General features: G+C 71.8%; 48 protein-coding genes and 1 tRNA gene (1 of these 49 running past the window's edge). 16 read left to right on the forward strand and 33 right to left on the reverse strand.

Features of this window, described 5'->3' with window-relative positions; translation table 11 throughout:
* Window positions 1–477: 477 nt before the first annotated feature.
* A complete protein-coding gene (locus ACLBWP_RS15765) occupies window positions 478–774 on the reverse strand; it encodes a hypothetical protein (RefSeq protein WP_447655870.1) in 297 nt (98 codons plus the stop codon).
* Window positions 774–2,030 carry an inorganic phosphate transporter gene (locus ACLBWP_RS15770; RefSeq protein WP_243564362.1) on the reverse strand — a complete coding sequence of 419 codons (1,257 nt, stop codon included), beginning with the start codon at window positions 2,028–2,030 and terminating at the stop codon, window positions 774–776. Before ACLBWP_RS15770 ends, ACLBWP_RS15765 begins: the two co-directional genes overlap by 1 nt.
* A 115-nt stretch (window positions 2,031–2,145) precedes the next feature.
* On the opposite strand from ACLBWP_RS15770, the gene ACLBWP_RS15775 reads away from it, so the two are divergent.
* The 3 genes from ACLBWP_RS15775 to ACLBWP_RS15785 all read left to right on the forward strand — a co-directional run bounded on the left by ACLBWP_RS15775 (window position 2,146) and on the right by ACLBWP_RS15785 (window position 5,783).
* On the forward strand, window positions 2,146–3,834 hold the full coding sequence (locus tag ACLBWP_RS15775) for a cation:proton antiporter (protein WP_243564361.1): 1,689 nt from the start codon (window positions 2,146–2,148) through the stop codon (window positions 3,832–3,834).
* Window positions 3,835–3,927: 93 nt separating this feature from the next.
* Window positions 3,928–5,481: an ABC transporter permease gene (locus tag ACLBWP_RS15780; protein ID WP_447655871.1), complete on the forward strand. Its 1,554-nt coding sequence runs from the start codon at window positions 3,928–3,930 to the stop codon at window positions 5,479–5,481.
* 26 nt (window positions 5,482–5,507) lie between these two features.
* Entirely contained in the window at window positions 5,508–5,783 is a 276-nt protein-coding gene (locus tag ACLBWP_RS15785; RefSeq protein WP_447655872.1) for a hypothetical protein, read from the forward strand.
* A 31-nt stretch (window positions 5,784–5,814) separates the two neighbouring features.
* On the opposite strand, the gene ACLBWP_RS15790 is transcribed toward ACLBWP_RS15785, so the two are convergent.
* The gene (locus ACLBWP_RS15790) at window positions 5,815–8,562 is read right to left on the reverse strand and encodes an alpha/beta fold hydrolase (RefSeq protein ID WP_447655873.1); all 2,748 of its coding nucleotides are present in this window, start codon (window positions 8,560–8,562) and stop codon (window positions 5,815–5,817) included.
* Window positions 8,563–8,703: 141 nt separating this feature from the next.
* Window positions 8,704–9,237: an 8-oxo-dGTP diphosphatase gene (locus ACLBWP_RS15795; RefSeq protein ID WP_447655874.1), complete on the reverse strand. Its 534-nt coding sequence runs from the start codon at window positions 9,235–9,237 to the stop codon at window positions 8,704–8,706.
* Window positions 9,238–9,301: 64 nt separating this feature from the next.
* On the opposite strand from ACLBWP_RS15795, the gene ACLBWP_RS15800 reads away from it, so the two are divergent.
* Both ACLBWP_RS15800 and ACLBWP_RS15805 read left to right on the forward strand, forming a co-directional pair.
* Window positions 9,302–9,652: a tryptophan synthase subunit alpha gene (locus tag ACLBWP_RS15800; RefSeq protein WP_308221925.1), complete on the forward strand. Its 351-nt coding sequence runs from the start codon at window positions 9,302–9,304 to the stop codon at window positions 9,650–9,652.
* Window positions 9,653–9,685: 33 nt separating this feature from the next.
* Entirely contained in the window at window positions 9,686–10,576 is an 891-nt protein-coding gene (locus ACLBWP_RS15805; RefSeq protein ID WP_447655875.1) for an aminodeoxychorismate lyase, read from the forward strand.
* A 66-nt stretch (window positions 10,577–10,642) separates the two neighbouring features.
* Here ACLBWP_RS15805 and ACLBWP_RS15810 read toward each other — a convergent pair whose 3' ends face one another.
* On the reverse strand, window positions 10,643–11,839 hold the full coding sequence (locus tag ACLBWP_RS15810; protein ID WP_243564355.1) for an amidohydrolase: 1,197 nt from the start codon (window positions 11,837–11,839) through the stop codon (window positions 10,643–10,645).
* 92 nt (window positions 11,840–11,931) lie between these two features.
* Here ACLBWP_RS15810 and ACLBWP_RS15815 point away from each other — a divergent pair, with 92 nt between their 5' ends.
* Entirely contained in the window at window positions 11,932–13,215 is a 1,284-nt protein-coding gene (locus tag ACLBWP_RS15815) for a Fic family protein (protein ID WP_447655876.1), read from the forward strand.
* A 9-nt stretch (window positions 13,216–13,224) separates the two neighbouring features.
* Window positions 13,225–15,381 carry a S9 family peptidase gene (locus ACLBWP_RS15820; RefSeq protein WP_447655877.1) on the forward strand — a complete coding sequence of 719 codons (2,157 nt, stop codon included), beginning with the start codon at window positions 13,225–13,227 and terminating at the stop codon, window positions 15,379–15,381.
* A 115-nt stretch (window positions 15,382–15,496) separates the two neighbouring features.
* Here the strand turns inward: ACLBWP_RS15820 and ACLBWP_RS15825 are convergent, their stop codons facing one another.
* Window positions 15,497–17,026: a CYTH and CHAD domain-containing protein gene (locus ACLBWP_RS15825; protein ID WP_447655878.1), complete on the reverse strand. Its 1,530-nt coding sequence runs from the start codon at window positions 17,024–17,026 to the stop codon at window positions 15,497–15,499.
* Window positions 17,027–17,092: 66 nt separating this feature from the next.
* On the opposite strand from ACLBWP_RS15825, the gene ACLBWP_RS15830 reads away from it, so the two are divergent.
* Entirely contained in the window at window positions 17,093–17,365 is a 273-nt protein-coding gene (locus ACLBWP_RS15830) for a mycoredoxin (protein ID WP_243564351.1), read from the forward strand.
* A 153-nt stretch (window positions 17,366–17,518) separates the two neighbouring features.
* Here ACLBWP_RS15830 and ACLBWP_RS15835 read toward each other — a convergent pair whose 3' ends face one another.
* Entirely contained in the window at window positions 17,519–19,645 is a 2,127-nt protein-coding gene (locus tag ACLBWP_RS15835) for a DEAD/DEAH box helicase (protein ID WP_243564350.1), read from the reverse strand.
* Window positions 19,646–20,042: 397 nt separating this feature from the next.
* Complete coding sequence (locus tag ACLBWP_RS15840) at window positions 20,043–21,287, reverse strand: aminoglycoside phosphotransferase family protein (RefSeq protein ID WP_243564349.1); 1,245 nt, start codon at window positions 21,285–21,287, stop codon at window positions 20,043–20,045.
* Between the two features lie 80 nt (window positions 21,288–21,367).
* Here ACLBWP_RS15840 and ACLBWP_RS15845 point away from each other — a divergent pair, with 80 nt between their 5' ends.
* Window positions 21,368–22,426 carry an FUSC family protein gene (locus ACLBWP_RS15845; protein WP_243564348.1) on the forward strand — a complete coding sequence of 353 codons (1,059 nt, stop codon included), beginning with the start codon at window positions 21,368–21,370 and terminating at the stop codon, window positions 22,424–22,426.
* Between the two features lie 20 nt (window positions 22,427–22,446).
* Here the strand turns inward: ACLBWP_RS15845 and ACLBWP_RS15850 are convergent, their stop codons facing one another.
* Window positions 22,447–22,797 carry a hypothetical protein gene (locus tag ACLBWP_RS15850; protein ID WP_243564347.1) on the reverse strand — a complete coding sequence of 117 codons (351 nt, stop codon included), beginning with the start codon at window positions 22,795–22,797 and terminating at the stop codon, window positions 22,447–22,449.
* Window positions 22,798–23,000: 203 nt separating this feature from the next.
* Here ACLBWP_RS15850 and ACLBWP_RS15855 point away from each other — a divergent pair, with 203 nt between their 5' ends.
* A complete protein-coding gene (locus ACLBWP_RS15855; RefSeq protein WP_243564346.1) occupies window positions 23,001–23,678 on the forward strand; it encodes a response regulator transcription factor in 678 nt (225 codons plus the stop codon).
* Between the two features lie 19 nt (window positions 23,679–23,697).
* A complete protein-coding gene (locus ACLBWP_RS15860) occupies window positions 23,698–25,137 on the forward strand; it encodes a sensor histidine kinase (protein WP_243564345.1) in 1,440 nt (479 codons plus the stop codon).
* Between the two features lie 24 nt (window positions 25,138–25,161).
* Here the strand turns inward: ACLBWP_RS15860 and ACLBWP_RS15865 are convergent, their stop codons facing one another.
* The 8 genes from ACLBWP_RS15865 to ACLBWP_RS15900 all read right to left on the reverse strand — a co-directional run bounded on the left by ACLBWP_RS15865 (window position 25,162) and on the right by ACLBWP_RS15900 (window position 36,459).
* Window positions 25,162–28,620 (reverse strand): error-prone DNA polymerase, encoded by a 3,459-nt coding sequence (locus tag ACLBWP_RS15865; protein WP_447655879.1) that lies wholly within the window; start codon window positions 28,618–28,620, stop codon window positions 25,162–25,164.
* Window positions 28,621–28,717: 97 nt separating this feature from the next.
* Window positions 28,718–30,346, reverse strand: coding sequence for a DNA polymerase Y family protein (locus ACLBWP_RS15870; protein ID WP_447655880.1), 1,629 nt, complete (start codon window positions 30,344–30,346; stop codon window positions 28,718–28,720).
* Window positions 30,343–31,206, reverse strand: coding sequence for a hypothetical protein (locus ACLBWP_RS15875; protein ID WP_243564431.1), 864 nt, complete (start codon window positions 31,204–31,206; stop codon window positions 30,343–30,345). The genes ACLBWP_RS15870 and ACLBWP_RS15875 overlap by 4 nt, the downstream gene beginning before the upstream one ends.
* Before the next feature lie 69 nt (window positions 31,207–31,275).
* Window positions 31,276–32,781, reverse strand: a complete 1,506-nt coding sequence (locus tag ACLBWP_RS15880) for an anthranilate synthase component I family protein (RefSeq protein WP_447655881.1) — start codon at window positions 32,779–32,781, stop codon at window positions 31,276–31,278.
* On the reverse strand, window positions 32,760–33,683 hold the full coding sequence (locus tag ACLBWP_RS15885; RefSeq protein ID WP_447655882.1) for an aldose 1-epimerase family protein: 924 nt from the start codon (window positions 33,681–33,683) through the stop codon (window positions 32,760–32,762). Before ACLBWP_RS15885 ends, ACLBWP_RS15880 begins: the two co-directional genes overlap by 22 nt.
* Before the next feature lie 41 nt (window positions 33,684–33,724).
* Window positions 33,725–34,702 (reverse strand): 3-oxoacyl-[acyl-carrier-protein] synthase III C-terminal domain-containing protein, encoded by a 978-nt coding sequence (locus ACLBWP_RS15890; protein ID WP_447655883.1) that lies wholly within the window; start codon window positions 34,700–34,702, stop codon window positions 33,725–33,727.
* A gap of 19 nt (window positions 34,703–34,721) precedes the next feature.
* Window positions 34,722–35,498 carry an MBL fold metallo-hydrolase gene (locus ACLBWP_RS15895; protein ID WP_447655884.1) on the reverse strand — a complete coding sequence of 259 codons (777 nt, stop codon included), beginning with the start codon at window positions 35,496–35,498 and terminating at the stop codon, window positions 34,722–34,724.
* Complete coding sequence (locus ACLBWP_RS15900) at window positions 35,491–36,459, reverse strand: NAD-dependent epimerase/dehydratase family protein (RefSeq protein ID WP_243564423.1); 969 nt, start codon at window positions 36,457–36,459, stop codon at window positions 35,491–35,493. The genes ACLBWP_RS15895 and ACLBWP_RS15900 overlap by 8 nt, the downstream gene beginning before the upstream one ends.
* Before the next feature lie 39 nt (window positions 36,460–36,498).
* On the opposite strand from ACLBWP_RS15900, the gene ACLBWP_RS15905 reads away from it, so the two are divergent.
* Window positions 36,499–37,743 (forward strand): glycosyltransferase, encoded by a 1,245-nt coding sequence (locus tag ACLBWP_RS15905; RefSeq protein WP_447655885.1) that lies wholly within the window; start codon window positions 36,499–36,501, stop codon window positions 37,741–37,743.
* A gap of 47 nt (window positions 37,744–37,790) precedes the next feature.
* On the opposite strand, the gene ACLBWP_RS15910 is transcribed toward ACLBWP_RS15905, so the two are convergent.
* The 10 genes from ACLBWP_RS15910 to rplU form a co-directional block, all read right to left on the reverse strand.
* A tRNA-Ala gene (locus ACLBWP_RS15910) sits at window positions 37,791–37,863 on the reverse strand.
* A 98-nt stretch (window positions 37,864–37,961) separates the two neighbouring features.
* Complete coding sequence (rsfS, locus tag ACLBWP_RS15915; protein ID WP_243564419.1) at window positions 37,962–38,360, reverse strand: ribosome silencing factor; 399 nt, start codon at window positions 38,358–38,360, stop codon at window positions 37,962–37,964.
* Window positions 38,361–38,460: 100 nt separating this feature from the next.
* Window positions 38,461–39,909, reverse strand: a complete 1,449-nt coding sequence (locus tag ACLBWP_RS15920) for a hypothetical protein (protein ID WP_447655886.1) — start codon at window positions 39,907–39,909, stop codon at window positions 38,461–38,463.
* Window positions 39,906–40,505 carry a nicotinate-nucleotide adenylyltransferase gene (gene nadD / locus ACLBWP_RS15925; RefSeq protein WP_243564415.1) on the reverse strand — a complete coding sequence of 200 codons (600 nt, stop codon included), beginning with the start codon at window positions 40,503–40,505 and terminating at the stop codon, window positions 39,906–39,908. The genes ACLBWP_RS15920 and nadD overlap by 4 nt, the downstream gene beginning before the upstream one ends.
* A gap of 11 nt (window positions 40,506–40,516) precedes the next feature.
* Window positions 40,517–40,717 (reverse strand): hypothetical protein, encoded by a 201-nt coding sequence (locus ACLBWP_RS15930; RefSeq protein ID WP_243564413.1) that lies wholly within the window; start codon window positions 40,715–40,717, stop codon window positions 40,517–40,519.
* A 41-nt stretch (window positions 40,718–40,758) separates the two neighbouring features.
* Window positions 40,759–42,087 (reverse strand): glutamate-5-semialdehyde dehydrogenase, encoded by a 1,329-nt coding sequence (locus ACLBWP_RS15935; RefSeq protein WP_447655887.1) that lies wholly within the window; start codon window positions 42,085–42,087, stop codon window positions 40,759–40,761.
* 9 nt (window positions 42,088–42,096) lie between these two features.
* A complete protein-coding gene (proB, locus tag ACLBWP_RS15940) occupies window positions 42,097–42,909 on the reverse strand; it encodes a glutamate 5-kinase (RefSeq protein WP_243564409.1) in 813 nt (270 codons plus the stop codon).
* Between the two features lie 7 nt (window positions 42,910–42,916).
* A complete protein-coding gene (gene obgE / locus ACLBWP_RS15945) occupies window positions 42,917–44,431 on the reverse strand; it encodes a GTPase ObgE (RefSeq protein ID WP_243564406.1) in 1,515 nt (504 codons plus the stop codon).
* Between the two features lie 116 nt (window positions 44,432–44,547).
* Window positions 44,548–44,799, reverse strand: coding sequence for a 50S ribosomal protein L27 (gene rpmA / locus ACLBWP_RS15950; protein WP_243564404.1), 252 nt, complete (start codon window positions 44,797–44,799; stop codon window positions 44,548–44,550).
* A 14-nt stretch (window positions 44,800–44,813) separates the two neighbouring features.
* A complete protein-coding gene (gene rplU, locus ACLBWP_RS15955) occupies window positions 44,814–45,122 on the reverse strand; it encodes a 50S ribosomal protein L21 (protein WP_243564403.1) in 309 nt (102 codons plus the stop codon).
* Window positions 45,123–45,325: 203 nt separating this feature from the next.
* Between rplU and ACLBWP_RS15960 the strand changes: the two genes are divergently transcribed.
* A complete protein-coding gene (locus ACLBWP_RS15960; protein ID WP_447655888.1) occupies window positions 45,326–45,598 on the forward strand; it encodes a DUF4031 domain-containing protein in 273 nt (90 codons plus the stop codon).
* Between the two features lie 122 nt (window positions 45,599–45,720).
* On the opposite strand, the gene ACLBWP_RS15965 is transcribed toward ACLBWP_RS15960, so the two are convergent.
* Together ACLBWP_RS15965 and ACLBWP_RS15970 are read right to left on the reverse strand one after the other, a co-directional pair.
* Window positions 45,721–46,362, reverse strand: a complete 642-nt coding sequence (locus ACLBWP_RS15965) for a hypothetical protein (protein ID WP_447655889.1) — start codon at window positions 46,360–46,362, stop codon at window positions 45,721–45,723.
* Window positions 46,363–46,364: 2 nt separating this feature from the next.
* Entirely contained in the window at window positions 46,365–49,274 is a 2,910-nt protein-coding gene (locus ACLBWP_RS15970) for an Rne/Rng family ribonuclease (protein WP_447655890.1), read from the reverse strand.
* Window positions 49,275–49,603: 329 nt separating this feature from the next.
* Here ACLBWP_RS15970 and ACLBWP_RS15975 point away from each other — a divergent pair, with 329 nt between their 5' ends.
* Window positions 49,604–50,203 carry a vitamin K epoxide reductase family protein gene (locus ACLBWP_RS15975; RefSeq protein WP_243564395.1) on the forward strand — a complete coding sequence of 200 codons (600 nt, stop codon included), beginning with the start codon at window positions 49,604–49,606 and terminating at the stop codon, window positions 50,201–50,203.
* A gap of 94 nt (window positions 50,204–50,297) precedes the next feature.
* Window positions 50,298–51,164, forward strand: coding sequence for a DsbA family protein (locus tag ACLBWP_RS15980; RefSeq protein ID WP_447655891.1), 867 nt, complete (start codon window positions 50,298–50,300; stop codon window positions 51,162–51,164).
* A gap of 592 nt (window positions 51,165–51,756) precedes the next feature.
* On the opposite strand, the gene ndk is transcribed toward ACLBWP_RS15980, so the two are convergent.
* The 4 genes from ndk to ileS are packed head-to-tail and all read right to left on the reverse strand — an operon-like array spanning window position 51,757 to window position 57,353.
* Window positions 51,757–52,176, reverse strand: coding sequence for a nucleoside-diphosphate kinase (gene ndk, locus ACLBWP_RS15985; RefSeq protein WP_447655892.1), 420 nt, complete (start codon window positions 52,174–52,176; stop codon window positions 51,757–51,759).
* A gap of 34 nt (window positions 52,177–52,210) precedes the next feature.
* Complete coding sequence (locus ACLBWP_RS15990; protein WP_447655893.1) at window positions 52,211–52,624, reverse strand: DUF4233 domain-containing protein; 414 nt, start codon at window positions 52,622–52,624, stop codon at window positions 52,211–52,213.
* On the reverse strand, window positions 52,621–54,093 hold the full coding sequence (locus tag ACLBWP_RS15995) for a bifunctional folylpolyglutamate synthase/dihydrofolate synthase (RefSeq protein ID WP_447655894.1): 1,473 nt from the start codon (window positions 54,091–54,093) through the stop codon (window positions 52,621–52,623). The genes ACLBWP_RS15990 and ACLBWP_RS15995 overlap by 4 nt, the downstream gene beginning before the upstream one ends.
* Complete coding sequence (ileS, locus tag ACLBWP_RS16000; RefSeq protein WP_447655895.1) at window positions 54,090–57,353, reverse strand: isoleucine--tRNA ligase; 3,264 nt, start codon at window positions 57,351–57,353, stop codon at window positions 54,090–54,092. Before ileS ends, ACLBWP_RS15995 begins: the two co-directional genes overlap by 4 nt.
* A gap of 241 nt (window positions 57,354–57,594) precedes the next feature.
* Between ileS and ACLBWP_RS16005 the strand changes: the two genes are divergently transcribed.
* On the forward strand, window positions 57,595–57,671 hold the beginning of the coding sequence (locus ACLBWP_RS16005; protein WP_447655896.1) for a cation diffusion facilitator family transporter. Its footprint extends 952 nt past the window's final position; 77 of the gene's 1,029 nt are visible here — the first part of the coding sequence; the start codon lies at window positions 57,595–57,597; its stop codon lies beyond the right edge, outside the window.

Consider the following 57,671-nt stretch of genomic DNA (forward strand, 5'->3'; position numbering starts at 1 on the left):
GGGCGGCGGGCGGGCGGGCGGGCGGGCGACGCACGGTGCGGGCGGGCGGCGGCGCACGGTGCGGCGGCGGGCGCCCCGTGCCCGGTTGGTGCCCCGCACCACCCCGTCAACCGCGCACGAGCCACGAACGCAGCACCGTACGAACCCCGCCACACACCGACGGGAGGCCCGGCACCAGCCCGTTACGCGCCTCCAGTCCGCAGCAGCGCGACCGAACCTCGTGACGGGTCAGCAGCCCCGTGCCCGGTTGATGCCCAGCACCACCCCGTCAACCGCGCACGAGCCACGAACGCAGCACCGTACGAACCCCGCCACACACCGACGGGAGGCCCGGCACCAGCCCGTTACGCACCTCCAGTCCGCAGCAGCGCGACCGAACCTCGTGACGGGTCAGCAGCCCCGTGCCCGGTTGGTGCCCAGCACCACCCCGTCAACCGCGCACGAGCCACGAACGCAGCACCGTACACGCGACGGGCGTCAGTGGAACTGCGGGACGATGAGGTAGATGCCGTAGAGCACGACCGCGCCGCACAGGACGAAGCAGGCCACGGCCAGCGCGCGGAAGCCGCGCACCGCGGCGGAGGCCCCCTGCGGGTTCGGGAAGCCGGCGGTGGCGGGGCCGATCGTGCCGTCCTCCTTCACGGTGAACTTGCCGGCGCGGGTGTCGGCGGCGCTCCAGAAACGCAGGCCGACCGAGTACACGGCGACCACGAAGCAGGCGGAGACCACGGCGACGAGCGCCACGGTGACGAAGGCAAACCAGTCGATGCCCATCAGCGTCGTCCCCCGTTCCGTCCGGACATGCGGCGCAGGGTGCGCTCGCGGCTGAGCTCGGCGCGTCGGGCTGCCACGGCGTCCGCGCGCTTCTTGCGCTGCAGGTCGCGCAGCTCCTTGCGGGTGTAGACCGCGTTCGCGGCGACGTCGACCTCGATCGCCGAGGCCTGCTCGTGCGGCTTCCGCAGCGACCACAGGTACAGGCCGAGGATCACCGCGGCACCGACGACCGCGTCGATGACCAGGCCGATGATGCCGAACCGGGCGATGCCCGACGCCACGGCACCGACGGCAGCAGCCGCGGGCAGCGTGATGAACCAGGCGATGACGATCTTGCCCGCGGTGGACCACTGGATCTTCGAGCCGCGTCGGCCGAGGCCCGCGCCGATGATCGAGCCCGACGACACCTGCGTGGTCGAGAGCGCGAAGCCGAGGTGGCTCGAGGCCAGGATCGTGGCCGCGGTGGAGGCCTCGGCGGCGAAGCCCTGCGTCGCGCGGATCTCGGTCAGACCGGAGCCCAGCGTGCGGATGATGCGCCAGCCACCGGTGTACGTGCCGAGCGCGATGGCCAGGGCACACGCGACGACGACCCAGAACTGCACGCCCTGGTTCGCGGACTGCGCACCCGAGGCGATCAGCGTCAGCGTGATGACGCCCATCGTCTTCTGCGCGTCGTTCGTGCCGTGGGCCAGCGACACCATCGAGCTGGTGAACACCTGCCCGATGCGGAACCCGCCGCGCTCGTTCGGGAACACCGGCCGGCGCGTGATCCGGTAGGCGATGCGCGTCGACAGCAGCGACACGAGCGCCGCGATGACCGGCGACAGGAACGCGGGGATGATCACGACGGTCAGCAGTGCCGCGTAGTTGACGGACTGGAACCCGGCACCGACGATCGCCGCCCCGATGAGCCCGCCGAACAGCGCGTGCGAGGACGACGACGGCAGTCCGCGCAGCCACGTGATCATGTTCCAGACGACCGCGCCGATGAGCCCGGCGAAGATCATCTCGGGGCTGATCGCGACGCCGCCGGGGCCCTCGTTGATCAGCCCGTGGGAGATCGACGTGGCGACGGCGGTGCTGAGGAACGCACCGACGAGGTTGAGCACCGCGGCGACCGTGACCGCGACCTTGGGCTTCATGGCCCCGGTCGCGATCGGTGTCGCCATCGCGTTGGCGGTGTCGTGAAAACCGTTTGTGAAGTCGAAGAAGAGGGCCAACGCGATGACCAGGACGACTATGAGTGTGATGTCCACCGCGGGCAAGTGTCCCGCATGAGCGCCTCGCGGGCAAACCCGGTCGGCAACCTCGCGTTCACCTCGGCTTCACGTTCGTTCAGTTCCGGAAGCATGCCGATGGGAGAATGAGCGCATGGACATCGCCGAGCTCCTCATCCTGCTGGTCGGATCACTGGTCGTGACCGGCTTCGCACGGGCGAAGGGGCTCCCCGCTCCGCTGCTCGTCACCGCGGTGGCGCTCGCAGTGTCCTTCATCCCCGGGCTGCCCCACATCGAGATCAACTCCGAGCTGATCCTGACGGTGATCCTGCCGCCGCTGCTGTACTCGGCCGCCCTCGACGTGTCGTGGCAGAGCTTCCAGCAGTCGATCAAGCAGATCCGACGCCTCGGCATCTTCCTGGTCATCATCACGGCGCTGGCCGTGGCGGTGGCCGCGTACGTCATCATCCCGGACATGGACTGGCCCGCGGCGATCCTGCTCGGAGCCGTCGTCGCCCCGCCGGACGCCGTGTCCGCTGCCGCCATCGGCCGCAAGCTCGGGCTCCCCCGGCGGGTCATGACGGTGCTGTCCGGCGAGAGCCTGATCAACGACGCGGCGTCGCTGACGCTCGTGCGGGTGTTCACGCTCATCGCCGCCGGCACCTCGCTGACCATCTGGCAGGACCTCGGCATCTTCGGCCTGGCGATCGGCGTCGGCCTGGCCGTCGGGATCGTGCTCGGCGTGCTCGTGCACTGGATCCGGATGCGCATCAACGACCCGGTCGTCGAGACGATCATGAGCATCCTGCTGCCGTTCGTCGCGTACATCCTGGCCGAGGACCTGTCCGGTTCCGGGGTCATCGCGGTCGTCACGGCGGGGCTGTACATCGGCTACAACTCGCCGAAGGAGGGCTACGCCACCCGACTGCAGGAGCGCCCGCTGTGGACGAGCATCGACGTCATCCTGGAAGGGTTCGTCTTCGCGCTCATCGGACTGCAGCTCAACACCGTCGTGCAGGACCTGATCGAGAGCGAGCGCAGCCTCGGGCAGACGATCACCGCGGCCGTCGTGGTGCTGGTGGTGGTGATCCTCGTCCGGCCGCTCTTCGTGTTCGAGTCCTACGTCCGCAACCGCTTCAACGGACGGTGGTTCCGGCCCCTGCGCATCCGGATGTCCCGCGGACACCGATGGCTGCGGTGGATCCGGGGGTCGGCGGAACCGAAGCTCAACTGGCGCGAACTCACCGTCATCTCGTGGACGGGCATGCGTGGCGTGGTGACCCTGGCTGCGGCGGTGTCGGTCGTGGCGAGCCCCGTGCAGGTCAAGGCGCAGGACACCATCTTCGTGATCGCGTTCATCGTGACGATCGGCACACTCCTGCTGCAGGGCCTGACGCTGCCCTTCGTGATCCGGTCCCTCAAGGTGTCGGACCCGTCCGAGGGGGAAGCGGACATCCGCAGCGAGATGCGGCTGAACCAGCGCACCACCGAGGCGGCGATCGAGCTGCTCGACGCACGGCGTGCCGAGTGGGCCAAGCGCTACGGCGACCAGGCGATCGACACCGTGGTCAGCCGGCTCAAGGCGCGACTCGAACGCCAGGCCGAGGTCTTCCGGCAGGACGCCGAAGAAGAGCAGGACGAGGAGCGCAACTCCCCCGTGCGGCTCCGGGGAGCGCAGATCCAGGACATCCGGCGCGAGCTGCTGGACCGCCGTCGCGAGATCGTGCTGGAGGAGCGCGAGCGCGGCAACCTCGACGAAGAGGTCATGCGCCGCGTGCTCGTGACGCTCGACGCCGAAGAGCTCGCGATGGACTCGGCGCAGGCGTCCCGCAGCCGGTCCTAGCCGGTCGCCGCGGTCGCGCGCTCGCCCGGACCGCGGTCAGCCCTTCGGCGTATCCTGACGTCTTCTCGACCAGACCAGGAGCACAGCGCGCCAGTGAGCACCCCGCGGAACGACGTCCCCCAGCACAGCGACACCCCGGACCGCCCCGGGGCTCAGCGGTCCGCGCCGAAGCAGCGCCAGACCCGGCCCTCGGCTCGCGGTTCCGGTCCACGTCGCGGTGCCAAGGTCGCCGGCTCCACGCGCCCGGTCCGTCGTCGTCAGGCCCCGGTCCCGCAGCCGCAGAAGATCAGCGCCTGGCGCCGGTGGTACAGCACCCTGCACCCGTCCCTGCAGCTCATCGGCCTGCAGCTGTGGATGCCGCTGTTCTTCATCGTCGGCTTCTGTCTGTGCTACGTCTTCGCCTTCCACGCCCCGCACCCCCACGACGTGCCGATCGCACTCATCGGCAGCGACCCGACCTTCGTGCAGGCGGTGCAGAAGGCGCTGCCCGGCGAGTTCGAGTTCCACACCTACGACTCCCTGGTCGCCGCCAAGCGTGACGTTCTGGCCGGCTCGATGGCCGTCGCGTACGACCCGTCGAACAACGAGTTCTTCAAGGCCAGCGCGCACCAGTTCCAGGTGGCGAGCCTGGTGCCGGCGACGCTGACCGCCGTGCTCACCGCGATCGGCGTCGCGACACCGAAGGTCACCGAGCTCGCCGCGCTGCCGTCGTACGACGAGTACGGCACCGTGCCGATGTACGTCATGCTCGCGTGGTGCATCGGCGGCTACATGGTCGCGATGTTCATCGGCATCATGGGCGGTCCGCTCCGCCACCGGGTCCGCATGGCGGTGATCGTCATCGGCGGTCTCGTCATCTCGCTCATCACGAACACCCTGGCCGGCCCGGTCGTCGGTGCCATCCACGGGCACTGGATCGAACTCGTGCTCATCGCCTGGGGCTGGATCGTCGCGATCGGCCTGGCGGTCAACGGGCTGAGCTACTTCGTCGGCCGGTTCATCGCCGCGCCCGCCATGATCTGTTTCGTCTTCCTGTCGATGCCCTCGTCCGGCGGGGCCTACCCGAAGTGGTTCATGCCCGAGCCCTTCGCCTGGCTGAACAACGTCGTGGTCGGGTCGAGCATGGTCGACATGATCAAGCACCAGGTCTACGGCGTCGGCCCCGGCCCGGCCCGCGGGCTCATCACGATGGCCTGCTACGCGGGCGCTGGCCTGGTGCTCATGTACTTCGGCAAGATGCTCTGGGAGCGTCGCCGCATCCGCGCGATCGTCACCGGCCGCACGACGATGTTCCAGGACGCCCAGACCGCCAACCGCGAGTTCCTCGGCAAGCAGCGCGACGTCGAGCTCGAGCGCCACGGGCTCGCCTCGACCGAGACGGGCACGCTGCAGGTCCTGCGCGACGACGACTGGGAGGACGACCGCGTCAGCGGCGACGTCTTCACTGGTGGGCGCGACGGGCTCGAGAACGAGCCACTCACGACCGGGCGCATCGCCGTGGTCCGGCAGGCGGACCGCCAGAGTGTCGGCGGCCGGAGCGGAGGCTCGGGGTCGGGTCCGCGCGCACGTCCCGCGTCCGGGCCGGACACCACCGGTGCGCCGGCGGATCCGGGCGACAAGCCCCGCCACCGGCACGCGGCCCGCTGACGCCGGCGCGGTATCCTGGGCCGATCATGACCCGTTCCGCCTGGCACCGCCTGCTCGTCACCGCCGTCGTCGTCCTGCTCGTGCTGACCGTGGGCCTGTGGGTCGCGAGTGTCGCGCTCGCCCCGGCCGACGGGCGCAACACCGCCGGGCTGTTCGTCGGCTGGGCGATGTTCGCCCTGGTCGCCGCGATCGCGGTGGGCATCGTCGACTTCTTCGTCCGGCCGCTCGGCGGGCAGAGCGGGGACGCCGACGTCATCGCCGCGGCCGAAGAGGCCCGGACCGGCAGCACCCGCACGCGCTGACCAGCGGGACGCGTCAGCCCAGCCGGACGCGTCAGCCCAGCTGGTCGCGGAGCGCGTCGGCGAGTTCCGCGACGTAGGGCTCCCGCAGCACCGAGCTGTGCTCGCTGTGCATGCGCACCACGTCCGGGCCGTCCACCAGGAACGGCGCCCAGCGCTCGGCCCCGGAGTCGTTGCCGTCCGCGACGACGAGCGTCACCGCGCCGGAGTACACCGGCGGCCGGTAGCGCCGCGAGACGATCACCGCGTGGTCGAAGAACGCGCGGAACTGCTGCTGTCCCTGCCAGCGGAACACCCCGGCGCCGTACGCCCGTGCACGACGCCCGATCTGGCCGAACGGTGCGAGCACACGGTCACGGACGAACTCGGTCCGCGACGCCAGGGCCTTGCGGACCCGGCTCCGGGTGATGGTCGACCCGTGCCCCAGGTCGAGCTCGCCGAACTCGACGACGTCGACCTGTTCGGCGTTCTGCTCGGGCAGGTACGTGTCGACGAGGACGACGCGGTGCACCTGCTGCCCCGAGGCCGTCAGGATCGACGCCATCTCGAGCGCGACCAGGCCGCCGAACGAGTGCCCGGCGATCGTGTAGGGACCGCGGGGCTGCACGACGCGCATCAGCTCGATGCTGCGCCTGGCCATCGCGGGGATGCTCCAGTCGGGCACGGAGCGACGTTCGAGCCCGTGCTGCTGGAAGGCGTACACGGCACGGTCCCCGAGTCGTCGCGACAGCGGTGCCCAGGTCAGGCCGAGCGCACCGGCTCCGGCGACGCAGAACAGCGGGGCGTTGGTGCTGCCGGCGCCGTCGGCCAGGGTCATCACGTCCGGGTGGCTCGGGACCGCGGTGGCGCCGAGGCGTGCACGAGCGGCGAAGGTGCGGACGGTCGGGAACTCCAGCAGGTCGGTGGACGGCAGCTCGACGCCGAGTCGGTCGCTCACGGTGGCGAGCATCTCCTCGGCGGACAGCGAGTCCCCGCCGAGTTCGGCGAAGTCGTTGTCGAGCCCGACCGACGGCAGCTGCAGCGGACCGACCGCGGGCAGTCCGAGGACCTCGGACCAGATCTGCGCGACCGCGAGCTCCCACTGGTCGTACGTGTCGGCGTCGGGCAGCGCTGTGCCGCCCTCGCCCAGGGTCATCGCGAGCGACGGCGCCTCGGGCAGGGCTGCCCGGTCGACCTTGCCGCGTTCGTTGCGGGGCAGTTCGGCCATCGGGACGATCGCCGTCGGCACCATGTAGTCCGGCAGCATGTCGCGCAGCGCCTTGCGGATCGCCGCGGGTGAGGCCGAGCGCCGCCCCCGCTTCGTGACGACGTAGGCGACCAGGCGGGTGGGCGCGGGCGGGGCCTTGACCGCGATCACGGCGGCCTCCTGCACGGTGTCGACCGTGCGCAGGGCGGACTCGACCTCGCTCGGCTCGACCAGGTAGCCCCGGACCTTGACGGCGTCGTCGGCGCGGCCGAGCAGGGTGATGCGACCGTCCTCGTCGAAGCGGCCCAGGTCACCGACGGCCCACGATGGGGTACCGTCCTCGGCGGTTCCGGCCCGGGTCGCCGTGGTCTCGGGGGCACCCCAGTAGCCGCTCGTCATGGCGTGTGAGATGCAGACGATCTCCCCGGACTCGCCGACGTCGGCCGTGGTGCCGTCCGGTCGGCGCAGCACGATGCGCTTGCCGGCGACGATCCGACCGGAGGGGATGCTGCGCTCCGGGATCGGGTCGGTGGCCAGGATCTCGTTGACGGCGTAGACGTTCGTCTCGCTCGAGCCCGTCCAGTTGCAGAACGACGTCGTCGGTCCGAGCAGCGGTCGGAGCGCGGCCAGGTCCGGACCGGTCACGGCCTCGCCGACGGTGGCGACCATGCGCAGGCCGCGCAGCCGGTCGTCCGCAGCGTCGAGTGCGCCGACCAGGGACCGGACCAGGTGCGGGGTGGTGTGCAGCGTCGTCAGCTCGGCGTCGTGGATCCAGGCGGCCAGGCCGTCGACGCCGGTGCGGCGCGGGTCGGCGACGTGCATCGAGGCGCCGGCCAGCAGCCCGGACAGCACCAGCGAGAACCCGGCCGAGAAACCGTGGGGCAGCACCGACGCCAGCCGGTCCTCGGCCGTGAACCGGAAGACCTCGCGTTCGGCGACGGTGTCGGCCATGGCCTGCCGGTGCGTCATCACGACGCCCTTGGGGGCGCCGGTCGAACCGGAGGTGAAGATGATCACGAGCGGGTCGCGCCCGCCTCGGCCCTGGGCCGCCGCGACGTCGCGGATGTCGGCGTCGGTGGCGGCGACCGCGCGGGCCTCGGCCACGAGCGGTGCGAACGGCAGGACCGTGCCCCGGTCCGCCACCAGGGTCGCGGCCTGCGCAGCGTGCGCCCGGTCCGCCACGATGTCCACGATGCCGGCCAGCGACATCACGTGGCGCAGTCGGGCCTCGGGCAGGAACGGATCGAGCGCGACGATGGTGCGGCCGGCACGGATCAGCCCGAGCGTGGCCAGGACGGATCCGACACCGTGGGTGACGAGCACACCGACGGGGACGGACGCACCGCCCTGGGGGACGTCGACGCCGAGCCCGCTGTGGTCGTCCGGGGTGAGTCGTTCGTCGAGCAGGACCCCGACGGCGCGGGTCACCCGGTCGAGTTCGGCGTGGGTCAGGGACAGGTGCTCGTCCGTCACCGCCAGGGCGTCCGGCACCCGCCGCGCGACGTCCGACAGCCCCGCCAGCAGCGAGGTCTCGGGCACGTCGGCACCACGGTGGTCGGACAGGGAGCCCGGCAGGGTTCCGGAGGAGGTGAGCACGTGGGCCCCTTCACGGTGCATCGACGGCGGCGGTCGACCGACGCTAACTCCGGGTCGAGGCACTCCGACGGGTTCGTACGCCCGGATGCGGGAAGCCGCCGAAGGGTGCGACATGCCGCAGGGGGTCCGGCGGTGCCGCCGTCAGTGCGCTCCGTGACCTTCGGGTGTGACGACGCCCGTGCCGCTGAACCCCACGACCGTGGCGTCGTCGTCGGCGAACGTGAACCGCGCATCGACCGTCCCGCCCGCCAGCACGCCGGGCAGCCAGTACCGCGCATCGTCCCACATCGCGTCGTAGGGGACGTCGTCGACTGGCACCCACCGCGCGGCGAGCTCGTCGCTGACGGTCGGCGTGCCGGACCAGCGCCGACCGACGAACACGTCGGAGACCTGGGACCAGGACGGCCGGTACGGGAACCGGTAGTCCAACGTGCCCCGGGCCTCCAGGTCGGCCGGGTCGAGCCGCAGGCCGACCTCTTCGGCGACCTCGCGCACCGCGGTCTCGACCGCCGTCTCGGCGCCCTCGCGCTTGCCGCCGGGCCCGACCACGCGCCCCGCGCCGAGGCCCCGCCGCTTCTCGCCGAGCAGCACCTCGTCGCCCGTGACGCCGCTGCGCAGCAGGTACACGACCACGACCCGGGGGTGCTGGTTCTTGGTCTCGTCGCGCTCGCTCACGTGTCCAGTCTGGCCGACGATCTGGCGTACGCTCGATCCATGGCAGGCGTGCTGCGGGGGCGTCGTGGCTGAGCACCGGCGATTCGGGCGCAGCCTCGAAGTGCTGCGCGCCGAGGCCGCCGAAGAGATCTCGATGATCGTCGAGCACCGGTCACGCCAGGGCGACGATCCCTGGGAGTTCATGCACCTGCTGCCCACCGTCGACGAACAGGTCGTCCTGATCCTGCGCGAGGAAGCGCTCGAACTCGATGCCGCCATCGGCCAGCGCAGCGCGCAGTGGTCCTCGCACCCGGCGTCGGGTCAGGGCACCCGGCTGGGCGAGGAGTACCACCGGCTGCGGCGCATCGCCCTGCAGCACCCGGAGCTGACCGCGACGGTGTGGAAGCTCATGGGCGCGCTCCCCGAGCGGTCCTGACCGGCACCACGGCTGCTGCGGTTGGATGGCCGCATGACCGAAACCGTGCTCGCCGTCCTGAACCAGCCCTCCCGAGACGCCGCGGCGCACGACCCGTCCGCTGACGCGTTCACGTTCGAGGCGCCGCTGGAACACCAGCTCGAGGTGCAGGACCTGGGCGTCGTCCGCGGTGACGGCGTGTTCGAGACCATCACCGTCGTGGACGGCCGTCCGCAGGCGCTCGAGGCGCACCTGGCACGGTTCGTGCGGTCCGCCGGCATGCTCGACCTGCCGCTGCCCGACCTCGACGCGTGGCGGCGGGCGATCGAGGCCGTGTGCGCTGAGCTCGACCCGGTGCGCGAGGCCTTCGCGAAGACGGTCCTGACCCGCGGCGTCGAGGGATCGGGCCGGCCGACCGGCTGGGTGTACGCCGCAGCGTCCGGGGACTCCACCCCGGCCCGCACCGAGGGCATCTCGGTGGTCACGCTCGACCGCGGCTACCGGCACGACGTCGAGCGCACCTCGCCGTGGCTGCTGCAGGGTGCGAAGACGCTGTCCTACGCGGTGAACATGGCGGCGCTGCGCGAGGCCACCCGACGGGGCGCCGACGACGCCCTGTTCGTGACGACCGACGGGTACGTGCTCGAGGGCACCCGGGCCAACCTGGTCATGTCGGTCGCCGGACGCCTGGTCACGCCGCGCACCGACATCGGGATCCTGGCCGGCACCACGCAGGCGGACGTGTTCCGGTTCGCCGAGCAGCAGGGCATCGAGACGTCCTACGAGCTGGTCACGATGGACGACCTACGCGCCGCGGATGCCCTGTGGCTCGTGTCGAGCGTGCGCCAGGCGGCGCCCATCCGCTCGGTCGACGGCCACGAGCACGCGATGGACCTCGCGATGACCGAGCAGGTCAACGACTTCCTGCTGTCGCGCGAGTCGTGACGTGACCCTCTGGAGGCCCGGTGCCGGTCCGTCGGACCGGCACCGGGCCTTCAGGCGGTCACCGTGTCACCAGCGGGGCACGGTCGTGCCGACGCCGTCGGCCCACGTGTAGACCTGGTTGCCCTCGATCCAGACGCGCGTCGCGCGGCTGGTGGCATCGAGCGGGTCGCCCGTCCACAGCACCAGGTCGGCGTCGTGTCCGACCGCGAGCTGCCCCACCCGGTCGCCGAAGCCCAGGAAGGTGGCGGGGTTCACCGTGAGCGCCTCGAGGGCCGTCTGGTGCGGCAGGCCCTCCTTCACCGCGGCGATCGCCTGGTCGACGAGCATGTTGATCGGGACCACGGGCGCGTCCGTCGTGATCGCGACCCGGACGCCGGCCGCGGCGAGCGCCGCGAGGTGCGGGATGCCGCGGTCGCGCAGCTCGACCTTGGACCGGCTGGTGAACAGCGGCCCGTAGATGACGGGGATGTCCTTCGCTGCCAGCACGTCGGCGATCTTGTGCCCCTCGGTGCCGTGGTTGACGACGAGCCGGTAGCCGAACTCCTCGGACAGCCGGATCGCGGTGGCGATGTCGTCGTGGCGGTGGGTGTGCTGGTCCCACGCGAGCTCGCCGTCGAGCACACGCACCAGCGTCTCCTTGGTCAGGTCACGCGCGAACGGCTCGTCCTTGCGGGCTGCAGCGTCGCGGGCGGCCCGGTAGTTCTGCGCGTCGACGAAGGCGTCGCGGATGACCTTGGCCACGCCCAGCCGGGTCGAGGGCGTCTGGCCCTTGTCGCCGTAGACGCGCTTCGGGTTCTCGCCGAGGGCGCTCTTGACGCTGACCGCGTCGGAGATGAGCTGCTCGTCGATCGTGCGTCCGCCCCAGGTCTTGATGGCGACGGTCTGTCCGCCGATCGGGTTGCCGGAGCCGGGCTTGACGACGATGCTCGTGACCCCGCCGGACAGGGCGTCGCGGAAGCCCTCGTCGTCGATGTCGACGGCGTCGATCGCCCGGACGCCGGCCATGTTCGGACCGGTCAGCTCGTTCGTGTCGTTGCCCGCGGGGCCGTTCGCCTCTTCGTGGATGCCGACGTGCCCGTGGGACTCGACGAACCCGGGGACGAGCCAGGCACCGGCGGCGTCGACGACCGGCAGCCCGGCGGGCGGGGTCAGGTCCGGGCCGAACGCGGTGATGCGGCCGTCCTCGACGACGACCGCTCCGTCGAACTCGGCGGAGGTGACGGGGACGACGTGGGCACCGGTGATGACGAAGGAGTTGGGCATGCGGTCCACGGTAGTCGCCCTGCTCCGGCGACAACGGAATACAACATACGAATTCGTTGCACCACAGGGCGCGCGGTCCCTACCGTGACGACATGCCGCATCACCCACCGTCCCGCCACAGCACGCTGCCCGAGCTGGCCGTCCACACGTCCGCGCTGGTGCCGTGGCGCAGTGCGTTGCGTGGGTCGCGAGCGGACCGCCTGACGACGTCGATCCGGGTGTCCATCCCGCCGCACATCGCCGACATCCGGTACCGACCGCAGTGGGACCACCTGCCGCTGCTCGACCGTGCCACGGACGCCCTGCGCGACCTCGACCAGACGCACGGCGAGCGCCTGGCTCCGCTCGGCGGGCTGCTCACTCGGACCGAGGCCGTCGCGTCCTCGCGGATCGAGGACGAGCACGCCGACCTGGTCGACTACGCCCGGGCGGTCGTCGGCTCCCGAGCGAACGACAGCGCTTGGCTCATGGTCGCGGCGACCACCGCCCTCCGTCGCATGCAGGACGACGCCGCCACGGGTGCGGTCACCACGGTGTCGCTCCTGCGCGCCCACCACGATCTGTTCCGCGACGACCCGGTCGACAGCCACGACGCCGGTCGGTGGCGCACGGTGCAGAACTGGATCGGCGGCGGTCGGTCGCCGCGGCTGGCGTCGTACGTCCCACCACCGCCCGAGCTGGTGCCCGAGCTGATGGACGACCTGCTGGCGTTCGTGGCGCGCGACGACCTGCACCCCGTGGCACAGGCTGCGATCGCACACGCCCAGTTCGAGTCGATCCACCCCTTCACGGACGGCAACGGACGCATCGGCCGCGCGCTGATCGGCGCGGTGCTGCGACGTCGCGGTGTCACGAGGTCGACCACCGTGCCCGTGGCGACCGCCCTGGTGGCCGATCGTGCGCGGTACTTCGACCACCTGGTGCGGTACCGGTCGGGCACCGTGCACGACTTCGTCGCCGAGCTGGCCGTGGCGATCGGGACTGCCTGCGACGAAGCAGCCCTCACCGCGCTGGTGCTGGACGAGCACGCACCGCCCGAGGGCCCCCTGTTCGCCGAACAGGCGGCGACCGAGGACCCCCCGTTCGCCGAACAGGCGGCGACCGGGGACCCCCTGCTCGCCGACGTCCTGCTCACCGACGTGGTGCTCACCGAGGACCAGGCGGATGCTCTGGCCCATGCCGCGGGCACCACGACGGACGGGTTCGTCGACCCGCTCGTCCGGACCGGCCGGCTCCGGGCGGTCACCACGCGCCGCCGCAACCGTGCGTGGCTCGTGGTCGACGTCGCCGACGAGCTCGACGCGCTCGCCGAACGCGTCGGTGCCGCCGTGCACGAGCGGGCGCTCCGGAGCGGACTGCACGGGCGCGCGGCCTAGGGTGGTCGGGTGAGCGACGAGCACGGATCCACCACCCCGCCGACCGCCGACAAGCGGCCGATCACCCGAACGCACCACGGCATCGACTTCGTGGACGACTACGAGTGGCTCCGCGACAAGGAGTCCCCCGACACGCTGCGGTACCTCGAGGCCGAGAACGCCCACACCGCGGCCTCGACCGACCACCTCGCCGACCTGCGCGAGCGCGTCTTCGCCGAGGTCAAGGGCCGCGTGCAGGAGACCGACCTGTCGGTGCCGGTGCGCATGGGTCACTGGTGGTACTTCACCCGCACGACCGAGGGCAGCCAGTACGGCGTGCAGTGCCGCGCACCGATCACCGGACCGGACGACTGGACGCCGCCGACCCTCGACGAGGACACGACGACCCTGCCCGGCGAACAGGTCGTGCTCGACGGCAACGCCCTGGCCGAGGGACACGACTTCTTCTCCCTGGGTTCCTACGACATCACCGACGACGGCACGCGGCTGGTCTACGGCGTCGACGTGGCGGGCGACGAGCGGTACACGCTGCACGTCCGTGACCTGACCACGGGCGACGACCTGGCCGACGTCGTCGAGAACACCGGTGCCGGTGCCACGTTCGACCCCTCGGGCCGGTACGTGTTCTACCCCACGGTCGACGACTCGTGGCGTCCGGACCGTATCTGGCGGCACACCGTCGGCACGCCCGCGTCGGCCGACGTCGTCGTGTTCGAAGAGCCCGACGACCGCTACTGGGTCGGCGTCGGCGTCACGCGCTCGTCGCAGTACATCGTCATCGAGCTCGGGTCGAAGATCACCTCCGAGGCCTGGATCCTCGACGCGGCCGACCCGACCGGCGACTTCCACGTGGTGTGGCCCCGGCGCGAAGGGGTCGAGTACGAGATCGAGCACGCCATCGTCGGCGGCAGCGACCGGTTGCTCGTCCTGCACAACGACGGTGCCGAGAACTTCGAACTCGTGGACGTCCCCGCGGACGACCCCACGTCCGAGTCCGACCGCCGGGTCGTCGTGGCGCACCACCCCGAGCGCCGCATCGAGTCGGTCGACGCGTTCGCCGGGCACCTGGCGCTGGAGTACCGCGCCCAGGCACTCCCCCGGGTCGCGATCATCCCGATCGACGGTGACGGCTACGGCGAACCCGACGAGGTCCACTTCGACGAGACCCTGTTCTCCGCCGGCCTCGGTGGCAACCCGGAGTGGCACCAGCCCACGCTGCGCATCGGGTTCACCTCGTTCGTCACCCCGTCCGAGGTCAGCGACCTCGACCTGGCGACCGGACACGTCACGGTGCTCAAGCGCCAGCCGGTGCTCGGTGGCTACGACCCGACCGACTACGTGCAGGAGCGCGACTGGGCCACGGCGTCCGACGGCACCCGCGTGCCGATCTCGCTCGTGTGGCGACGCGATGCGGTGGACACCGACACCCCGGCGCCGCTGCACCTGTACGGGTACGGGTCGTACGAGCACTCGATCGACCCGGGGTTCAGCGTGATGCGCCTGTCGCTGCTCGACCGCGGCGTCGTGTTCGCGGTCGCGCACGTCCGGGGCGGCGGCGAACTCGGACGGCACTGGTACGAGAACGGCAAGACCCTCACCAAGAAGAACACCTTCACGGACTTCGTCGCCGTCGCCGACCACCTCATCGCGACGGGCCGCACGAGCGCCGACCGCCTGGTCGCCGAGGGCGGCAGCGCGGGCGGACTCCTGATGGGCGCGGTGGCGAACATCGCCCCCGACCGGTTCGCGGGCATCCTGGCCGCCGTGCCGTTCGTCGACGCGCTGACCAGCATCCTCGACCCCGACCTGCCGCTCACCGTGATCGAGTGGGACGAGTGGGGTGACCCGCTGCACGACGCCGAGGTCTACCGCTACATGAGCGAGTACACGCCGTACGAGAACGTCCGCGACGACGTGCAGTACCCGGCGATCCTGGCGGTCACCTCGATCAACGACACCCGCGTGCTGTACGTCGAGCCCGCCAAGTGGACCGCGAAGCTGCGCGAGGTCGGGGCGCCGGTGCTGCTGAAGACCGAGATGTCCGCGGGCCACGGCGGTGTCAGCGGGCGCTACGCGTCCTGGCGCGAGCGCGCGTTCGAGATCGCGTGGATCCTCGACACCCTGGGCCTGGCCGAGGACTCCCCCGCCGCCGCGCCCGCCGCCTGACGCGTCGCTGGACGCAACGCCTGGCGCATCGAGGGAGCAGCAATCGTCGGGTGGTCCACACGGACCCGACGACTCCTGCTCCCTCGACCGCGCACGGCGCGCACGCGCGACGCGCTCACACGCGGTTGAGTGCGTGCACCGCCTCGTCGTAGGACTCCTCGGCCAGCCGCACGCGGTCCCCGGCCAGCACGCCGTACGCGAACGTGCTCTCGCCGGCGCGCTCGGCGATGCCCGACAGCGTCCGCAGTGCGTCGAGCGCCCAGAGCGACCGCACCCGCTCCGTCAGCACCTCGGCCGCGGTGCCGATCCGCTTCCACAGTGCGTGCGGGAAGGCGTCGTCGCCCAGCACGTCCATCGCGAGCCGGGCGCTCATCGTCCCCTGCCAGGCGAGCTCGGTGGCGGCGCGGTCGGCTGCCTCGCGTGCGGCTGCGGTGTCCGAGGTGTCGTCGGCCATCGCGTCGCGCACGAGTTCGCGCACCTCGGGCTTCACCGTCGCGGTGACGTCCTGAGCGACCTTCTTCGGCGACCGCAACGACCACGGGGTCGGTGTCGGCCGCTCGACCGCGTCGTCGAGGGCGTCGAGCAGTTCCAGGAACGGTTCGCCGTGCAGCGCGGTCACGACGTCGCGGACCGCTTCGTCGCGGCGCTCGCGGGTCGCCGCCAGGATCCGCTCCCGCGTCATCGCGTCGACCAGCTCGTCCTGCGCGGGGCTGCTCGCACGCGGCAGCCGCTCGACCAGGTGGTCGGCCAGTGCGGCGCGCGCGGTGACCTCCGCCAGGTCCTCGGCGCCGGCAGCTGCGCGGTCGAAGACGTCCCCGTCGGGGAAGGCCGGACGGTACGTCTGCAGGATCGCGGCGAGTTCGAGGGTGGTGGCGGCCGTCTCGCGCAGCTCGGCGTCCTCGCCGGACCGCAGCCGGGCCTCCTGGACGAGCAGCGCGGAGCGCAGCTTTCTGAGCCGCTTGGTGATGACGCGGGCGGTCGTGCCCTTGTCGGGCTTGTCGGCGGTCTGGAGGCGCGGTGCCGGTGCGCCGGCCAGCCCGCGTGCCAGCTTGGATGCGACGGCGGCGGGGCCGGCCCCGACGGCCTGGAACCGGCCGTCCAGCGATCCGAGGAACTCGTGCGCGATCTGCGGGTCGACGCCCGAGACGGTCTCGACCTCGACCTCACGCCAGGTGCGCGGGTCGGCCGGCGCGTCGGCGTCCAGCCGCTGGGCACTGACGCGGTCGTCGGCGAGCTCGGCGATCTGGTCGCCGTCCTCGTCGAGCAGGCGGGTGACGGTGCGCGTGGTGGTGATCCGCACGACGGGCTGCAGGCCCCGTCCGCGGCGCTCGGTGAACAGGGCCGCCAGGACCTCCACCGGCACGGTGTCCGCGTCGTCGGTGAGGGGGAAGTGCTGCTCGTGCCGGACGGTGTCGGACTCGGCGCGCTTGATGTGCCACCCGGCGTCGTGGCCACCCGTGCGACGACGGACGGTCACACGGGCGGCGACCAGGTCGTACCGCGCGGTGTCCCAGTAGGTCGCGTCGAGTTCGAAGGGTTCCTGGTGGTCGACCTGCAGGATGCCACCGACCCCGATCAGGTCCGGCAGGTCGGCAGTGTCGGGCAGGTCGTACGTGCGCTCGATCTCGAGGTGCGTCTGGGTCACACGTCCCTGTCTACCAGGGCGCACCGGTGGACCGGACCGCTCAGACGCCGGGGTTAGCCTGAGGGGATGAGCGAGACGATCTCCCGCGACGCGTTCGTGCCCCAGGCCGGCGGCGTCACGATGTTCACGACCACCTGGTGCGGCTACTGCAAGCGCCTGAAGAGCCAGATGTCCAAGGCCGGCGTGCCCTTCACCGAGGTCGACATCGAGCAGACCCCCGGCACGGCCGAGCTGGTCGCCGAGGTCAACGGCGGCAACCAGACCGTGCCGACGCTGGTGTTCCCCGACGGCAGCACCGCGACGAATCCGTCCCTGGCCGAGGTGCAGTCCCGCATCTGAGGCCGGTGCGGCACCGCAGCCGGCTTCGCGCCCGGCCAGCCCTGGGATCGCACCCCTGTACGAACATCGCGCCCCGTGGAGACGGGGCGCGATGTTCGTTGCGGGGTGCGACGCTCGCCGGGGTCGGCGTGCGGCAGGTGCGTGCCGCGGGTCTCAGCCCTCGAGAGCGTCGGTGAGCAGGGCCGCCATCGCGTCGAGCTGGATGTCACCCGAGTCGACCAGTTCCTCGTCGGAGCCGTCGAGCGCCCGCGCGGCCAGCCCCGCCTTGGAGTCGATGAGCTCGGCGATCTTGGTGTCGATCGTCTGGGCGGCGATGATCCGCCACGCGGTGACCGGCTCTGCCTGCCCGATGCGGTGCACGCGGTCGATCGCCTGGGTCTGTTCGGCGCTCGTCCACGACAGCTCGGCCAGCACCACGTTCGACGCGACCTGCAGGTTCAGCCCGACACCGGCGGCGGTGAGCGAGCAGACGATCACGGCGACGTCCGGGTCGTTCACGAACGCGTCGATCTGGGCCGTGCGCTGCGTGGGCGTCTGGTCACCGCGGATCGTGGCGGTCCGCAGGCCCCGGCGGGCGAAGACCTCTTCGGCCTGGTCCATCACGTCGAGGTGCTTGGCGAAGAACACGACCTTGCCGACGTTCGAGGCCAGCTGCGCCGCGTAGTCCGCCGCCAGCTGCGCCTTGGCACGGCCGATGCGCCGCACCATCGAGAACACGTTCTCGCCGGTGGACGATGCGTCCTGGTCCTCGAGCTCCCAGCGGGCGACCTGGCGGACCAACTTGTGGTCGATGCCCTCGACCGGCGCCTGACCGGTCCGGGCGTCGAGCGCCTGGTGGTAGCGCTGGACGAGCTTGGCGGTGAGTTCGCGTTCGGCGTCGCGGATCGAGCGGCCCTCGTCGCCGTCGAGCTCGACCGGGATGTCGGCGATGCGCCGCGCGGGGATGTCGGCCGCGACGTCGACCTTGCGGCGCCGGACGATGCCGAGGTCGATCACGGCACGACGAGCCTCGGAGAAGAACCCCTGGTCTGCCGGGGTCAGCCCGATGTCCTCGAGCTCGTTCATGAGCTTGGCACGGGGCTTCTTGTCGTCGATCCAGCCGAGGTACTCCCAGATCGTGCGGAAGTCCTCGACGGAGTTGATCAGCGGGGTGCCGGTCAGCGCCATCATCAGGGGCGCAGCCGTCCGAGCGCGGATCGCCTCGGCCAGCTGCAGCACGAACTTCGAACGCTGCGAGTCCTTGTTCTTGATGAAGTGCGCCTCGTCGACGACCATCCCCTTGAACCCGAACGCGCTGAGCCAGCCGACGTGCCGGTCGAGGATCTCGTAGTTCACGATCACGACGTCGGCGAAGCCGTCCAGGTCGTCGCCGTCCCCGTGGATGACGGTCGCCTGACGGTTCGGCACCCAACGGGCTGCTTCACGCGCCCAGTTCGTCTTGACCACGTTCGGCACGACGACCAGCAGCGGGTACGCCCCGGCTGCCTCGGCCGCCAGCAGCGACTGCGCGGTCTTGCCGAGGCCCGGCTCGTCAGCGAGCAGGAACGTGCGGTGACCCTCGGCCACCGCGGCGACGAGCTCGGCCTGGTGCTTCATGAGGTTGGTGCCGGAGAGCGTGCCGAGCGGACCCGGGTCGGGCAGGTCCATCGACGCCGCGCCACCACCCGCGCCGTACTCGAACGACTTGAAGAGCGGACCGAACAGCTCCCAGTTCGCCAGGCGTCGCGGGTGCGCGACGGGCTGGTCGGCCAGGGCGAAGTCCGGCGGCAGGAACGGGTTGGCGAGCTGGCGCTGCACCACGGCCTGCGGGACGACGGCACGCTCCTGCGCGGTGGACGCCGGCGCCGGCTCGGCCGCGATGACCAGGTCCTCGGGCTGCATCTCGACGCCGCCCGCGATCATCATGTCGCGCTTGACCGTCCGGGTGGCCTCGGAGACCGAGGCTTCTTCGGTGAGCAGCTGGATCACGCTGGTGTCCCGCGCTGCCGTCTTCGCCAGGATCGTCGCCACGCCGTCGAGCCGCTTCATCTGCTCGGCGCGCTGCGCGTCGGTCAGTGTGGCGTCCGCCTTGACCCGCGCACGTTCCTCGCGCATGAGCAGGGCGACCGCCTGGAACTTCGTGCGGTTCGTCGTCTTCAGCGGTCCGCGCTGCGCGGCTGCCTCGACCTCGCGCACCGCGCGGGCGAGCACCGGGATGACGCCGTCGTTGTCGAGCGGCCGGGTCCGGCGCGACGCGGTCCGCGTCCCACCGGCTGCACGCCGCGTGCCTGATCGAGCCAAGGCTCCTCCTGTTCCGCCCCGCGACCGGGGCGAGCCGCCCGACCGGGCGGAAGTCTCGTCGATGCGTCCGTCGCACCGATGCCGGCGACGGGCCAGGGTGGCCCGCCGATCCCCACGACGTCTGTGCGACCGATCCCATCGAGGGCGCCGGGTGACGTCCTGCCGATGCGACGGTCTGCGCGGAGGGATCCGGCGCCGTCGCACGCACGCGAGGCTGCAGGGCTGGTCGCCCCGGGCGTTCGCGGACCCGGTGCCCACGTCAACCACGTGGTCGACTCGTTGCGCCAGAGGACGACGCGACGCGCGGGCACGCGGTGCGTGCGCGGTCAGTTTACTCCCGGACCACCCGTCCAGGCGACTCCGCGATCCCCGCGCGCGTCGGCGCGGGGGACGGGCGTCAGCGCTGCGGTGCGGACCGCGGGCGGCTGGCCGGGTCGGACGGGAGGAGCGGGGCCGGTACCGCGAGCGCCGCACGCGTCGCCGCCAGCAGCTGTTCCGCGGTGGCGATCCCGTTCGCGGAGCCCGTGGTGGCCTGGCCGCCGGCGTGCGCCAGCAGCTGTGCGCCGATGGCCGGCCCCAGGCGTTCAGCCTCGATCGGGTTGCGCGCCGCCCAGTCGCGGGCGATGCCGTCGGCCAGGCGCTCCGCTGCCGCGCCGCGGTCTGCGTCGCCGCGCGAACGGTGCCACAGCCCGGTGACGACCAGGTGTGCGACCACGGCACCGATGTCCCGGACGGCGTAGCCCCAGCCCGCCGTGTCGATGTCGAGCAACCCGGAGATCCGCCACGGCTCGGCCTCGTCGACGAAGACCTGCTCGAGGTGCAGGTCGCCGTGCACGACCTGTTTCGTCGCCGCGGCCCAGCCGATCGAGCGACGGCCGATCGCGTCGTAGAGCTCGTCGATCTGCTGCGCGTCCTGGGGCAGCGCGGACACCAGGGTGCGGCGGTGCCAGTCGGCGTGGTCCATCGCGTCGGCACGGGCCTGCTGCGTCATCGGCACCGTCGCGATCCGCCCGGTCAGCGCGGCGAGCGACGCGACGAACCGCGGGTCGTCGGCGATGTCGAGGATGCGACTGCCCGCCGGCACGCCGCGGATGCGCTCGAGGACGAGCAGTCCGTCCCCGCGGCTCGACAGCACGCGCGGCACGGGGAGCCCAGCGGCGACGAACTGCTCGTGGGTCCGCACGATCGGCGCGACCCGGTGTGGCCGGACGACCTTCAGGAAGAGCGTTCCCTCGGGCGCGTCGACCCGCACGACGGCGCGCTTGCCCGGGCGGTAGGCCGCGACGGTCAGGGTCGGGTTCGTCACCGGCATGCCGAGGGTCGTCAGGAGTTCGGCGACGGCGTCACGGTAGGTGACCTGCGGCAGGACGGGCAGTCCCGGGTCGTTCGGGTACGCCCACACCGACACCGGCTCGTTGGTGGCGGGATCGGTGACGAGCGCACTGTTCTGGTCGTGGTTGCCGCCGGTGTCGACGTAGGTCAGGACCGTGGCGCGCTGACCGGCCCGGTCGACGGTGTCGACCTCGTAGCCGTACAGGTAGCCGTTGCCCGACGGCTCGACCGAGTGGGCCCGCGCGGCCACGACGGACGTCCCGGAGCCGACGAAGGCCTCCGGGATGACGCGCTCGTGATTCGGCCACACGGGATCAGTCAACCGTGTCGGCACCGTTTCGTCGCGTTCGTGCACGGCTCGGCGTGCGGACCGTGGCTAGCGTTGGGGTCGTGAACCCGGTCGCGCGCCTCCGCAGCTCGAAGCGCACACCCCTGCTGCAGGTCGTCAAGACCGCCGTCGCCGTGGTCGCGGCCGTCCTGCTCTGCCGCCTGCTGATCCAGGGACCGTTCCCGACCTTCGCGGCCATCGCGGCGCTGCTCGTCGTGCAGCCGAGCATCAACCAGTCGTTCGTGAAGGGCCTCGAGCGGAGCGCCGGCGTGGTCCTCGGGGTCGTGCTCGCGACCGGGTTGCACTTCCTGCTCGGGGACTCGGTGTGGGTCGTGCTGCTCGTCATCGTGCTCGCGATCACCATCGCCTGGGCACTGCGCCTGACGCCGACCTCGGCCACCCAGGTCGGCATCAGCGGCATGCTCGTGCTGACGGCCGGCGTGGTGACGCCGAACTACTCGGCCGACCGGGTGCTCGAGACCGTGCTCGGCGCCGCGGTGGCCCTGGTCGTCAACGCCGCCATCGTGCCGCCGGTGCTGCTGCGCCCGGGGCACCTGGCGGTCGCTCGGCTGGCCCGGGACACCGCGGTCGCGTTCGAACGGGTGGCGATCGGCCTGACCGAGGGGTGGGACCACGACCGGTGGCACGAGGCGCTGCTCCGGGCGCGGGCGCTCCGCCAGCAGCACGCGCAGGCCGAGGCGTCGCTGGGGTCGGCGCAGGAGTCGCTGACGATGAACCCGCGGGGTGGCCGGCTGCGGACGGTCCTGGAACGGGACGTGGTCGTCGCCGAACACCTGCGGGTCCTGGTGACCCGCGTCACGGGCATGACCCGGGCGATCCGGGACAACACCGCCCCCGACCTGCGTGACGACCCGATGGTGGGACGCATCGCGACCGAGGTGGCGCGCATCGGCGCCGACCTGCGGGCGCTCGGGGCACAGGTCGAGACGACGGAGCTCGCCGTGACCCAGGACCTGCACGTGGGCGACGACCCGCACGAACCGGCCCTGACGGCGCCGCTCGCGGTGGTGCGACCGAACTCGCGGCACTGGATCCTGATCGGCGCGCTGCTCGAGGACATCCGCCGCGTGCGCGAGGAGCTGCTCGGCGAGGACGACTGAGCTCTGGCGGCGGGCCGGCGCTACCGCCGGGCGCCGGTGACCGGGGCGGGGTCGTGGGCGGCAGCCATGGCGGCGACCGACGCCATGTCGACGATCTCGCCCCAGATCGCGCACGTGGGCCGTTCCGCGTCGGTCGCGTCCACGTCGATGTCGGCGAACCGTCGGATCTCGGCGACCACCGCCTGGTGTCCGGCCTCGTGGGCTGCTCGACCCGCCATGTCCGGCACCGCACCACGCAGCTCGGCGATGATCCGCGCGCGCAGGTCGTCGTCGACCTCGGCGAGGGTGCGCATGCTCTTCCATGCGGCGTCGAGTTCGACGCGGAGGCGGGCGATGGCCGGGTGGTCGGCGCGTTCGGGTCGGTCGATCATGGGTCCCCCAGAGACAGGACGTTCTGTCGGGTACAGCGTCCACCGCGGAGCTTACCAAGCACTCAGGGACCGCTCATGTCCCTCGATCGCGGGCCACCGGGCCCGTCTGCACGGGTCCGACTGTGACGAGATTCAGTCAGGATGCTCGTGGGAACGCCACGAACGTGCGGTTCGATGCCAGAGTGGGTCCCAGGAGGTCCACTATGCGGTTGTTGGTGGTCGAGGACGACGACGAGATGCGCGCCCTCATGGAACGCGGGCTCGCTGCCGAGGGGTACCGCGTCACGGCGGTCGAGAACGGTGTCGAGGCGCTCATCGCGCTCGGCGAGCAGGCGTTCGACCTGGCGGTGGTCGACGTCATGATGCCCGGCATGTCCGGGTTCGAACTGGCTCGACGGATCCGCGAACGCGAGGACCCCGTGCGGATCCTCCTGGTGACCGCGCGCGACGCCGTCGACGACCGGGTGTTCGGTCTCGACGCCGGTGCCGACGACTACCTCACGAAGCCCTTCGCGTTCGCCGAACTGACCGCCCGGCTCCGGGCACTCGGGCGACGCGAGGCCACCGGCGCCCCGCGCACGATCGAGGTCGGCGACGTCTCCATCGACTCCGAGGCCCGCCGGGTCTCGATCCAGGGCCAGCGCGTGGCCGTCAGCCCGACCGAGTTCGCGCTGCTCCGACTGCTCGCCCGCTCCGTCGGCACAGTCGTCGACCGGCCCAAGATCCTCGAAGAGGTCTGGGACGGGTCGCAGCACGTCGACCCGAACGTCGTCGAGCAGTACATCTCGTACCTGCGCAAGAAGCTGACGTCGCACGAGGCAACCGTCGCCATCGCCACCGTGCGCGGCCGGGGCTACCGCCTCGACCTGCTCGGTTCCTGACCCGCAGACCGCACTCCCGATGCGTCTGATCAGGCCGCTCGGCCTGCTGTCCCTCCGGTCGCGGATCACGATCGGCTCGACCGCCATCGCGGCCGTCGTGATCGTGCTGCTCGTCCTGGTCATGCGGTTCCAGGTCGTGAGCGTGGTCGCGTCCGCCACGCACACCCTGCTCGACGCCGACGCCGACCCGTACGTCGCCACGCTCGAGGTGGACAGCGACCCCGCACTGTCCTCGCCCGGCAACGCCCAGCTGGTCGCCGTGGTCTCACCGACCGGCGAGATCAAGCTCTCGACGATGCCAAGCCGGGTCGAACGCGCGCTCGGCAGCCTGCGGTCGACCGAAGCCGGTACATCCGTGATCGACGTCTCCGGGTCCGAGTACCGCGTGGTCGTCGAGCACCCGGTGAACGGTGCCGGCCGGTGGACCGTCGTGGCGGCCCGCAACTCGCAGGCCGAGGCCCTGGTCGTCGACGACCTGACCACCACCCTGTCGATCACCGGCCTCGCCATCCTTGTGGCGTTCGGCATCGCATCGTGGGTGCTCGCGACCGCGGCACTGCGCCCCGTGAACCGGATGCGCCGCGAGGCCGAGCGGCTGTCGGTCGCCCCGGAACGGGCCGAACTGCCCGTCGGTCCGGCGCAGGACGAGCTCGCCTCGCTGGCGACCACCCTCAACGCGTTCCTGGCCCGCACACGGCAGGCGACCGAGCGCGAACGCCAGATGGTGTCCGACGCGTCCCACGAGCTGCGCACCCCGCTGGCGATCCTGACGACCCAGCTCGACCTGGCGTCGCTCGACGCCGACGACGCCCAGGCGCTCGCCGGCCACATCGAGCGGGCGAAGAACAACGTCGCCCGCCTGTCCCGCCTGGCGAACGACCTGTTGACGCTGTCCCGCATCGAGGAGTCCGAGCGGCGCTCCGAGGACGGCGACCAACGCCCGCTGACCGCCTGGTCAGACCTGGGCGACGAGGTGATGGCCGCCGTCGACCGGGTCCGTCTCATCGCGAGCACGAAGGACGTCACCGTCGACTTCGACCTCGAGGCACCCGAGTCCGGTGCCACCGAGCCGCACTACCACCTGGACACCGGCGGGATGGCGCAGCTCGTCACGAACATCGCCGGGAACGCCGTGGCGGCGCTCCCCCGCGGCGGCGGCATCCTGGTGACCTGGCGGACGGACGGCGACGTGGGCGAGCTGCAGGTCACCGACGACGGCCCCGGCGTCCCCGAGACCTTCGTGCCCGTCGCCTTCGACCGGTTCACCCGACCCGACGAGGCACGCAAGTCCCGCCCGGCACCCGACCCGGCGACCGGCGTGATCCCGCTGCCGGGTGGCTCGGGTCTGGGGCTGGCGATCGTGCGTGCGGTGGCCGAGCGTGCCGGCGGGACCGCGTCGCTGCGGAACGTGCGGTCGGGGGGCCTCGAGGTCACGATCCGCGTGCCGGCGGCGCACTGAGCACGCTGGACGACCCTGCGGCGGTCACTGGAAGTCGCGGGACCGTGTCCGCACGGACAGCGACAACCGCTCGATGCGGTCGGCGACCACGTTGACCACGCCCTCGGGTGAGCGCTCGAGGATCCCCCGCACCACCACGGCCGGCGACTCGCGCGCCACCCGCCGGTAGCGTCCCCACACCCCGACGCTGCAGATCACGTTCACCAGACCGGTCTCGTCCTCGACGTTGAGGAACGTGATCCCCGACGCCGTCGCCGGACGCTGCCGGTGGGTCACGATCCCGCCGACCTCGATCCGCCGACCGGTTTCTGCCGCTGCCAGGTCCGCCACGCTGAGCACCTTCCCGACGGACAGGCGCTGGCGGACGTGGGACACGGGGTGGTCGTCGGTGGTCATGCCCGTCGACCACATGTCGGCGATCAGGACGTCGCCGCTCGTCATCTGTCCGAACAACGGCGGCTGCACGACGACCTGGGTGTCGGGCAGCTGGTCGGGGCGTTCGGCTGCCGCCTGTGCCGCGGACCACATGCCCCCGCGGCGGTCGACACCGAACGGCGCGAACGCGTCCGCTGCCGCCAGGGCCTCGAGCTGCGCGGTGGTCAGTCCGACCCGGCGCGCCAGGTCGGACATGTCCGTGAAGGGACCGTTCGTGTCGCGCTCCGCGACGATGCGTTCCGCGGTGCGTCGACCGAGCGAGGCCACCTCGACCAGCCCGAGCCGCACTGCCGACCCGCCGTCCCGCCGGTGCCGGGCCGTGTCGTCGGGCCGCGTCCTGTCGAAGGGCAACACCGGCGGCTGCTCGGTCTGCAGACAGGCATCGTCCCCGAGTCCGTTGGCGGTCCCGCTGGGACCCTGCCCGTCGTCCCCGGACCCGGCAGTACCCTCGATCGGCTCGAGCGTGGCGTCGACCCCGGACCGCAGGATGTCCGGCCGGAGCACCTGCACCCCGTGCCGTCGGGCGTCGGCGACCAGCGTCTGCGGCGAGTAGAAGCCCATCGGCTGCGCCCGGAGCAGGGCGGCCAGGAATGCGCCCGGGTAGTGCAGCCGCATCCACGCGCTGGCGTAGACGATCAGGGCGAAGCTGATCGAGTGGCTCTCGGCGAAGCCGAAGTTCGCGAACGCCTGGATCTTCGCGTAGATCGCGTCGGCGTCCGCCCCGTGGATGCCGTTGTCCGCCATGCCCGCGTAGAGCTTGTCGCGCAGCCGGTCGATCTTCTCGTGCCCACGTTTGGACCCCATCGCCCGCCGCAGCAGGTCGGCGTCGTCCCCCGAGCAGTTGCCGACCGCGATGGCCATCTGCATGAGCTGCTCTTGGAACAGCGGCACGCCCAGGGTCCGTTCCAGCACCGGTTCGAGCGACGGGTGCATGTAGGTGATGGGTTCTTCGCCGGTGCGGCGACGGATGTACGGGTGTACGGCGCCACCCTGGATCGGCCCGGGACGCACCAGTGCCACCTCGATCACCAGGTCGTAGAACCGCCTGGGCAGCAGCCGGGGCAGCGTGCCCATCTGCGCGCGGGACTCGACCTGGAAGACCCCGATCGTGTCCGCCCGGCACAACTGGTCGTAGACGCCCTGCTCCTCTTTCGGGATGGAGTGCATCTCCCAGCGCTCCCCGCAGTGTTCTGCCGCCAGGTCGAACGAGTACTGCAGCGCCGCGAGCATGCCGAGCCCGAGCATGTCGAACTTCACGAGCCCCATGTAGGCGCAGTCGTCCTTGTCCCACTGCAGCACCGTGCGGCCGTCCATCCGTGCGTGCTCGATCGGCACGACCTCGCCGACGGGGCGGTCGGTCAGCACCATGCCGCCCGAGTGGATGCCGAGGTGCCGTGGGAACCCGAGGACGTCGCTGGCCAGCCCGACGACCGCTGGTGGGATGTCGTGGTCCTGGCTCTCGGTGATCGATCCCCACCGCTCGACCTGCTTCGACCAGGCGTCCTGCTGACCGGGGCTGTGGCCGAGCGCCTTCGCCATGTCGCGGACGGCCCCCTTCGGCCGGTAGGTGATCACGTTCGCCACCTGGGCCGCGTTGTACCGGCCGTACTTGTCGTAGACGTACTGGATCACCTCTTCGCGCCGGTCGGAGTCGAAGTCGACGTCGATGTCGGGCTCTTCGTCACGCATGGCCGACAGGAACCGTTCGAAGGGCAGGCCGTACCGGATCGAGTCCACCGCGGTGATCTCCAGCAGGTAGCAGACGGCCGAGTTCGCCGCCGAGCCACGCCCCTGGCACAGGATGCCGCGACCCCGGGCGAACTGCACCATGTCCCGCACGATCAGGAAGTACCCGGGGAAGTTCTTGTCCTCGATCACGGCCAGCTCGCGCTCGATGCGTGCCCGCTTGTGCGGATCGACCCCGTCGGCGCTGCCCGGGTAGAACCGCCTGGCGCCGGTCCAGGTGAGCTCGCGCAACCACGACATCGCGGTGTGCCCGTCGGGGACGTCCAGGTCGGGCAGCCCGGGCTTGACCGTCTTCAGCTGGAACCCGATCTCGTCCGCGATCCGCACGGTGTTCTCGATCGCACCCGGGTACCGCGCGAACCGTCGGGTCATCTCGACGCCGGACCGCAGGTGCGCCGTGTCGGCCGCCGGCAACCAGCCGTCGAGCTCGTCGAGGCTGCGGCGCGCCCGGACCGCGGCGAGCGCCGTCGCCACCGGGAAGCGGTCCGGCGTGGCGTAGTGGACGTTGCCCGTCGCCACGAGCGGCAGCGCGTGCCGAGCGGCGAGCGTGGCGAGCAGGTCGTTCCTGGCGCTGTCGAGTGGGTCGCCGTGGTCGAGCAGCTCGACCACGACGTTGCCGGTGCCGAACCGGTCGAGCAGCGCCCGCAGTGCGGTGTCGGCCGCCGACTCGCCACCCTGTTCGAGCGCCTGGCGCACGGTGCCCTTCCGGCACCCCGTGAGCACCCGCCAGTGTCCGTCGCTCCGTGCGGCCAGGTCGTCGAGGTCGTACCGCGGCCGTCCCTTCTCGGACCCGGCGGCCAGGTGTGCGCTCGTGATCGCTCCCGCCAGCCGGTGGTAGCCGTCCTGCCCGTCGGCGAGCAGCAGCAGGTGCGAGCCCTCGGGGTCGGGCACGCCGTTCTGCGGCGCCGTCAACCCGAGTGAGAGCTCGGTGCCGTAGACGGTGCCGACGGTCGGGTACGCCTCGGCGACCTCGGCCATCCGGGCGGCACCGTACAGGCCGTCGTGGTCGGTCAACGCCAGGGCGTGCAGGCGCAGGCGGGCGGCTTCCTCGAAGAGGTGCTCGGGCTGGCTGGCGCCGTCGAGGAAGCTGAAGGTCGAGTGCGCGTGCAGTTCGGCGTACGGCACCGCGGGCGGCCCGTCCGTGCCGTCCGGCACCGGTGTCTGGGGCGCGTAGGGCTCACGCTTGCGCGACCACGCCGGGCTGTCGCCGCCGTCGCCGTCGTGCGAGGACCCGGGGCTCCGCTTGTCGGACAGGGCGCGCTCGAACGCCGACCACGGGATCGGCGGGTTGCTGTAGCCCATCAGGCCCCCCTCGTCATCGTCACCGCAGGCGGTGCGCCCGTCACCGCACGCATCGTCACCGCACGCGGCGCACTCGTCATCACACGCATCGTCGTCGTCACGTCGCGATCGCCTCGGCCCACCAGCGGTGGTCCGCCAGCACGAGGTACCAGGCGCGACCCTCGGCGTCGACGAGCTGCAGCCGGTGCAGCCGCCGCCCACCGGCTTCCCACCAGCGCACGACGAGCGGCCACGGTCCGGCCCACGCCGTCACCGCCGCGAAGCCCCCACCGCGGTCGCCCTCGGCACGGAAACGACCGGGGACGCCCGACAGGACGCCGCGCTCGTCGACGTCGACGCTGGTGCCGTCCACCGCGACCACGTCGACCGGACGCGGTCGTTCGAGCACCGTGGCGGGTGGTGGCCCCGGCAGCTTGCCGGGCCAGGGCCGGTCGCGCACGGTCGCCAGGGCGCGCTCGCCACCGGGCGGGGCATCGCCCCACGGCACCAGGACGATGCGTTCGGACAGGGTGCGCCCGCCGCCGACCCGGGGGCTGACCACGCCGTCGTGCCCGACCATGCCCTGGATGCGGGCGAGGCCGTGGTGCACGCGCTCGTCCGGTCCGGAGCCCCAGAGCCCGCTCTCGTGGTTCGCCATGTCGTCGACGGCCACGGGTTCGAGCACGACCGAGGTCACCGGGGCTTCGAGCCCGGTCGGGTCGACACCACCCGCCAGCTGCCAGCGCACCCGGTCGACCACGTCGGCGGCGTCGAACCAGCGGGGGTGCGCCCACGTGCGCTCGAGCAGGATGTCCCGCTCGTCGACGATGCCGACACGGATGGTGGTGGCCACGAGCCCCGCGGCCCGGAGTCGCGTCGCGAAGTCGTCCGCCGACCGCCGGAACGCGAACGCGATCTGGTCGGCGCGGTCGAGCGGGGGCTCGAACGCGGCTTCCACCCGGAGCTCGGGCGGGACCGCGCGCGCAGCGATCTCGCGCGGGTCGCGCCCGGCTGCCAACCGGTGCAGGAACGCCCCGGGCACGCCGAACCGGTCGCGGACCTGCTCGTCGCTGAGCGCCGCGAACTGCCCCAGGGTGACGATGCCCAGCCGGTCGAGCACGGTCGCCAGCTCCGGGTCGCCGAGCACGCCGAGGGGCAGCGCCGCCAGGAACTCGGCCGAGGCCGCAACGGGCACGATCCGCACCCGCTCCCCCGGGCGCACCGGACGGGCATGGGCGGCCTGTTCTGCCGCGAACGGGGTGTCCGCCACCCCGGCTCGGACCATCGGGGCGCCGTGGTCGGCCGCGATGCCCGCCAGGGTCGACGCGGCGGCTCGTTCACCGCCGTAGTAGCGCGCCGGCCCCCGGGAGCGCAGCGCGAGGGTGCCGGGGCGGACCACCTCGACGCCGGGCACTGCGGCTTCGACCGCGCGGATGACCGGTTCGAACGCGCGGTGGTCGAGAGCGTCGTCGTAGGGCTGCACGACGAGTCCGGGACAGCGTGCCTGGGCTTCGCGGATCCGGATGCCCCGGACGACGCCCTGCTGCCGTGCGCTCGCGGAGCTGGCGAAGACCAGGCCCTTCGCCACCACGGCGAAGGGCTGCTCGGGCGGACACCCGGCGGCCCGGGCGGCAGCGATGACGGGCCAGTCCGGGCACCAGAGCACGATGGTCCGGGTGGGTGGCGGTTCGGGGAGGGCACCGCCGCGGGCGATCGCGTCGGCGCGGACTCGCCCCCGGGCGATCACGACGCCACCGCCACGGGCCGCAGTTCCCGCGCGTCGACGTGGTCGACAGCGGACCCGCCGCCCGGCAGCGCCACGGGTGCCGAGGTCACCGCGCGCACGGTGCCGTCGGCCGCCGGCAGCAGCAGCTCGGCGCTGGTCGGACGCCCGGCACCGGCCCGCCCGGTCGCCGTCACGGTGGCACGCCGCTCGGTCAGGTGGCCGTGCCCCTGTCCGATCCCGTTCCACGTCGACGCGGTGACCCGGAGCGTGACGTCGGCCCCCGGCCACGAGCCGAGCGCGACGAGGGCGCCACCACGCTGCCGCAGCCGCGCGGACAGCCGTGCGACGTCACCGGGCACGACCCGGCCGAGCGGGCGGGTCAGGACGATCTGGGCGACGTCGGCCATCGCGGCCGTCACCGCCAGCCACTGGTCGCCCGGATCGGGGACCAGGACGAGCCGCTCGAGGTCGATGCCGGCGGCCGCGGCGGCTTCGACCCCGAAGGACGGCACACCGACGACCGCACACCACGCCCCCGACGCCGAGGCCGCCTGCAGCATGGTGATGGCGAGCAGCACCGACTCGGGCACCGCGTACGTGCCCCCGACGCGGATCGCGCCGCCGGGCAGCAGCGACTCGAGCGCCGGAGCGGTGGGCAGCCCGGCCGTGTCGACGCGGGTGGACTCCATGTCGGAGACCCGCGAGCGCAACGACGTGATGCGGTCGAGCGCCGCCCGGGCATCCCCCAGGGGGTCGCTCCCCCGCGCTGCACCGGCACGGGCACGGGCCGCCGCGCCGCGCTCGGGAGCACCGCGCCCGACCCGTTCCGAGTCGGGCGACCGGAGTGCCGCCGCTGTCTGCATGCCCTCATATTCGAACATGTGTTCGATGATGTCAACCGCGTCCGACATCCGTGGACAACGTTGATCGAACACGCATTCGATCGACGGTCACCAGTGCGCGACGGCCCCCAGGCTGCCGAGCACCGAGCGGGTCTTGGTCTCGACCTCGGTGGCTTCGTCGGCGGCGACCGACGACCACGTCACCGCCCCACCGGCCCCGAGCGTCCGCGAGACGGCCGCCCCAGCAGGACCGACCACCGTCACCAGTGTGCGGATCACCACCGACAGGTCGACCGCGCCGCTCGCCGAGAAGTACCCGATCGCCCCCGAGTACACCCCGCGCGGCGCACCCTCGAGCCGGTCGGCGATCCGCATCGCACTGGTCTTCGGTGCCCCCGTCATCGACCCCGGCGGGAACGCCGCCCGCACGACGTCGGCGCGCGAGGTCCCCGCCGGCAGCCGGGCACCGATCGTCGAGACCATCTGGTGCACACTGGCGTACGTCTCGACGTCGCACAGCCGGTCGACGTGCACCGACCCCGGCAGCGCCGTGCGCAACAGGTCGTTCCGCATCAGGTCGACGATCATCACGTTCTCGGCGCGGTCCTTGACGCTCACCGCCAGCTCGGCGCGGACCGCCGCGTCCGCCGTCGGGTCCGCCACCCGACGCCGGGTCCCCTTGATCGGTTCGGCCAGCACCGCCCCGTCCGCCGCGACCCGCAGGAACCGCTCCGGCGAGCGGCTGGCCACGCGCAGCGGGCCGAGCCGCAGGTACGCACCGAACGGCACCGGGTCCGCCGCGCGCATCCGCAGGTACTCGTCGAGCTGCGGGTCCCCACCGGGGCCGAGCCGGGCCTCCAGGCCGGGTGCCGGCAGGGCGAAGGCGGTCGTCAGGCACACCTGGAACGCGTTGCCGTCGCGGATCTCGGCGCGGCACGCGTCGACCGAGCGTTCGTGGGTGGCGCGCGTCACGCGACCGGTCGCCGCCACCCCGGACGGGAGGCCCGTGGCCCGGTCCGCCCCGCCGAGCACGGCTCCGGATGCGGTCACCGACGCGAGCCACGCCCGGTTCGCCGCCGTCGCCGCCGGTTCCGCGTCGCTCACCAGGGCGAGCGCCCACGCGGCACCGTCGTCGCGGACCACGACCGCACGGTCCACGAACCACAGCTCGGCATCGGGGTGTGCGGCAGCGGTCCGGTCCGCTCCGCCGGACTCACGGCCGAGCTCGTACCCCAGGAACCCGACCCACCCGAGCGCGAAGCCGAACCCGGGGAACGGCTCGTCGAGGGTGGGCGTGCACTCCAGCAGGTCGGCGAGCACCGCGAAGGCCGGACGGTCCTCGGAACGGGTCGGACCGAACCAGGTCGTGGCAGCCGACGGCACGTCGAGCACCGCGCGACGTCCGTGGTGCCGGAACCGCGTGGCGAACGGGCCGTCGCACGGTGCCAGGACGGACCAGCGCGCACGGTCCCGCGCACCCGGCGGCGCCCCTGCGGGCAACGCCGAGTCGAGCCAGACGAACGGGCCACGCTGCCCGACGGCGAGCGCCTCGAGATCGACCGTGTCCAGCCGGCGCGACGCGATCCGCGGGGTCAGACCGCCTGGATCGTCCACGAGGCGGGGTGCGAGGCGCCGGGCTCGAGCACGACGAGCCCACGGTCGGGGCCGGCGTTGAAGGCGTCCGGCGCGCAGGTCATCGGTTCGACGGCCAGCCCGACGCGGTGGTACTCGGGCACCACGTGGTCGGCCGTGTGCACCTGCGCCCACGGGCAGTCCGTGCCGAAGAGCATGCGCACGCCGTGGCTGTCCGCTGCCGTCAGCGTGATCGTCGCGGCGCCCTGGGCGTCGCGGTGGAAACCCGTGAAGGCGTGGTCGATGAACCGGGAGCCGATCGGCGTCGGGGTGCGCAGGTCGAACTCGTCGTGCACGGGGACCAGGTCGGTCGGCACCAGACGGTCGGGCGTGACCTCGAGCACATGGGACGCGGGCAGCGTCAGCGTCCAGTCGTCGACCGTGCCGGGTCCCGCGACCAGGTAGGGGTGCGGGCCGGTCCCCCACGGTGCCGGACGGTCGCCGGTGTTCGTGCCGGTGACCGTCGTGTGCAGCCCGTCGGCGTCGATCCGGTACTCGACCCGGACCACGACGCGGAACGGGTACCCCTCTTGTGCCGGCACGGTCGTCGTGAGCACGACGCGGTCGGCGGCGACGGACTCGACGTCGAAGTCGGTCCACGCGGCGAGCCCGTGCAGCGCGTGCGAGCGCTTCGGTTCGGTGAGTGCGAGCTCGTGGTCCTGGCCGTCGAACGTGTAGCGGCCGTCGACGACCCGGTTCGGCCACGGGGCGAGCACCGCGCCGCGGAACGCAGGGCGCACCTGGTCGGCGTCGAAGGGCACGACCAGGTCGCGGTCGTGGTGCTGCAGGGAGCGGAGTGTGGCCCCGACGGTCGCGATCCGGGCGGTGGAGCCGGCGGCGGAGATGGTCAGCTGGGTGCCGGACAGCGGGGCGTCGGTGCTCATGCGCTCAGCGTAGCGGCGCGACCGGGCCGGCAGGTTGCACGTCACAGGCGCAGGGCGAGCGCGTTCGCGGTCAGGCCCGCCGCCGTGCCGCACAGCAGCACGGTGTCGCCCCGGCGCACCCGGCCGTCGTCCAGACACCGCGCCAGCGTGTAGGGCACCGAGGCGGAGACCATGTTGCCGTACTCCGCGACCGCGTCGACGTACGAGCCGTCAGGGATGCCGACCCGGCGCATCGCGATCCCGAGTGCGCCGCTCGCCTGGTGCGGCACGACCAGGTCCAGGTCCTCGACACCGATCCCGGCCGCGGTGAAGAACCGCTCGAAGAACTCGGGCAGGACCCGCAGCATGCCCATGAGCGCACGACGGCCGTGCATGTCGAAGCGGTAGTCGGCCGGGTCGCCGTCGGCGTAGTCCTGCGCCGGGTGCAGCGACAGCCCGCCCCGGAGCTCGGTGTCGTGCGCGTGGGCGGGCCAGGTCTGCTGCAGGCTCGCCAGGATCCCGGGGCCGGTGGCTCGGTCGTCGCCCAGGCCGTCCGTGGTCGTGGTGTCGCCACGGGTCACCACGACGGCGGCCGCGGCGTCCGAGAACAGCTCGTAGGACTCCCGCTCTGCCGGGTCGAGGAATCGAGACCCGACGTCGCCGGACACGATCAGGATGCGCTCGTACGTGCCGTCGGCCAGGTACCGCGACGCGATGTCGAGCGCGGTGATGAAGCTCGTGCAGGTCGAGTTGACGTCGAAGGCCGCGGCGCGGGCCCCGGGTGCGACGCGCTCCATCACCAGGGCCGCCGTGCACGGGATCGGCTGGACGCCGGCAGCGCACGCTGCGATCACGCAGTCGACGTCGTCCGGCTGCACACCCGCGCGACGGATGGCCCGGTCGGCTGCTGCGGCCAGCATGTCGAGTTGCGACACGTCGTCCGCGACCCGGTACCGCGTGACGGTTCCGGAGCGGGTGGTGAACGTCACGGCGTCATCGGGCAGGTACGTGCCCCAGCCGTCGATGCGACAGGTCTTCATGGTCCCCCAGGTGGTGTGGTCACGGTGCGAGCAGGTCGACATCGGTCGGGTGCGGGTCGTGGCTGAACAGCAGACGGACGCCGGAGCGCTCGGCATCGAGCAACGCCTGGGCCGTGCGCGCCTGCGCGTCGGCGTCGTGTGCGACGGCTCGGGGCACCGCGCGGATCCGGTGTTCCTGGCCCAGCAGGTCCCGCCCCCAGGCGGCGTCCCCCGCCAGCAGCACCCGGTCCTCCACCAGGGCACCGACGTGACCGTCGGCGTGCCCGGGCAGGTCCACGAGCAGCCAGGACCCGTCGTCGAACAGGTCGACGGTGCCCAGGCCGAGCGGTCCGGCACGGAACGCGGACCGTGGGACGACCTGCACGGACCCTGGACGTGGCGTCGTCGGCAGCAGCAGCCCGCGGAACACCCCGTCCCGGATCCGTGGGCCGTGCATCGCTCGGCGCACCGCCTCGGTGACCACCAGGGTCGCGTCGGGGAACGACCGCAGCCCACCCACGTGGTCCGGATGCAGGTGCGACAGCACCACGTGCGTGATCGTCGCCGGGTCGACCTGGGCGGCGATCGTCGACCCCGGCGGCACGTCCGGTGGCAGCAGTCGGCGGTACGCCCAGCCCGCAGCACCGGTCTTCCACGGGTGCGCGGCGTAGCCGGTGTCGAAGAGCACCCGGCGGACACCCGACTCGTACAGGAACACGCCCGCGGGGAAGACCCGTCGCTCGCGGGCCGCGCCGCGCAGCAGCTGGTGCATGCCGTGCGAGGTCGTCCCGCACGCGAACGCGCGGAGGCTACCCACGGCGGTGCTCCGCGTACCGCGCCAGGCTCGCGTCGAGCGTGACGGCGGGCGTGTAGCCGAGCACCTCGCGCGCACGGGTGATGTCGAGCGTCTGCGAGTGGGTGATGGTCGACACCGTGTAGCGGGTGACCGGTGGCTCGGGGCGTCCCGGTAGCACACCGCACACGGCTTCCAGGGCAGCGGCGACCCCGTACACGACACCGGCGGGCAGCGGGCGGTGCCGCAGCGGCAGCCCCAGACCGGTCAGCAGCTGGTCCAGCAGCGCGACGAAGGGCCGCGGGTCGCCGTTCGTGACGTTGAACGCCAGACCCCGCGCCGCGGGCACCTCGACCGCCAGCCGGACGGCGAGGGCCACGTTCTCGACCGCCGTCAGGTCGACGAGCCCCCGACCGCCGTGCAGCAACGGGACCCCGACACGCTCGTGCACCCGCAGCAGTCGCGGCACGAGCGACGGGTCTCCGACACCGATGATCCCGCGTGGGCGCAGGACCACGGTCTCCGGACCGGTCGCGGCGCGGAGCAGGGCCTCGGCGTGCAGCTTCGACCGGATGTAGTGGTTCATCGGACGGCTCGGGTCCACCTCGTGCTCGCGGATGGCCAGCCGGTCTCGCGGTGCGGCGTAGATGCCCGGGGACGAGATGTGCACCAGGCGACGAGCGCCGACACGGCGTGCGTAGGCCAGCACCCGTGCCGTCCCGGTGACGTTCGCGTGGTCGAACTCCGCCCACCGACCCCACGGGGAGGACAGAGCAGCGCAGTGCACCACCACGTCGACGGCACCGGTGTCCGACACGTCGGCACGTCCCAGTGCGTCGAGGTCCCCGACGAAGGTCGGACCCTCGGGCAGCGCCTCGGCCCGGCGTCCGGAAGCGACGACGTCGTACCCGTGCGTCCGGAGGTCACGGACGACGTACCCGCCGAGGAACCCGCTCGCGCCCGTGACGAGTACCCGTTCCCCCATGCCGACGATCCTAGGGGGCGGTCCCCTAGGCTCCGACTCGTGCGGATCGCCCTGGTCACCGACTACTACCTGCCGACCCTCGGCGGTGTGCAGACCGCGGTTCGTGCGCTTGCCGACGGCTTGCGGGGTGCCGGACACGACGTGACCGTGTTCTGTCCCCTCGCGACGACGTCCGCGGACCCCGGGGTGGTCGGCCTGCCGGTGTCGCCGGTGTTCCGCCCCGACGGCTACCCGTTCGCGTGGCCGCCCGCCCGGCTGCGGTCGGTACTCCGCCGCGAGTTCACCGCGCGCGGGATCGACGTGGTGCACACGCACTCGGAGATGTTCGCGGCGCTGGGTGGGGTCCGCGCCGCCGACGAGCTCGGCCTGCCCGTCGTGCACACCATGCACGGTCGCATCGACGTCTACACGCAGCACGTGCTGCCGTTCCCTGCCATCACGACCGCCCTGCTGGCGCGCCTGCACGCCGGACAGGTGAGCCACGCCGGTCTCACCGTGGCGGCGGACACCGACGACACCGCGACGCACGCTGCCCGACGGATGTGGCGCGTGATGCTCGCCCAGTCGCGGGCGAGTGATCACGTCTTCGTGCCGTCCGCGCACTTCGCACGCAGGCTCGTCGACCGTGGTGTCCGCACCCCCGTGTCGGTGGTGTCCAACGGGCTCGAGTCGTCCGTGCTCGCTGCCGTCGGTCAGGGGCACGAGCGTGTGCTGCACGCGGCGGACACCCTGCGGATCCTGTGGGTCGGACGGCTGTCACCGGAGAAGCGTCCCGAGGTGCTCGTCGACGCCGCCCACCGCTTCCCCACCGGTGTCGAGGTCCACGTGTACGGCGACGGGGTCGCACGGTCGGTGGTGCGCCGCGCCGCCCGGGGCGCACCGGTCGTCCTGCACGGGGCGGTGGCGCACGACCAGGTCCTCGACGCGATGCGCGACGCGCACCTGCTGGTCTCGAGCTCTTCCGGCTTCGACAACCAGCCGATGGTGATGCTCGAGGCGATCGCCTCGGGGCTGCCCGTCGTGCACACTGACCCGGACCTGACCGAGGTCGTGCCCGACGGTGGCGGCTTCTGCACGCCGACGCCCGATGCCGACGGTCTCGCGGCGGTGATCCGCGGTCTGCGAGCCGACCCAGCGCTGATCACGACCGCCAGTCGTGCGATGGTCGCCGCGCGAGGGCGGGTGGAGCAGCAGACGCGGACGATGGTGGACGTCTACGAGCGCGTGGTGCGCGAGCGTCGCGACCGAGGAGCGGCCGGCCGGGGAACGAGGAAGCCCCGCTGATCGGTGATCAGCGGGGCTTCGCGGCGTTCGCAGTGAACCTGTTCGGGTGGATCTGAGGGGACTCGAACCCCTGACCCCCTGCATGCCATGCAGGTGCGCTACCAGCTGCGCCACAGACCCAATTCGTTGCCCCTGGTCTCCCGGAGGCACCAGTGAAGCGTACACCATCGTGGACCCGGGGAAGGAAATCGGCCCCGTACCCCGGGCGCGTCGGCGACCTAGGCGGACTGCTCGGCGCCAGCGTCCGCGGTGACGTCGGAGCCGACGTGCAGCGGGATGGTCGGGCAGTCCGACCAGAGGCGCTCGAGCGAGTAGTACTGACGGTCTTCTTCGTGGAAGACGTGCACGACGACGTCACCGAAGTCGATGAGGACCCACCGGCCTTCGCTCCGCCCTTCACGACGGAGCGTCTTGGCACCGGACTGCAGCATCCGGTCCTCGACCTCGTCCGCGATCGCCATCACGTTGCGCTCGTTGCGCCCCGTGGCGAGCAGGAACACGTCGGTGAGCTGCAGCGGCCCCGTGACGTCGAGTGCGACGAGGTCGTCGGCCTGCTTGGCGTCGGCCGCGCCAGCGGCGACCTGCGTGAGTTCCAGTGCGCGAGGAGAGGCGGTCACGGAGTCCTTCCGGTTGTCGCCCAGCGGTGTGCCGGACGCGACATGATCATAAACCACGCCACCGACGGCGGCGAGGGGGACGGGGTTGCCCGGGGACCGGTCAGGACCCGAAGAAGTTGGTCGACACGAGTGCCACGACGATGACGGCGGCAGCGGCGACGCAGATGGCCCCGACGGTGATCAGCAGGACCATCGGCACGCGGGACTCCTTGGGCTTCGCCGCGGCGAGCACCACCTGCCTGGTCGACGTGTGGCTCGAGACCGCACGGCTCGCCCGCACCGGGCTGGCGTCGGTCTCGGGCTGCTCGTCGTGTTGCTCGAGCAGCCGGTCGACCTCGGCACCGTCGATCGGACGGTGCGACCCGGTCGACGACAGCGACGCGGGCAGGTCGATCGAGCCGGTCAGGATGACCTCGCCGGTGGCGTTGAGCGCACCGGTGGGGTCGGCCAGGGCCGAGTTCGGCAGGATGAGCGCGTTGGTGCGGGTCTCGGCGACGCGGCGTGTGCCGGTCTCCTCGTCGTGCACCTCGGCGTCGTTGGAGTCGTGGGCCTGCGTGGACCAGTGCCCCGCCGGCGGTTCGAACGCGGTCGTCAGCGGCTTGGGCTCGACGGGCCGCCGGAAGGCGACACCCGGTGCGTCCTGCACCGGGACCTCGTTCGTGTCGGTGTCGTCGACATCACCGTCGAGTTCGAGGGGGAACACGCCCGGCGTTGCAGCGGCCGGGTCCGGAACCACCGCGTCGACCTCGACCGGCTCCTGCGCGTCGTCGTCGGACTGCGGGGCCCACGTGGAGCGGTGCCGACGGGGTTCCTCGGCGTGCGCGGCGGCGGCTTCGAGCGGCTCGATGGCGTCCGGCGAGCCGTCGGCGGAGGTCGCCTGCTCGACGGCGGCCGGGTCGAGCCGCGTGGTCTCGGCAGACGGCTCCTGCCAGTCGGACGGGGCAGCGTCGGACTGCGGCGGCGATGTCAGGCCGGTCGACGGCGACGGCGCCGCGGACGCCGATGGCGACGACGGCTCCTGCGCGACGGGCTCGGGCTGGGCCGACGCCGGCGTGCGGTTCCCCGCGAAGCCGGCGGGCGCCGTGGGCGACGTGGTGGCACCGTCGTCGTCCTGCAGCGACGCCACGGTCCCCAGGACGTCCTGCACGGTGCGGTCGGATGACTGCGGCGTCGGGTTCTGCAGCGGGACCGGACGAACGGCCTGCCCCTCGGCTTCGCGCATCAGGCGGATCTGGCGCCGGGTCAGTCCACCGGTGCCGGGGACGATCTCGGTCGCCGAGGCGGGCGGCGCGTCGGGCACGCCCTGGGACACCGGCACGATCGGCACGGCGGCCGGGGCGGACTCGGGTCGGGGACCGGCCTGTGCCGGGGCGGGGGCTGCCGGCGCGACGTGGGAACCGGGACGACGTCGACCGCCGTCGGTGGACCCTGCGGCCGGGGTGGCGACGGTCGGGGGCGGGGTCACGGGCTGTGCGCCTGCCGAGGCGGCGCGCTCACGCTCGCGCGCCTGGCGCCGCGACAGAGGCGGCTGCGCGTCGGACGGACTCATGCAACGCTCCGATACAGATGGTGCTTGGTGATGTACTGGACGACGCCGTCCGGGACCAAGTACCACACGGGGTTGCCGCGTCGCACTCGTTCGCGACAGTCGGTCGACGAGATGGCCAGCGCCGGGACTTCGAGCAAGCTTACGTCGCGCTCGGGGAGTCCGGTGATGCTCAGGTTGTGACCCGGACGCGTGACCGCCACGAAGTGCGCGAGGTCCCACAGCCCATCATGGTCCTTCCAGTCGACGATCTGCTGGACGGCGTCTGCGCCCGAGATGAAGACGAGCTGGGCGTCGGGCCGCTGGTCGTGCAGGTCGCGGAGGGTGTCGACCGTGTAGGTGGGGCCGGGACGGTCGATGTCGACACGGCTGACGGTGAACATCGGATTGGACGCCGTCGCGATGACGGTCATCAGGTAGCGGTGTTCGGCGTCGGTGACCCCGGACTTCATGTACGGCTGACCGGTGGGCACGAAGACGACTTCGTCCAGGTCGAACGACCGTGCGACTTCCGACGCCGCCACCAGGTGACCGTGATGGATGGGGTCGAACGTGCCGCCCATCACGCCGATGCGCGGCCGCCCCGAGCTCTCGAGCATCGAGCGGCGCGTCAGATCTTCGTGTGGCCGAACTCGTCCACACCGGTCTCGTGGGTGCGGGTCGCCTCGAACTTGTTGGAGTGGCGGTAGGCCACGTCGCGGAAGGACCAGGTCACGAAGCCGAGGAACGTGAAGAACGCAGCAGCCACGACCGGGAAGATGAACGCGGGCACCGACGAGGCGGACTCGGCGGCTTGAGCGAGGACGGTCATGGTGCGGTGCTCCGATCGGTCGTGGCAGGCTGCGGACCAGTCTAGCCGCGGATCTGCCCCTGTCCGCGCACGACCCACTTCGTGCTGGTCAGTTCCGGCAGCCCCATCGGCCCCCGGGCGTGCAGCTTCTGCGTGGAGATCCCGACCTCGGCGCCGAAGCCGAACTCGCCCCCGTCGGTGAACCGCGTCGAGGCGTTCACCATCACCACGGCGGAGTCCACCGTCGCCAGGAACCGCTCGGACGTGTCGACGTCGTTCGTGACGATCGACTCCGTGTGGTGCGTGGAGTACCGGGCGATGTGGTCCATCGCCTGGTCGACGTCGTCCACCACGCGGATCGACAGGTCCAGGTCCATCGACTCGGTGCCCCAGTCGGCCTCGGTGGCCCGGAGCACACCCGGGACGATCGCCCGGGTCGCGTCGTCCCCGCGCAGCGTGACCCCGGCGGCCCGGAGCCGGGCGGCGAGGGTCGGCAGCAGGCCCTCGGCGGCGTCGCGGTGCACCAGCAGCGTCTCGAGCGCATTGCACACGCTCGGGCGCTGCACCTTGCTGTTCAGGACGATGTCGACGGACCGGTCGAGCGGCGCCGACGCATCGAGGAAGACGTGCACGACCCCGGCCCCGGTCTCGATCACGGGGACCTGGGACTCGGTGACGACGGTCTGGATCAGTGATGCGCTGCCGCGTGGGATGAGGACGTCCACCAGCCCTCGCGCGCGCATCAGGTCGGTGGCACCGGCGCGGCCGAACCGGTCGATGGTCTGCACGAGCGCGCGCGGCAGGCCGACGGACGCGACGGCGTCCTGCAGCAGGCCGACCAGCACGGCGTTGGTGCGCTGCGCCGCGGAACCACCCCGCAGGACCACGGCGTTGCCGCTCTTGAGCGCCAGGCTGGCGATGTCGACCGTGACGTTCGGACGTGCCTCGTAGATGGCACCGACGACACCGAACGGCACGCGGACCTGCGACAGCTGCAGGCCGTTCGGCAGGACCGACCCGCGCACGGACTGCCCGACCGGGTCGGTCAGTCCCACGACCTGTTGGACGGCGACGGCCAGGGCCTCGATGCGCTCGGGGTCGAGCCGCAGCCGGTCCAGCAGGCCGGACGACAGCCCGGAGTCCTCGCCGGCAACCAGGTCGGCGTGGTTCGCGAACACGACGTCGTCCGTGCCGGACCGGAGCGACGCCGCGATCGCGACGAGGGCGGCGTCCTTGACGGCGGTGGTCGACGTGGCCAGCACCCGGGACGCGGCCCGGGCCGCGACGAGCTCGTCCTGGAGGCTCGGTGCGGCCCCGGTGGACCCGGTGCCGTCGGGCGCGGTGCGGGCATGCGCAGCGGCGGCGGTCAGCGACGTGGCGGGGGTCGACATGGCACGATTCTAGGGCGCGGCGTGGAACCAGGTCCCGACGTGGTCGCCGTCGAGCGCGCGGGCCACCAGGGACGTCGCGGTCACGAGCACACCCGTCCCCGCCTCGGCCGCCAGGCGTGCCGCCGCGACCTTCGTGCCCGCTCCCCCGGTGCCGACCCCGGCCGCACCGATCGACCCGAACGTCACCCCGGCGAGCTCGTCCCCGAAGGGCACCTCGTCGATGCGTTCGGCTCCGGGCTGCTCGGGGGGCTTCGTGTACAGCGACTCGACGTCGGACAGCAGCACGAGGGCATCGGCACCGAGCAGCCGTGCCACCAGGGCCGCCAGCCGGTCGTTGTCGCCGAAGCGGATCTCGTGCGTGGCCACGGTGTCGTTCTCGTTGACGATCGGCAGCACCCGCAGGGCGAGCAGCCGGTCGATGGCGCGCTGCGCGTTCACCCGGTGGGTCGGGTTCTGCAGGTCGCCCGCGGTCAGCAGGATCTGCGCGGCGATCAGCCCGTGCCGGTCGAGCTGCTGCTGGTAGCGGAACATCAGGACGTTCTGCCCGGTGGCGGCTGCGGCCTGTTGGGTGGCGAGGTCGTCCGGCTTGCCCGCGAGCCCCAGGAACGGGAAGCCCGTCGCGATCGCACCGGAGGACACCAGCACGACCTCGGTCCCCCGGCCGTGCGCCGCCGCCAACGCGTCGACGAGCGGGCCGATCTGCGCGGTGTTCTCACCGCTGACCGACGACGAGCCGACCTTCACGACGATCCGCCGGGCGCGCGGGACGTCCGCGCGGACCCGGACGGAGCCGAGGGCGCTCGGGTCGGTCGTCTCGGTCATGCCGTGGTCAGTCCTTGGCCTCGTCGTCCGCCCACAGCCCGGACTTGCGCTCGGACTCGAGCTCGGCGCGGGCCGCGGCCTTGGCGTCCATCCGCTCGAAGTACTCCTCGCGGCGCTGGTTGCGGGTCGGGCGCATGTTCATGTCGACACGGGCGTCCGTTCCGCGAGCGCTGGTGATGAGCTCGGCGGTGGACGTGAGCGTGGGCTCCCAGTCGAAGATCATGCCGCCGTCGCCACCGATGACGACGGTCGACCCGGCGACGGCACCGGCCTTGAACAGGCCGTCCTCGACGCCGAGCTTGGCGAGCCGGTCGGCCAGGTAGCCGATCGCCTCTTCGTTCTCGAAGTCGGTCTGCTGCACCCAGCGCTCGGGCTTCGAGCCACGGACACGGTAGAAGCGGTGCTCTTCGCCACCCTCGGCACGGACGGTGAAGCCGCCCTTGGCGTCGACGGCCCGCGGACGGATCACGATGCGCTCTTGCACGGGCTCGGCCGCCGCGGTGGCACGGGCTTCCTCGACGATGCCGGCGAGCGCGAAGGTGAGCTCGCGGAGCCCGGCGTGCGAGGCGGTGGAGATCGAGAACACCCGGTAGCCGCGGGCCTCGAGCTCGGGCGTGATGAACGCGGCGAGCTCGGCGGCGTCGGGCACGTCGACCTTGTTGAGCGCGATGAGCTGCGGACGCTCGAGCAGCGGGACCTGGCCCTCGGGGACCGGGTAGCGCTCGAGCTCGGCGAGCAGGACGTCGAGGTCGCTGACCGGGTCGCGGCCCGGGTCGAGCGTGGCGCAGTCGATGACGTGCAGCAGCACCTCGCAGCGCTCCACGTGACGCAGGAACTCGAGCCCCAGGCCCTTGCCCTCGGATGCCCCCTCGATCAGACCGGGGACATCGGCCACGGTGAAGCGGACGTCGCCGGACTCGACCACGCCCAGGTTCGGCGTCAGGGTCGTGAACGGGTAGTCGGCGATCTTCGGCTTCGCGGCGGAGACCGCGGCGATGAGCGAGGACTTGCCGGCACTCGGGAACCCGACGAGCGCGACGTCGGCGATGGTCTTGAGCTCGAGACGGACGTCGCCGGACTCGCCGTCGGTGCCGAGCAGCGCGAACCCGGGTGCCTTGCGCTTGGTCGTGGCGAGTGCCGCGTTGCCCAGGCCACCCTGACCGCCCTGGGCCACGACGACGCGCATCCCGGGCTCGGTCATGTCGGCGAGCAGGTCGCCGTTGTCCTCGTACACGACGGTGCCGACGGGCACGGGGAGCTCGAGGACCTCGCCCGAGATGCCGCTGCGCATGTCGCCCATGCCGGGCTGGCCGTTGCGGCTGGAGCGGTGGGGCGACCGGTGGTAGCCGAGCAGCGTGGTGACCTGCGGGTCGGCCACCAGCACGATGTCGCCGCCGTCACCGCCGTTGCCGCCGTCGGGGCCGGCCAGCGGCTTGAACTTCTCGCGACGAACGGAAACGCAGCCGTTGCCGCCGTTCCCCGCGCTGAGGTGCAGGATCACGTCGTCGACGAACGTCGCCATCGGTTGTTCACACTTTCGTTGAGGGATGGGGCAGTGCAGGAATGCGAAGAGGGGCAGGCGCGCGGCCTGCCCCTCTTCCAGAGTCTTGCGTCGTCAGTGAGCGCTCGTCGTGGGACCTACGCGTTGACGATGTTGATGACCTTGCGGCCACCCTTGGTGCCGAACTCGACCGCACCGGCGGCCAGTGCGAACAGCGTGTCGTCGCCACCGCGACCGACGTTGTCACCCGGGTGGAAGTGCGTGCCGCGCTGGCGGACGATGATCTCACCGGCGTTGACGACCTGACCGCCGAAGCGCTTCACGCCGAGGCGCTGTGCGTTCGAGTCGCGACCGTTGCGAGTGGAACTCGCACCCTTCTTGTGTGCCATGTCTGTCTCCCGCCTTACGCGATCTTGGTGACCTTGACGCGCGTGAGGTCCGCGCGGAAGCCCTGGCGCTTCTTGTAACCGGTCTTGTTCTTGAACTTCTGGATGATGACCTTCTTGCCGCGGAGGTCCTCGAGCACCTCGGCGGTCACGGTCACCTTGGCCAGGTCGGACGCGGCGGAGGTGATCGTGTCACCGTCCACGAGGAGCACGGGCGCGAGCTCGATGTTGCCCTTGTCATCGGCCTTGGCGCGATCGATGGTGATGATCGTGCCGACCTCGACCTTCTCCTGACGGCCGCCGGCGCGCACTACTGCGTAAACCACGTGGAATCCTTACGTAACTCTGCTTGAGGGAAGTCTCGGGTGCCCAGGCACGATCAGACCGGTCGGAACCGATGATCAGCCAAAGGCGGAACGGCCAGCTGGCCGAACGGCACCGTCCGACCGAACGGCACAGTGACACCAGGGATCGAGAATACTCGATGCCCATGGGTCCGGTCAAACGGCGACACACGTAGTCTTGCAAAGTGACCGTGTTGATCGACCCACCGACGTGGCCCGCACACGAAACCGTGTGGTCGCACCTCGTCAGTGACACATCCTACGCGGAACTCCACGCGTTCGCTGCACGCGCCGGTGTTCCGCCGCGCGCGTTCGACCACGACCACTACGACGTCCCGCTGTCGCGGTACGACGAACTCGTGGCGCTCGGCGCCCACGAGGTGACGGGTCGCGAGCTCGTCCTCCGCTTGATCGCCAGCGGTCTGCGGGTCGCGCAGCGCGACAAGCGCGCGCACTGACGCGGGCACCGACGTGCGGGTCCGAGCGCGACCCGCTGACGGTCTGGAGGCCCGGTGCGGGCCCGCCACGGGCCTCCAGACCGTCGGGCCACGCCTGACGGCAAGGCGTGCGACCGGGTGCGTCAGGGCCGGGGCTGGCCCCACTGGCCGGAGGGCGGACGCGGTGGCTGCTGCGGGAACGACGGCGGGGGGACGGCGTCGGCCGGACGGACCGTGCCCGGCGTGGTGCCGGGCGCGCCGGCACGGTGGTCGGACGCACTCGCCGAGCCGCGCGGTCGTCCGAGCCACAGCCAGGCCACCGTCGCGGCGGCCAGCAGCATCGCCGTCAGGGGGACGCCACGCTGCAGCGGTCCGGTGAGCACGTCCGTCACGAGACGACGGGGCCCGTCGCCGAACGCGCCGTACGCGCCCGTGAAGACCCCGACGAGCGCCAGGGCGAGGGTTCCGCCCGCGCCGCCGAGCACCGCACGCAGCAGCACCGTCGGCAGCGGACTGCGGCGGGCCACCGGGGTCAGGAACGCCAGCGTCAGGAAGGCCCCGGTGTAGAACGGGAACGGGCTGAGGAACACGGCCGTCGCGAACTCCAGCACGATGTTCTGCCCGCCGTGGAACGCGAAGGGGCCGATGTACAGACTCGTGCCGACCATGCCCGCGAGTCCGGACACGGCCTGCACGGCCAGGACCCCGACGACGGCGATCAGTGCGCCCGCCGTGGCCTCGCGCGAGGCGCCGGGGGCGAACGCCCGCGTCGGGGTCCCGGTCACGCTCAGTTCCCCAGGATCACGGGGCCGTCGTCGGTCGTGGGCCCGTCGGACGTGGCCGGGGCACTGATGCTGCCCGACGACACGCGACGCGACCGCGAGCGTCCCTGACCGGGCTGCTTGGGCTCGGGGAGCGCCTGCAGCACCGAGTCGAGCAGCGAGTCGGCATCGGGCGCCTTGCGGGGCTCGCGCTTCGTCACCGCGACGGGGATGTCGAGGATCGCGACGGTGGTGTCGGCAGGCGTCACCGGTGCCGAGGACGACACCCGACGGCGGGTCGGGGCCGCGGACTCGGCGGGCGCCTGGGACGCTGCGGCCGGCTCGGACTGCGCCGCCTCTGCGGGCTGCGCGGCCGTCGCGGACGCAGCGGCCTCGGTGGCTGGTGCCTGGGTGGCCGCCGGAGCGGACACCGTCACGATGCCGTCGGTGGTGGCGGGCGCCGACTGCTCGGAGCTCGCGCGGCCGCCGCGGCGGCGGCGACGCTTGGGGCCGCCGGTCGGCTCGGTGCCGGCGGCGGACGCATCGGCCTCCGAGGACGCAGCGTTCGCGGCCGGGACCGGGGCCGGGGCCTCGGTCGACGGTGCCGACGCGGGCGTCGTCGGGTTCGACGCCACGACCTCGTCGTGGGCGATCGTCGACGCGGCGATCCGGGACAGCGCGTTCTTCACGTCGTCCGTGATCTGGTGCGCCTGCGACGACTTCTGCTCGCCACCGCTGCTGCGCTGGGCGTTCTGGTTGCCGTTGCCGTTCCCGTTGCCGCCGTCGTTGCCACCGCGGCCCTTGCGACGACCCTTGGAGGGGCCGGGGTCGGCGTTGTTGTCGTTGACGTTCGCGTTGACCTCTTCGAGCGACTCGCGCAGCCCGACGCCGATCTTCTTGCGGGTCATCTGCACGAGGCCGAGCGAGGTGACCTCGGCGACCTGGTGCTTCGTGCGGTCGCGGCTGAGGCACTCCATCAGGCGGCGCAGCACGAGGTCGCGGTTGGTCTCGAGCACCATGTCGATGAAGTCGACGACGATGATCCCGCCGATGTCGCGGAGCCGCAGCTGCCGCACGAGCTCCTCGGCCGCCTCGAGGTTGTTCTTCGTGACGGTCTCCTCGAGGTTGCCGCCGGAGCCGACGAACTTGCCCGTGTTGACGTCGACGACCGTCATGGCCTCGGTGCGGTCGATCACGAGCGAGCCACCCGAGGGCAGCCAGACCTTGCGGTCGAGCGCCTTGTCGATCTGCTCGTTGAGCCGGTGCTCCTCGAACGAGTCCGGGCCGTCGTAGATCTCGACGCGGTCCTTCAGGTCCGGTGCGACGGCGTCGAGGTACTCCTCGATCGTCGCGCGGGCGGCATCGCCGTCGATGAGCAGCTTCGTGAAGTCCTCGTTGAAGACGTCGCGGACGATCTTCACGAGCAGGTCCGGCTCGGAGTGGAGCATGACCGGTGCGTGACCGTGCTCGACCTTCTTCTGGATGGCCTCCCACTGCGCGGTCAGGCGCTGCACGTCGCGGGTCAGCTGCTCTTCCGTCGCACCCTCGGCGGCGGTGCGGACGATGACGCCCGCGTGCTCCGGCAGGACTTCCTTGAGGATCTTCTTGAGACGGGCACGCTCGGTGTCCGGGAGCTTGCGCGAGATGCCGTTCATCGAGCCGTTCGGCACGTACACCAGGTACCGGCCGGGCAGCGAGACCTGGCTGGTGAGACGAGCGCCCTTGTGGCCGACCGGGTCCTTCGTGACCTGCACCAGTACCTTGTCGCCCGGCTTGAGCGCCGCCTCGATGCGACGGCCGTGGTTGCCCGTCTCGACGGAGTTCCAGTCGACCTCGCCGGCGTACAGCACGGCGTTCCGGCCACGACCGATGTCGACGAAGGCGGCCTCCATCGACGGCAGGACGTTCTGCACCTTGCCGAGGTACACGTTGCCGATGAGCGACACGTTGTGCGACTTGGTGACGTAGTGCTCGGCGAGGACGTTGTCCTCGATGACGCCGATCTCGATCTTCTCCGAGCTCGAACGGACGATCATCTGGCGGTCGACGCTCTCGCGGCGGGCGAGGAACTCGTCCTCGGTCACCACCTGGCGACGGCGTCCGGCGTCACGGCCGTCGCGGCGACGCTGCTTCTTGGCCTCGAGCCGGGTGGAGCCCTTGATGCGCTGGGGCTCGGTGATGAGCTCGACCTCGCGGCGACGGGGTTCCTGGTGGTCGCGCGGTTCACGGTCGGCGCTGGTGCCACGGCGGCGGGTCCGGCGACGGCTGCCGCCACCGAAGTCCTCGTCGTCGTCGTCCCAGTCGGACCGCTCCGGACGCTCGGCACGGTCGACGTGCTCGGAGCGGTCGACGCGGTCGTTCCGGTCGTTCCGGGACGAGCGGGCCGGCAGCTCGGGCAGGACCGGGGCGTGGAAGATCAGGCTGAGCGTCGACGTGGCACGGGGCACGACGGGCTCCGGCGCTGCCGGTGCCTCGACGGGCTGCGCGGCGGCGGCGGTCGACTCGGCGGCGGCACCGACCGACGATGCGTCCGGTGCCGACTCGGCGACGACGGGCTCGTCGGCCGCGGGCACGACGGCGTCCGACTGCTCGACCGCGGTGGCTTCCGCCTGCGCCGCGGCAGCAGCGTCGACGACCGGCACGTCGCCGGTCAGCGTGCTGACGTCGTCGGGAGCGTCGGTCGCGCTCACGGCCTGCACCTCGACGGACACCGAGCCGGTGACCGGCGTCGACTCGGGACCGGGGGCGGTGTCGCCCTGGGTGCCCGCGCCGGTGTCGGTGGTCCCCGTCTCGGCCACGTCGGTCGGCGTCTGGGAGCCGGTCCGGGCCTCCAGGGTGCCTGCCGACCTGGCTCGGCGTCCGCCGAACAGGCGGCCGCGTCGCTTCGGTGCGGTGTCGTCGGTGTTCTGGTCGTTGTTCTCGTTCTGCTCCACCATGGGACTGGTGCACTCCTCGACCCCGCCCTCACCCCGAGGGGCGGCGGGAACTCTGTGGTTGTGGCGGACGGCTGCGACGCCGCCCGCACTCGCTGGTCAGTGACCGTCCGGCGTCGACATGTCGTGCGCACGGACCGGCGGAGCACCCGGCCCCGCTCGGCTCGGCGTCGGAGTGACGCGTCGTCCGGTCACGGCACGCTCTCACCGTGCCTGATCGTCCGGGCAGGTGCCCGGAAAGCTCTCGTCGTCGTGCGGGATGACCCGCTCGACTCCCCCATCATCGCACGCGCGTCGCGAGAAGGCGCAGAAGCGCATGTCATCATGTCGACGTGACCACGACCGCACCCACCACCCGTCGTCCCGTCGCGATCGCAGTGCTGCTGCTCGTCACCGGAGCGGTCGCCCTGTACGCGGCGTTCCGACTGGTGCTCGACGAGTTCGCGAAGTACGAGCACCCCAAGGCCGTGCTGAGCTGCGACATCAACCCCTTCATCAACTGCTCGGACGTCATGACGAGTCCGCAGGGGCACCTGTTCGGCTTCCCCAACCCGCTGCTCGGGTTGATGGGGTTCGTCGCGCCGATCGCCGTCGGGGTGCTGCTGTTGGCGGGCGGACGCGCATCGCGGTGGTTCCTGGTCACCTTCAACGTCGGGCTGTTCCTGGCGTGGGTCTTCGTCACCTGGCTCTTCACGCAGACGGTCTGGTCGATCGGTGCGCTTTGCCCGTGGTGCATGCTCGTCTGGGCGATGACGATCCCGCTGTTCTGGGTGTTCACCATCTGGAACGCCGCGCGCGGCTCGTTCGGTCCGGGTGCGCAGCGTGTCGGTCGGGCGCTGTTGCCGTTCTGCTGGGCCTTCCCGCTGGCGAACTACGTGGTCATCGCCCTGACGATCCTGATCATGTTCCCGACGGTGCTGTCCGTCCTCTGAGCACCACACACTCGGTGACACGTCACCGGACTCCTGGGCTCTTCTCAGCCAGCAGCGCCCGTCGCGACACCGGCACCCGTTACGCTTCTTCCCGATGAGCGACAACGAGAGCAAGAAGGCTCGCCGGAACGCCGCACGGGAACGTGCCGCGGCCCAGCGCGAGAAGGAGAAGGCCCGCCGGCGCCGCAACAAGACGCTGACGATCAGCGGCATCATCGTGGGCTCGCTCGCGATCGTCGCCGTGATCGTGCTGGTGATCGCCAACTCGGTGCAGCCCGCCGGCCCCGGCCCGAAGAACATGGCCAGCGACGGCATCGTGCTGCAGGGGCAGAACGGCAAGATCGTCCCCGTGACGACCAAGGCCATCCCCGAGGGCGGCAAGCCGACGGCCACCAAGCAGGACGACTCGGTCGCGAACATCACCGTGTACGAGGACTACATGTGCCCGATCTGCAACCAGTTCGAGACCGGCAACATGAAGCAGATCAAGCAGTGGGTCGCCAACGGCTCGGCCACGCTCGAGATCCACCCCTTCAACCTGCTCGACCGCTCGTCGCTCGGTTCGAAGTACTCGACGCGCTCGGCCGCCGCTGCCGCCTGCGTGGCAAACTACGACCCGGACGCCTTCCTCGACGTCAACTCGGCGTTCTACGCGAACCAGCCGTCCGAGGGCACCCGCGGCCTGACGAACGACCAGCTCGCCTCGATCGCGAAGAAGGCCGGCGCGACGAACGCGAACGTCCAGAAGTGCATCACGGACCAGCGCTTCGCCGGATGGGTCGGTGACGCCACCAACCGTGTCCTGACCGAGCCGCTCGCCAACTCGTCGCTCGACAAGCTCACCGGCACCCCGACCGTCATCGTGAACGGCAAGCAGTACAACGCCCAGGGCACCAGCGCCTGGACCGACGCGGACTCGTTCGCCGCGTTCGTCGAGCAGAACGGTGGCGCGGTCAAGTAGCCCGCGCTGTCCCGACGGCCCCGCACGCCTGGCGTGCGGGGCCGTCGTCGTCCCAGCGCGGGGAGCAGCGGTGCGCCGCGCGCGGCACGCCGTGCGCCGGGCGCCGTGCGCCGTGCGCCGTGCGCCGTGCGCCGTGCGCCGTGCGCCGACGTATCGCACCCTGGTGCGGACATCGCGCCCCATTCCGCGGGGGCGCGACGTCGGCACAGGGGTGCGAAGCACCCGCCGCCGAAGCACCCGCCGCCGCCCGCGGGGCCGGGTGCGAAGCACCCGCCGCCGCGCGGGGGCGCCGACGCGCCGATCACGCGGCCAACTGCCTCCGACGCAACGCTCTGGAGGCCGGCAGCGGGTCCGCCGGGCCGGTGCGACCCTCCAGGCCGTCGCCCGCGCCGCTTGCGGATCGCACCCCCGGGTGAACGTCGCGCCCCGTCCTGCGGGGGCGCGACGTTCGCACGGGGGCGCGAAGCACCCCCGCGGCGGCCCGACGCCGCGCGCACAACGAAAAGCACCCCGCGCCACGTGATCACGTGGTGCGGGGTGCTTTCGGTTGTGCGAAGCGCACCGAAGCGCAGCGCGAGCGCTGCGGAGCGGCTCAGGCGAACCAGAGGCCGAGCTCGCGCGCGGCGGACTCGGCGCTGTCCGAGCCGTGCACCAGGTTCTGCTGGACCTTGAGGCCCCAGTCACGGCCGAGGTCGCCGCGGATGGTTCCGGGTGCCGCCGAGGTCGGGTCGGTGGTGCCGGCGAGCGACCGGAAGCCCGCGATGGCACCGTTGCCCGCGACGCGCACGGCGACGACGGGCCCGGACTGCATGAACTCGACCAGCGGTTCGAAGAACGGCTTGCCCTGGTGCTCTTCGTAGTGGGCGTCGAGCAGGTCGCGCGGCGCGGTGAGCATCTTCAGGTCGACGATCTCGTAGCCCTTGGCCTCGATGCGGCGCAGGATCTCGCCGGTCAGCTGGCGGGCCACGCCGTCGGGCTTGACGAGGACGAGGGTCTCTTCGAAGTCGGACACGCAGTACTCCCTGGGGTTCTGGGGGTGGATGTGGTCAGTCGCCGGCAGCGGCTCGGCGGGCGGCGTTCTGACGGTCGAGCTGACCGCCCTTGACGAAGCAGAACACCCACAGCGCCAGGAACACCACGCCCACCACGAACATGAACGGCTCGATGAAGCCGGTGGCGAGGATGGCCGCCTGCAGCAGCCACCCGAACCCTACACCGGCGCGGGTGCCGGTCAGACGCGAGGCCAGGGCCAGCACGACGATCGCCGCGAGCCCCCCGCCGAAGGCCACTCCGGCCGGCAGCGTGTGCTTGCCGAACACGACGAGCATCGGGAAGAAGAACATGATCGCCTCGAGCACCAGGGTGATCGAGGTGAGGCTCTCACGCGCCCCGCGCTCGCGTCGCGGACGCCGGGTCCGGGGAGCGCGCCCCGGACGGGAGGCCCGTGGTCCGTCCGTCACTTCGACCCTCCTTCAGTGTGGACCAGGTCCATGACCGCGCCCACCATCACGATGGAACCGGCGACCAGCACCATGGCGTCGTCCGCCTCGGCCTCGTCCGCCAGGTCGCGCGCTTCCTGCAGGGCCTGCGCGAGCGAGGGCTCGACGACCACGCGGTCGTCCCCGACCTCGTCCACGACGACCCGGGCGAACGCATCCGCATCGAGCGCGCGCTCCCCCGGCGGCTGCGTCACGACGAACGTGGCGACCGTGTCCTTGAGCGCCCGCACGAACCCGCGGGCGTCCTTGTCGGCCAGGATCCCGACGACGCCGACCACGTGGCCGGACGGGAACGCGACGGGCAGTGCGTCGGCCAGGGCCTTCGCGCCGTGCGGGTTGTGCGCCGCGTCGACCACGACCGTCGGGTCCTGGGCGATGGGCTGCAGCCGGCCGGGGCTGGTCGCGCTCGCCAGACCCTCGCTGAGGACGTCCTCGTCGAGGGGCTGCGACCCCCGACCGATGAACGACTCGACGGCGGCGATCGCGACGGCGGCGTTGTGGGCCTGGTGCGCGCCGAACAACGGCAGGAACAGGTCGTCGTAGCGGCCCGCGACCCCCTGTACGGTGACGAGCTGCCCACCGACGGCCGGGGTGACGTCGAGGACACGGAAGCCGGTGCCCTCGACCGCCAGGGTCGACTCGGTGAGCTCGGCCGCCCGCTCGAGTTCGGCGAGCGCCTCGGGCACCTGCGCGCTCGACACGACGGCCGACGACGGCTTGACGATCCCCGACTTGGTGCGGGCGATCTCGGCGACGGTGTTGCCGAGCTGCTTGGCGTGGTCGATCGCGATCGGCGTGAACACCTGCACCTGGCTCTGCACGACGTTCGTGGAGTCCCACTCCCCGCCCATGCCGACCTCGATCACCGCGACGTCGACGGGTGCCTCGGCGAAGCACGCCAGCGCAAGGACGGTCAGCGCCTCGAAGAACGTCAGCGGGAGCTCACCCTTGTCGGTGAGCTCCTTGTCGGTGATCTCGAGGATCGGCGTGATGTCGTCCCAGTTCTCGACGAACCGGTCGGCGGCGATCGGCGCACCATCGATGACGATCCGTTCGCGGATGGACACCAGGTGCGGGCTCGTCATGAGTCCGGTGCGCAGGCCGTGGGCGCGGATGATGCTCTCGGTCATCCGGGCGGTCGAGGTCTTGCCGTTGGTCCCCGTCAGGTGGATGACCGGGTAGGCCAGGTGCGGGTCGCCGAGCAACTCGACCGCGCGGCGGGTGGCCGTCAGACGGTGCTCGGGTGACTGCTCGCCGATCCGGGCGTACAGGGCGGCTTCGACACGCTGGACCTGCTCGTCGTCACCGCCGAAGGGCACGGCCTCGATCGGGTCCACGTCGGCGGGAGGACCGACCGGGATCGCGATGCCGTCGGCGTCGTACCGGTCGTCGTCGTGCTGGCTGCCGTCGTACTCGTTGCTGTCGCTCATGCGCGGGTCACCTCGACACTCACCTTCGCACCGTCGCCCACGGCGGTGCCCTCGTCCTTGCCGAACGTCGTGTCGACCACGTCGATCGTCGTCGCGAGGGTCTCCCCCGCGATCAGGTCCTGATGCGTGCGCACGGCGTCCGCCGCTGCCGGGTCGGCCCCGAGCGTCAGCACGATGCGGTCGCTGACGTCGAGGTCGGCGTCGCGACGGGCCTGCTGCACGGCACGGACGACGTCGCGTGCCAGCCCCTCGGCCTCGAGCTCGGGCGTGGTCTCGGTGTCGAGCACCACGAAGCCACCACCGTCCAGGAACGCCACGGCGGTGGATGCGTCGGCCACGGTCAGGTCGAGCGTGAACTCGCCCTCGACCAGGTCGATCCCGCCCACGGTGACGCCCGAGTCGGTCGCCACCCAGTCACCACGCTTGGCGGCGGGGATGACCTGCTGCACGGCCTTGCCGATGCGGGGGCCGGCCGCACGGGCGTTGACGGTGAGCTTGCGCTCGATGCCGTACTGCGCGAGCGACTCCTCTGCCTGGGGTTCGAGCACCACCCGCTTGACGTTGAGCTCGTCGCGAAGGATGTCGACGAACGGTTCGACGGCCGCGGGGTCCGGCACGACGAGCGTCAGCGTGGCGAGCGGCAGACGGACACGCCTGCTGGTCGCCTTGCGGAGCGCGAGCCCCTTCGACGCGACGTCCCGCACGCGGTCCATCGCGGCCACCAGGGCGTCGTCGGCGGGGAACTCGGCGGCGTCGGGCCAGTCGGTCAGGTGCACGCTGCGGCCGCCGGTCAGGCCCTTCCAGACCTCCTCCGACACCAGCGGCGCGAGTGGTGCGGCGACCCGGGCCAGCGTCTCGAGCGCGGTGGACAGCGTGTCGAACGCGGCCTTCGCGGACTCCGACGACGCGGCACCGAGCCAGAACTTGTCACGCGACCGGCGGACGTACCAGTTGGTCAGCACGTCGGCGAAGTCGCGGATGGCCTGGGCCGCCAGCGGGGTGTCGAGCGCGTCGAGGTGCGTCGTGACGTCGGTGACGAGCAGGCGGGTCTTCGCGAGCAGGTACCGGTCGAGCACGTCGGTGCTGTCCGTGCGGCGCGATGCCTGGTACCCGTCGGGCCCGGACGCATTCGCGTACAGCGTGAAGAAGTAGTACGTCGACCAGAACGGCAGCAGGAACTCGCGGACGCCCTGGCGGATGCCCTCTTCGGTGACGACGAGGTTGCCGCCGCGGATCACCGACGACGACATCAGGAACCAGCGCATCGCGTCGGCGCCGTCGCGGTCGAACACCTCGGACACGTCCGGGTAGTTCCGCAGGCTCTTCGACATCTTCTGCCCGTCGGAGCCCAGCACGATGCCGTGGCTGACGACGTTCGTGAACGCCGGGCGGTCGAACAGCGCGGTCGACAGCACGTGCATGACGTAGAACCAGCCGCGGGTCTGCCCGATGTACTCGACGATGAAGTCGGCCGGGTTGTGGGTGTCGAACCACTCCCGGTTCTCGAACGGGTAGTGCACCTGGGCGTACGGCATCGACCCGGAGTCGAACCACACGTCGAAGACGTCCGAGATGCGGCGCATGGTCGAGGCACCCGTGGGGTCGTCCGGGTTCGGCCGGGTCAGCTCGTCGATGAACGGACGGTGCAGGTCGACCTGTCCCTCGGCGTTCACCGGCAGCCGGCCGAAGTCGCGTTCGATCTCCTCGAGCGAGCCGTACACGTCGGTGCGCGGGTGCTCGGGGTCGTCGGACACCCACACCGGGATCGGCGTGCCGAAGTACCGGTTGCGGGACACCGACCAGTCGATGGCGTTGCCGACCCACTTGCCGAACTGGCCGTCCTTGACGTTGTCCGGCACCCAGTTGATGCCCTGGTTGAGCTCGCCCATCCGGTCGCGGATCTCGGTGACGCGGACGAACCACGACGAGACGGCCTTGTAGATCAGGGGCTTGCGGCAGCGCCAGCAGTGCGGGTAGCTGTGCTCGTACGACGCCTGGCGCAGCAGGCGCCCGGCGTCACGGACGGCCTTGGTCAGCGGCTTGTTGGCGTCGGACCACAGCTGTCCGGCGACGAGCGGGAACTGCGACGTGAACACGCCGCCCTCGTCGAGCGAGAGCACGACGGGGATGCCCGCGGCGGCGCAGACCTCTTGGTCGTCGGCGCCGTACGCCGGGGCCTGGTGCACGATGCCGGTGCCCTCGCCCGTCTCGACGTACTCGGCGACCAGGATCCGCCAGGCGTGCTCCATGCCCTCGGCATCCGCCAGGAAGTCGAACAGGCGCTCGTACGCGACGCCGTCGAGTTCGGACCCGACGAGCGTTCGGGTGACCGCCGCGACGGCGTCGTCCGGCGACGCGTAGCCGAGGTCCTTGGCGTAGGCGGCCACGGTGTCCGCAGCCAGCATGTAGGAGACCGAGCCGGCGTCGGCACCGTCAGCGGAGCCTCCAGGACCGGCGGGCAGCACCACGTACGCGACCGCCGGGCCGACGGCCAGGGCGGCGTTCGTCGGCAGCGTCCACGGGGTCGTCGTCCAGGCGAGCGCACGCACACCGGAGAGACCCAGCGCATCAGCGCGAGCGCCCCGCAGCGGGAACGACACCGTGACGGACTGGTCCTGGCGCGTCTGGTAGACGTCGTCGTCCATGCGCAGTTCGTGGTTGGACAGCGGGGTCTGGTCGTTCCAGCAGTACGGCAGGACGCGGAAGCCCTCGTAGGCCAGGCCCTTCTCCCACAGCTGCTTCCACGCCCACAGGACGCTCTCCATGTAGGTGACGTCGAGCGTCTTGTAGTCGTCCTCGAAGTCGACCCAGCGCGCCTGCCGCGTGACGTACTGCTGCCACTCGTCGGTGTACTGCAGCACCGACTTTCGCGCGGCGGCGTTGAAGACGTCGATGCCCATCGCATCGATCTCGTGCTTCTCGGTGATGCCGAGCTGCCGCATCGCCTCGAGCTCGGCGGGCAGGCCGTGCGTGTCCCACCCGAAGCGGCGGTGCACCTGCTTGCCGCGCATGGTCTGGTAGCGCGGGAAGACGTCCTTGGCGTAGCCGGTCAGCAGGTGCCCGTAGTGCGGCAGGCCGTTGGCGAACGGCGGACCGTCGTAGAACACCCACTCGTCGCAGCCCTGACGCGCCTGGATCGACGCCCGGAACGTGTCGTCGCCCTTCCAGAACGCCAGGATCCCCTGCTCGACGGCAGGGAAGGACGGCGACGGGGTGACGCCAGCGGGGGCGTCTGCTGGGCGGTTCAGTGGGTATCGCACCGGTTGCTCCTGTGGGTTCGGTTGCTCTCCACGAGGACGGAGCGTGCTCCGCGGTACCACCTCGCTTGCCGTTCCGGAGACCCGGGCCGACCGCTCGTTGCCGGGATGGTGACGGTCCCGAACCCGTCCGGTTCTACTGACGGCCCGCTCGCGTGGCCCGCGTTCTTCCGGAGACTCCCCGGTGATGGCCGGATCGACGCCTTGTGCACCCGAGTCTACCCAACGGGAGCATGCTGGAGGAATGCCCTCGTCAGAACAGCAGGACCGGCCCGAGTCCCTGACCACCGTCATCATCGCCTTCGGCGCCAACCTGCTGAT

It is taken from the genome of Microbacterium sp. M1A1_1b (genome assembly GCF_053345565.1).

Excerpts from the sequence above, each read along its gene's own strand:
- ACLBWP_RS15765 (WP_447655870.1), bottom strand. The coding sequence starts at position 774 with ATGGGCATCGACTGGTTTGCCTTCGTCACCGTGGCGCTCGTCGCCGTG.
- ACLBWP_RS15775 (WP_243564361.1), top strand. The coding sequence starts at position 2,146 with ATGGACATCGCCGAGCTCCTCATCCTGCTGGTCGGATCACTGGTCGTG.
- ACLBWP_RS15785 (WP_447655872.1), top strand. The coding sequence starts at position 5,508 with ATGACCCGTTCCGCCTGGCACCGCCTGCTCGTCACCGCCGTCGTCGTC.
- ACLBWP_RS15805 (WP_447655875.1), top strand. The coding sequence starts at position 9,686 with ATGACCGAAACCGTGCTCGCCGTCCTGAACCAGCCCTCCCGAGACGCC.
- ACLBWP_RS15810 (WP_243564355.1), bottom strand. The coding sequence starts at position 11,839 with ATGCCCAACTCCTTCGTCATCACCGGTGCCCACGTCGTCCCCGTCACC.
- ACLBWP_RS15815 (WP_447655876.1), top strand. The coding sequence starts at position 11,932 with ATGCCGCATCACCCACCGTCCCGCCACAGCACGCTGCCCGAGCTGGCC.
- ACLBWP_RS15830 (WP_243564351.1), top strand. The coding sequence starts at position 17,093 with ATGAGCGAGACGATCTCCCGCGACGCGTTCGTGCCCCAGGCCGGCGGC.
- ACLBWP_RS15850 (WP_243564347.1), bottom strand. The coding sequence starts at position 22,797 with ATGATCGACCGACCCGAACGCGCCGACCACCCGGCCATCGCCCGCCTC.
- ACLBWP_RS15855 (WP_243564346.1), top strand. The coding sequence starts at position 23,001 with ATGCGGTTGTTGGTGGTCGAGGACGACGACGAGATGCGCGCCCTCATG.
- ACLBWP_RS15860 (WP_243564345.1), top strand. The coding sequence starts at position 23,698 with ATGCGTCTGATCAGGCCGCTCGGCCTGCTGTCCCTCCGGTCGCGGATC.
- ACLBWP_RS15865 (WP_447655879.1), bottom strand. The coding sequence starts at position 28,620 with ATGGGCTACAGCAACCCGCCGATCCCGTGGTCGGCGTTCGAGCGCGCC.
- ACLBWP_RS15875 (WP_243564431.1), bottom strand. The coding sequence starts at position 31,206 with ATGTTCGAATATGAGGGCATGCAGACAGCGGCGGCACTCCGGTCGCCC.
- ACLBWP_RS15885 (WP_447655882.1), bottom strand. The coding sequence starts at position 33,683 with ATGAGCACCGACGCCCCGCTGTCCGGCACCCAGCTGACCATCTCCGCC.
- ACLBWP_RS15890 (WP_447655883.1), bottom strand. The coding sequence starts at position 34,702 with ATGAAGACCTGTCGCATCGACGGCTGGGGCACGTACCTGCCCGATGAC.
- ACLBWP_RS15900 (WP_243564423.1), bottom strand. The coding sequence starts at position 36,459 with ATGGGGGAACGGGTACTCGTCACGGGCGCGAGCGGGTTCCTCGGCGGG.
- ACLBWP_RS15920 (WP_447655886.1), bottom strand. The coding sequence starts at position 39,909 with ATGAGTCCGTCCGACGCGCAGCCGCCTCTGTCGCGGCGCCAGGCGCGC.
- nadD (WP_243564415.1), bottom strand. The coding sequence starts at position 40,505 with ATGCTCGAGAGCTCGGGGCGGCCGCGCATCGGCGTGATGGGCGGCACG.
- ACLBWP_RS15930 (WP_243564413.1), bottom strand. The coding sequence starts at position 40,717 with ATGACCGTCCTCGCTCAAGCCGCCGAGTCCGCCTCGTCGGTGCCCGCG.
- ACLBWP_RS15935 (WP_447655887.1), bottom strand. The coding sequence starts at position 42,087 with ATGTCGACCCCCGCCACGTCGCTGACCGCCGCCGCTGCGCATGCCCGC.
- proB (WP_243564409.1), bottom strand. The coding sequence starts at position 42,909 with ATGACCGAGACGACCGACCCGAGCGCCCTCGGCTCCGTCCGGGTCCGC.
- obgE (WP_243564406.1), bottom strand. The coding sequence starts at position 44,431 with ATGGCGACGTTCGTCGACGACGTGATCCTGCACCTCAGCGCGGGGAAC.
- rpmA (WP_243564404.1), bottom strand. The coding sequence starts at position 44,799 with ATGGCACACAAGAAGGGTGCGAGTTCCACTCGCAACGGTCGCGACTCG.
- ACLBWP_RS15970 (WP_447655890.1), bottom strand. The coding sequence starts at position 49,274 with ATGGTGGAGCAGAACGAGAACAACGACCAGAACACCGACGACACCGCA.
- ACLBWP_RS15980 (WP_447655891.1), top strand. The coding sequence starts at position 50,298 with ATGAGCGACAACGAGAGCAAGAAGGCTCGCCGGAACGCCGCACGGGAA.
- ACLBWP_RS15995 (WP_447655894.1), bottom strand. The coding sequence starts at position 54,093 with ATGAGCGACAGCAACGAGTACGACGGCAGCCAGCACGACGACGACCGG.